Annotated in this window: 45 protein-coding genes and 7 tRNA genes (1 of these 52 running past the window's edge); 26 read left to right on the top strand and 26 right to left on the bottom strand. The window is 58.2% G+C overall.

Going from position 1 to position 57,671, the window contains the following annotated elements; all coding sequences use genetic code 11:
• The 3 genes from HMPREF1155_RS08120 to HMPREF1155_RS08110 all read right to left on the bottom strand — a co-directional run.
• A protein-coding gene (locus HMPREF1155_RS08120; RefSeq protein ID WP_009079178.1) for a 4-(cytidine 5'-diphospho)-2-C-methyl-D-erythritol kinase crosses the window boundary here: on the bottom strand, positions 1-777 show its 5' portion. 288 nt of this gene lie to the left of the window's left edge; 777 of the gene's 1,065 nt are visible here — the first part of the coding sequence; it begins with the start codon at positions 775-777; the stop codon falls past the left edge of the window.
• Positions 770-1,300 (bottom strand): tRNA adenosine(34) deaminase TadA, encoded by a 531-nt coding sequence (gene tadA, locus HMPREF1155_RS08115; protein ID WP_009079291.1) that lies wholly within the window; start codon positions 1,298-1,300, stop codon positions 770-772. Before tadA ends, HMPREF1155_RS08120 begins: the two co-directional genes overlap by 8 nt.
• Positions 1,301-1,479: 179 nt before the next feature.
• Positions 1,480-3,264, bottom strand: coding sequence for an FAD-binding protein (locus HMPREF1155_RS08110; RefSeq protein ID WP_039993683.1), 1,785 nt, complete (start codon positions 3,262-3,264; stop codon positions 1,480-1,482).
• A 287-nt stretch (positions 3,265-3,551) separates the two neighbouring features.
• Here HMPREF1155_RS08110 and HMPREF1155_RS08105 point away from each other — a divergent pair, with 287 nt between their 5' ends.
• Complete coding sequence (locus tag HMPREF1155_RS08105; protein WP_009079367.1) at positions 3,552-5,150, top strand: helix-turn-helix transcriptional regulator; 1,599 nt, start codon at positions 3,552-3,554, stop codon at positions 5,148-5,150.
• A gap of 105 nt (positions 5,151-5,255) precedes the next feature.
• Here the strand turns inward: HMPREF1155_RS08105 and HMPREF1155_RS08100 are convergent.
• From HMPREF1155_RS08100 to HMPREF1155_RS08080, 5 genes are all read right to left on the bottom strand, one after another.
• Positions 5,256-5,343, bottom strand: a tRNA-Ser gene (locus tag HMPREF1155_RS08100).
• Positions 5,344-5,420: 77 nt separating this feature from the next.
• Positions 5,421-6,140 (bottom strand): 2,3,4,5-tetrahydropyridine-2,6-dicarboxylate N-acetyltransferase, encoded by a 720-nt coding sequence (gene dapD / locus HMPREF1155_RS08095; RefSeq protein ID WP_006362486.1) that lies wholly within the window; start codon positions 6,138-6,140, stop codon positions 5,421-5,423.
• On the bottom strand, positions 6,137-6,865 hold the full coding sequence (gene dapB / locus HMPREF1155_RS08090) for a 4-hydroxy-tetrahydrodipicolinate reductase (RefSeq protein WP_238319172.1): 729 nt from the start codon (positions 6,863-6,865) through the stop codon (positions 6,137-6,139). The genes dapD and dapB overlap by 4 nt, the downstream gene beginning before the upstream one ends.
• Position 6,866: 1 nt before the next feature.
• Positions 6,867-7,757 carry a 4-hydroxy-tetrahydrodipicolinate synthase gene (gene dapA, locus HMPREF1155_RS08085; RefSeq protein ID WP_009079375.1) on the bottom strand — a complete coding sequence of 297 codons (891 nt, stop codon included), beginning with the start codon at positions 7,755-7,757 and terminating at the stop codon, positions 6,867-6,869.
• Positions 7,758-7,832: 75 nt separating this feature from the next.
• Positions 7,833-9,107: a diaminopimelate decarboxylase gene (locus HMPREF1155_RS08080; RefSeq protein WP_009079226.1), complete on the bottom strand. Its 1,275-nt coding sequence runs from the start codon at positions 9,105-9,107 to the stop codon at positions 7,833-7,835.
• Positions 9,108-9,475: 368 nt separating this feature from the next.
• On the opposite strand from HMPREF1155_RS08080, the gene HMPREF1155_RS08075 reads away from it, so the two are divergent.
• Positions 9,476-10,576 carry a M20 family metallopeptidase gene (locus tag HMPREF1155_RS08075; protein ID WP_009079296.1) on the top strand — a complete coding sequence of 367 codons (1,101 nt, stop codon included), beginning with the start codon at positions 9,476-9,478 and terminating at the stop codon, positions 10,574-10,576.
• On the opposite strand, the gene HMPREF1155_RS08070 is transcribed toward HMPREF1155_RS08075, so the two are convergent.
• The 5 genes from HMPREF1155_RS08070 to HMPREF1155_RS08045 all read right to left on the bottom strand — a co-directional run bounded on the left by HMPREF1155_RS08070 (position 10,573) and on the right by HMPREF1155_RS08045 (position 16,298).
• Positions 10,573-11,769, bottom strand: a complete 1,197-nt coding sequence (locus HMPREF1155_RS08070; protein ID WP_009079287.1) for a pyridoxal phosphate-dependent aminotransferase — start codon at positions 11,767-11,769, stop codon at positions 10,573-10,575. The two genes, HMPREF1155_RS08075 and HMPREF1155_RS08070, sit on opposite strands and share 4 nt — an antisense overlap.
• Positions 11,770-11,779: 10 nt before the next feature.
• Positions 11,780-13,132: a citrate/2-methylcitrate synthase gene (locus HMPREF1155_RS08065; RefSeq protein WP_009079350.1), complete on the bottom strand. Its 1,353-nt coding sequence runs from the start codon at positions 13,130-13,132 to the stop codon at positions 11,780-11,782.
• Between the two features lie 228 nt (positions 13,133-13,360).
• On the bottom strand, positions 13,361-14,722 hold the full coding sequence (locus tag HMPREF1155_RS08055) for an Nramp family divalent metal transporter (protein WP_006362477.1): 1,362 nt from the start codon (positions 14,720-14,722) through the stop codon (positions 13,361-13,363).
• Complete coding sequence (locus HMPREF1155_RS08050) at positions 14,716-16,071, bottom strand: magnesium transporter MgtE N-terminal domain-containing protein (RefSeq protein ID WP_009079326.1); 1,356 nt, start codon at positions 16,069-16,071, stop codon at positions 14,716-14,718. The genes HMPREF1155_RS08055 and HMPREF1155_RS08050 overlap by 7 nt, the downstream gene beginning before the upstream one ends.
• Positions 16,072-16,221: 150 nt before the next feature.
• Positions 16,222-16,298 (bottom strand) — tRNA-Arg (locus HMPREF1155_RS08045).
• 362 nt (positions 16,299-16,660) lie between these two features.
• On the opposite strand from HMPREF1155_RS08045, the gene HMPREF1155_RS08040 reads away from it, so the two are divergent.
• The gene (locus HMPREF1155_RS08040) at positions 16,661-17,311 is read left to right on the top strand and encodes a 5-formyltetrahydrofolate cyclo-ligase (protein WP_238319164.1); all 651 of its coding nucleotides are present in this window, start codon (positions 16,661-16,663) and stop codon (positions 17,309-17,311) included.
• Positions 17,312-17,453: 142 nt separating this feature from the next.
• Here the strand turns inward: HMPREF1155_RS08040 and gyrA are convergent, their stop codons facing one another.
• The 7 genes from gyrA to HMPREF1155_RS08005 all read right to left on the bottom strand — a co-directional run bounded on the left by gyrA (position 17,454) and on the right by HMPREF1155_RS08005 (position 27,458).
• Entirely contained in the window at positions 17,454-19,910 is a 2,457-nt protein-coding gene (gene gyrA / locus HMPREF1155_RS08035; RefSeq protein ID WP_009079277.1) for a DNA gyrase subunit A, read from the bottom strand.
• Between the two features lie 15 nt (positions 19,911-19,925).
• On the bottom strand, positions 19,926-21,890 hold the full coding sequence (gene gyrB, locus HMPREF1155_RS08030; protein ID WP_202898228.1) for a DNA topoisomerase (ATP-hydrolyzing) subunit B: 1,965 nt from the start codon (positions 21,888-21,890) through the stop codon (positions 19,926-19,928).
• Between the two features lie 146 nt (positions 21,891-22,036).
• Positions 22,037-22,564 carry a DciA family protein gene (locus HMPREF1155_RS08025; RefSeq protein WP_238319162.1) on the bottom strand — a complete coding sequence of 176 codons (528 nt, stop codon included), beginning with the start codon at positions 22,562-22,564 and terminating at the stop codon, positions 22,037-22,039.
• A 13-nt stretch (positions 22,565-22,577) separates the two neighbouring features.
• Positions 22,578-23,717 carry a DNA replication/repair protein RecF gene (locus HMPREF1155_RS08020; protein WP_009079281.1) on the bottom strand — a complete coding sequence of 380 codons (1,140 nt, stop codon included), beginning with the start codon at positions 23,715-23,717 and terminating at the stop codon, positions 22,578-22,580.
• 7 nt (positions 23,718-23,724) lie between these two features.
• Positions 23,725-24,819: a DNA polymerase III subunit beta gene (gene dnaN / locus HMPREF1155_RS08015; RefSeq protein WP_009079238.1), complete on the bottom strand. Its 1,095-nt coding sequence runs from the start codon at positions 24,817-24,819 to the stop codon at positions 23,725-23,727.
• Positions 24,820-25,024: 205 nt separating this feature from the next.
• A complete protein-coding gene (dnaA, locus tag HMPREF1155_RS08010) occupies positions 25,025-26,584 on the bottom strand; it encodes a chromosomal replication initiator protein DnaA (RefSeq protein WP_009079293.1) in 1,560 nt (519 codons plus the stop codon).
• Between the two features lie 91 nt (positions 26,585-26,675).
• Positions 26,676-27,458 (bottom strand): ATP-binding protein, encoded by a 783-nt coding sequence (locus HMPREF1155_RS08005; protein ID WP_115314282.1) that lies wholly within the window; start codon positions 27,456-27,458, stop codon positions 26,676-26,678.
• A 681-nt stretch (positions 27,459-28,139) separates the two neighbouring features.
• On the opposite strand from HMPREF1155_RS08005, the gene rpmH reads away from it, so the two are divergent.
• From rpmH to rlmN, 9 genes are all read left to right on the top strand, one after another.
• Positions 28,140-28,274, top strand: coding sequence for a 50S ribosomal protein L34 (gene rpmH, locus HMPREF1155_RS08945; protein WP_006362464.1), 135 nt, complete (start codon positions 28,140-28,142; stop codon positions 28,272-28,274).
• A 15-nt stretch (positions 28,275-28,289) separates the two neighbouring features.
• Positions 28,290-28,634 carry a ribonuclease P protein component gene (rnpA, locus tag HMPREF1155_RS08000; protein WP_081501551.1) on the top strand — a complete coding sequence of 115 codons (345 nt, stop codon included), beginning with the start codon at positions 28,290-28,292 and terminating at the stop codon, positions 28,632-28,634.
• An 18-nt stretch (positions 28,635-28,652) separates the two neighbouring features.
• On the top strand, positions 28,653-28,952 hold the full coding sequence (gene yidD, locus HMPREF1155_RS08940; RefSeq protein ID WP_369791718.1) for a membrane protein insertion efficiency factor YidD: 300 nt from the start codon (positions 28,653-28,655) through the stop codon (positions 28,950-28,952).
• Entirely contained in the window at positions 28,936-29,700 is a 765-nt protein-coding gene (locus HMPREF1155_RS07995) for a YidC/Oxa1 family membrane protein insertase (protein ID WP_006362461.1), read from the top strand. The genes yidD and HMPREF1155_RS07995 overlap by 17 nt, the downstream gene beginning before the upstream one ends.
• A gap of 137 nt (positions 29,701-29,837) precedes the next feature.
• Positions 29,838-30,332, top strand: a complete 495-nt coding sequence (locus tag HMPREF1155_RS07990; RefSeq protein WP_369791719.1) for a protein jag — start codon at positions 29,838-29,840, stop codon at positions 30,330-30,332.
• A gap of 85 nt (positions 30,333-30,417) precedes the next feature.
• A complete protein-coding gene (gene rsmG, locus HMPREF1155_RS07985; RefSeq protein ID WP_009079343.1) occupies positions 30,418-31,122 on the top strand; it encodes a 16S rRNA (guanine(527)-N(7))-methyltransferase RsmG in 705 nt (234 codons plus the stop codon).
• A gap of 211 nt (positions 31,123-31,333) precedes the next feature.
• Positions 31,334-32,398: a ParA family protein gene (locus HMPREF1155_RS07980; protein ID WP_009079229.1), complete on the top strand. Its 1,065-nt coding sequence runs from the start codon at positions 31,334-31,336 to the stop codon at positions 32,396-32,398.
• Entirely contained in the window at positions 32,391-33,623 is a 1,233-nt protein-coding gene (locus HMPREF1155_RS09140) for a ParB/RepB/Spo0J family partition protein (RefSeq protein WP_238319159.1), read from the top strand. Before HMPREF1155_RS07980 ends, HMPREF1155_RS09140 begins: the two co-directional genes overlap by 8 nt.
• 122 nt (positions 33,624-33,745) lie before the next feature.
• Positions 33,746-34,783 carry a 23S rRNA (adenine(2503)-C(2))-methyltransferase RlmN gene (rlmN, locus tag HMPREF1155_RS07970; protein WP_009079270.1) on the top strand — a complete coding sequence of 346 codons (1,038 nt, stop codon included), beginning with the start codon at positions 33,746-33,748 and terminating at the stop codon, positions 34,781-34,783.
• 123 nt (positions 34,784-34,906) lie between these two features.
• Here the strand turns inward: rlmN and HMPREF1155_RS07965 are convergent, their stop codons facing one another.
• A complete protein-coding gene (locus tag HMPREF1155_RS07965) occupies positions 34,907-35,407 on the bottom strand; it encodes a ferritin family protein (protein WP_006362454.1) in 501 nt (166 codons plus the stop codon).
• A gap of 199 nt (positions 35,408-35,606) precedes the next feature.
• On the opposite strand from HMPREF1155_RS07965, the gene HMPREF1155_RS07960 reads away from it, so the two are divergent.
• Positions 35,607-36,560 (top strand): D-alanine--D-alanine ligase, encoded by a 954-nt coding sequence (locus tag HMPREF1155_RS07960; RefSeq protein ID WP_009079185.1) that lies wholly within the window; start codon positions 35,607-35,609, stop codon positions 36,558-36,560.
• Between the two features lie 126 nt (positions 36,561-36,686).
• On the opposite strand, the gene HMPREF1155_RS07955 is transcribed toward HMPREF1155_RS07960, so the two are convergent.
• A complete protein-coding gene (locus HMPREF1155_RS07955; RefSeq protein ID WP_009079330.1) occupies positions 36,687-37,346 on the bottom strand; it encodes a hypothetical protein in 660 nt (219 codons plus the stop codon).
• A gap of 12 nt (positions 37,347-37,358) precedes the next feature.
• Between HMPREF1155_RS07955 and HMPREF1155_RS07950 the strand changes: the two genes are divergently transcribed.
• From HMPREF1155_RS07950 to HMPREF1155_RS07890, 13 genes are all read left to right on the top strand, one after another.
• A complete protein-coding gene (locus tag HMPREF1155_RS07950; RefSeq protein WP_009079251.1) occupies positions 37,359-40,496 on the top strand; it encodes a helicase C-terminal domain-containing protein in 3,138 nt (1,045 codons plus the stop codon).
• Between the two features lie 15 nt (positions 40,497-40,511).
• Positions 40,512-41,909, top strand: coding sequence for a hypothetical protein (locus HMPREF1155_RS07945; protein ID WP_009079285.1), 1,398 nt, complete (start codon positions 40,512-40,514; stop codon positions 41,907-41,909).
• Positions 41,910-41,976: 67 nt separating this feature from the next.
• Positions 41,977-45,171 (top strand): M28 family peptidase, encoded by a 3,195-nt coding sequence (locus tag HMPREF1155_RS07940; RefSeq protein WP_009079308.1) that lies wholly within the window; start codon positions 41,977-41,979, stop codon positions 45,169-45,171.
• Between the two features lie 75 nt (positions 45,172-45,246).
• A tRNA-Gly gene (locus HMPREF1155_RS07935) sits at positions 45,247-45,321 on the top strand.
• Positions 45,322-45,465: 144 nt separating this feature from the next.
• Positions 45,466-45,542 (top strand) — tRNA-Ile (locus tag HMPREF1155_RS07930).
• A gap of 68 nt (positions 45,543-45,610) precedes the next feature.
• Positions 45,611-45,686: transfer RNA gene (locus tag HMPREF1155_RS07925), tRNA-Ala, on the top strand.
• Positions 45,687-45,969: 283 nt separating this feature from the next.
• A complete protein-coding gene (locus tag HMPREF1155_RS07920) occupies positions 45,970-46,938 on the top strand; it encodes an HNH endonuclease (protein ID WP_009079302.1) in 969 nt (322 codons plus the stop codon).
• Positions 46,939-47,121: 183 nt separating this feature from the next.
• Positions 47,122-47,673 (top strand): J domain-containing protein, encoded by a 552-nt coding sequence (locus HMPREF1155_RS07915; RefSeq protein WP_009079188.1) that lies wholly within the window; start codon positions 47,122-47,124, stop codon positions 47,671-47,673.
• A complete protein-coding gene (gene typA / locus HMPREF1155_RS07910) occupies positions 47,674-49,485 on the top strand; it encodes a translational GTPase TypA (protein WP_009079154.1) in 1,812 nt (603 codons plus the stop codon).
• A gap of 269 nt (positions 49,486-49,754) precedes the next feature.
• Positions 49,755-51,023, top strand: a complete 1,269-nt coding sequence (locus HMPREF1155_RS07905; RefSeq protein ID WP_009079146.1) for a peptidylprolyl isomerase — start codon at positions 49,755-49,757, stop codon at positions 51,021-51,023.
• A gap of 246 nt (positions 51,024-51,269) precedes the next feature.
• A tRNA-Ser gene (locus tag HMPREF1155_RS07900) sits at positions 51,270-51,361 on the top strand.
• A gap of 70 nt (positions 51,362-51,431) precedes the next feature.
• Positions 51,432-51,524: transfer RNA gene (locus HMPREF1155_RS07895), tRNA-Ser, on the top strand.
• 155 nt (positions 51,525-51,679) lie between these two features.
• Entirely contained in the window at positions 51,680-52,630 is a 951-nt protein-coding gene (locus HMPREF1155_RS07890) for a MarR family transcriptional regulator (RefSeq protein ID WP_009079151.1), read from the top strand.
• Positions 52,631-52,764: 134 nt separating this feature from the next.
• Here HMPREF1155_RS07890 and HMPREF1155_RS07885 read toward each other — a convergent pair whose 3' ends face one another.
• From HMPREF1155_RS07885 to HMPREF1155_RS07870, 4 genes are all read right to left on the bottom strand, one after another.
• Positions 52,765-53,490: a hypothetical protein gene (locus tag HMPREF1155_RS07885; RefSeq protein ID WP_009079339.1), complete on the bottom strand. Its 726-nt coding sequence runs from the start codon at positions 53,488-53,490 to the stop codon at positions 52,765-52,767.
• A 21-nt stretch (positions 53,491-53,511) separates the two neighbouring features.
• A complete protein-coding gene (locus HMPREF1155_RS07880; protein ID WP_009079334.1) occupies positions 53,512-55,347 on the bottom strand; it encodes an FAD-dependent oxidoreductase in 1,836 nt (611 codons plus the stop codon).
• A gap of 1 nt (position 55,348) precedes the next feature.
• Entirely contained in the window at positions 55,349-55,840 is a 492-nt protein-coding gene (locus HMPREF1155_RS07875) for an FMN-binding protein (RefSeq protein WP_009079183.1), read from the bottom strand.
• A 320-nt stretch (positions 55,841-56,160) separates the two neighbouring features.
• A partial coding sequence (locus tag HMPREF1155_RS07870; protein WP_009079172.1) for an FAD-dependent oxidoreductase occupies positions 56,161-57,671 on the bottom strand: 1,511 nt, incomplete at its 5' end.

The raw sequence follows: 57,671 nt of genomic DNA, 5'->3' as shown, positions 1-57,671 counted from the left end.
GAGATTGTTGAACAACGCGACATCGGCTGCGTTCGTCACATACGCCGCCTGGACGCCCAGGCGTAAGCCCGAACCATCCCTCGTGCCGGACGAGGCGTCATCCATCGATGCCTTCGTCTGCATGCCCGGGCCGGGCGCCGATGCGGCTTCCTCCTCCGCTGCGCCGGCATCCGCGGCTTCGTCGAATGCCCGATACGCCTCCGCGGTGGAAACGCCTGCATCGGGGCGCACGACGACAAGGCCGCGGCGCATAGGGACAAGCTCATGATCGAAGGCATCGCCCCTGCCTGAAAGCGCGACGCAGCCCCCGCGCAGGAAGAACGGGACGTCGGCCCCCAGAGAAGCGGCCACCCGCTCGACGCGCGCATCGGCCGACGGAAGCCCCCAGAGCGCGCATGCGCCCATGAGCGCGGCCGCTGCGTTGGACGACCCGCCGCCAAGGCCGGCGGCGTGGGGAATGCGCTTCTCTATGGCTATGACCAGCTTCTCGTCTGCCGCGCGGCCGAACTCCCGCGCAAGGGCCCGCACGGCTTTGGTCGCGATATTGTCTTCCGTTGCGACATCGAGCGCCTCGACTCCGCCTAGGCACGTAGCGGATGTCTCGACCGCAAGGCCCGATGCTTCGGGCGCTTCCCCAAGGGACATCGTCACGATATCGTGAAGCGTCAGGGCGTGCATGATCGAATACGCGTCGTGGTATCCATCGGGTCGACGTCGGCCTATCTCGAGATGAAGGTTCACTTTGGCGGGCGAGAACACGCGCACGGTCTTAGGCATCTGCATCTCCTTGGTCGGACGCATCGCGGCGGCACGCGAAGAAGTCCCGCATGAGGCTCCCGCATTGCGTCGCCCACACGCCTCCGGTCGATTCGAATCGATGGTTGAGCCGTTCATCGGCATGGATGGCATACAGGGATCCGAGCGCTCCGGCCTTGGGATCCGGCGCTCCCCAGACGCATCGGTCGATGCGCGCCTGATGCATGAGCCCTGCGCACATGATGCACGGCTCGACCGTCACGTACACGGTGCAGCCTGAAAGTCGCCAGCGACCAAGGGCTTGTGCGGCGGCGCGCATGGCGGAAAACTCCGCATGCCCCGAAGGATCGCGATCGGCTTCTCGGCGGTTATGAGCACATGCGACAACGCGGCCGTCGCATACCACCACGGCACCGATGGGCACTTCCCCCTCTTCGAAGGCGCGACGCGCTTCGGTGTAGGCCTCGCGCATGAACGACTCGTCCTTCTCGATGCGGTCGTCTGCCGAGGGAGGAATCGCGTTATGAAGCTCATTCGAATCCATGCCGCCATTATACGTGCGCGGAAACGCCCGAAAACGCACGATGGGCCGAAGACGGAGCGTCTTCGGCCCATCGCCATACGCGGCGAAGAAACTTCGCCTGCACGACATCCCTCGCACGGCGGCCCGAGAGGAGGGGGTGCCGTCGCGCGATTCGTGCCAAGAATCGTTCGATCGCGGCGTTACGCGCGCTTCGCGGCATTCGTGCCGGCGACGCGCCCGTAGAACATGCACATCGACTCGCTCAGGCCCTTGAGGGAAATCGGATACTGGACGTTGAAGCGCCCGCCCTGGGGAGCGCCGCAGACGTACAGGCCGGGAATGATCTCCCGCTCGGTCGAATACACATGGCAGTTCTCGTCGGATTCCAGCCCGCCGAGGTTGGCGAGCGTCAGGGCGCAGCCGCATTCGGCCGCGTAGAAGGGGCCGTTCTCAAGCGCGAAGAGGCGCTTCGCGCTCTTGCCGAAGTCGGTGTCTTCGCCGGCCTTGCACAGCTCGTTGTAGCGATCGATGGAGGCCTTGGCGGCAGCGGCGTCCATGCCCTCGATCTTCGAGAGCAGCTCGTCGAGCGTGTCGGCCTTCAGGCAGCGCCCTTCGTCGACGGCCTTCTGGATATCGGCATCGGTGCGCACGTTGATGCGCAGGCCGGACGCGGTGTAGTCCGGCAGGGCGTCTTCGCGGTAGATGCAGGCGACGCCATGCGCGGCAGGAAAGAACTTGAGCTGCTCGGGCCACGACGCGTCGAAGAACTGGTAGGCCTTGCGCTGCGGCTGCAGTTCGACCTGGTTCTCGAGCTGCTGGCCGGCGATATCTTCGTTCATGAAGCGCTCGCCGTGGAGGTTGAGCCAGAGGTAGCCGTTGTTGCCGATGACGCCGCGGCCGTCGGCTCCGGCACCGCCTCCCATGTGATGGATCATCGGGGCATGCCACTGCTCGATCGCGGCACCGGCCCAGACGCCCATCTTGTGGCCGTCGCCCACGTTCGTGTAGCTGCCCTTGGAATCCATATCCAGGCTGAGGATCTGGATGCCGTTCTCGACGCACTGGGGCGCATAGAACTTCATCATCTCTTCGTTGGCCAGGTAGTCGCCCGTCGCGATGACGACGCCTTTCGCATTGATCTTGATGTATTTGCCGGAGTCGGCCGCCTGGGCGTAGATGCCTGCGATGGCGCCGGCATCGTCCTTGATGAGCTCGACGCCCTTGGTGTTGTAGCGCACGTCCGCGCCGCCGTCGACGGCCACCTGAAGGTTGTCGGACATGACCTTCTCAAGGCTGCTGAACCCGATGGAGGTCGGGTAGCAGGGCATGGATTCCTTGGTGTAGTCGTATTCTTCGAGCATCGGATAGAAGTACGGATACAGGTAGTTCTTCTGGCTTTCCTCAGGAACCTCCGACCAGGTCTCGTCGGTGATATACAGGCTCTGGCTCGCGCTGATGAACCAGTCGAAGGTCTCGCCGACCTCGTCGGCCCAGCGCTTGATGATGCCGTATTTGCTGTGATGGCTGCATTCGGTCATATGCATATCCACCACGTCGAAAGTCTTGAGGAATCCGTCGCCGCGACCCCACTTCGCCATGGTCTGGCCGCCGAGGATGGCCATGTCGGATGCGACGCTGTTCATGCGGGGAGAGGCCTCGAGGCACACGAGCTTCGCGCCCGCCTCGACGGCGGCGCGGGCCGCAACGACGCCGGCGCCGCCCAGGCCGACGACGACCACGTCGGCGTCGATCTCTTCCTCGATGTCGGCGTCGGAAATGACCGGCGCCTCGCCGAGCCAAGGAAGCACGCCGGTGCCGTCGTATCCGACGGTAGCCGTCGACACCGCGGCTGCGCCGGGCTTCGATTCGGCAGCGGCTCCGTCGGACTTCGGCGCGCACCCGGCGAGCGCAGCGCCTCCGGCGATGGCGGCGCTTGCGATGGCGGCGCCGGACAGGAAATTCCTACGGCTCATAGAAGCAGACATGATGCGTCCTTCCCTTCGTCCGCCCATACGCGGACGGTTCGATCGTTCCCTGGCGAACATCCCTCCTCGGCCGCGGCGCGAATCCAGGCCGCCGCAAGCCCGATAGGAAGGGATTATGCCGAAGAAGACCGGCGCGCGCACCATCCCCTATGGTTGAAAATGCCGGGTATGAGAGCAGCCCACCTGGCTAAACGCAGAATTCATCCCTTGAGCTCCATGAACCTCTGCGTAAAGAACGCCGCGTCGCGCCTATGCGATAATGCGCGTCGGGAGACGAGGGGTGATGAATGTCTACGCAGGAAAAGATCGAGCTATCGGCATCGCATATCGCCTACGGCACGGGTTTCGGCCTCATCAGCTGCTGGGCTACGGTCTCTCTGTTTTCTGGAGCGTTCAGCATCCTGTCGACCACGGCAGTCACCACGTATTCGATGCTGTCAGGAGCGATCGCCTGCCTCTGCGCGCTCGCGCTCTATGGACGCATGGCCCCGTTCTCGGGCCGCAGCCTTCGCGCGCTCGCATGCGCTGCGGCGATCGCGGTTGGCACGTTCCTCTACTCGTATCCCGCCTTCGCCGAAAGCCCGGCCATCGGCATGGTAGGAACGGTCCTTTCCGGAACGTTTACTATCCTCGTGCTCATGTCCTGGTTCGACGTGTTCGTCCGCATGATGCCGCGCGCGATTGTGACCTGCGCAGGCATAGCCTTGCTTATCGCTGCCGCCGCATCGATCGGAATCCTGGCGTTGCCGCCGCGCGCAGCAAGCGCCGCGATCACCGCCATACCCCTCGTTTCGTGGATCCTCCTGCCGCCCCCGAGCACGCTCGTCATGGAGGCTGGGCGGTCGGCGCAAGATTATCGAGATTTCCACGGATCGCACGGCCCCGTGGAAGCGGTACGGGAAGCCGTGCCGTCGCGAACGCTGCTCGGCATCGCCATCGTCTTCTTCGTCGTCGGAGCCCTAGGCGTTGCCACTGAAGAGTCGGACACGTTCGTGCATGCACTCAATCCCATCTATCTCCTCATTCCGTTTCTCGGATCGGCGTTCTTCATCGCAAGCGCCCGCATCGTGCGTAAGACCATAGACACCTCGATGCTCTATAAGATGCTCATGGTCGCCATTGCGGCGCTCGCCTTCGTGTTGGGCAGCGTTCTGCACATCAGCGTGTCGCTCTTGTACTTCACCTACATCACGGCCGATGTCGTGCTATGGACCGTGCTCTGCATCGCCGCCCGCTCGACTCCGGTGCAAGCGTATGCGGTCTTCGCCGTGGGCTGGCTCGCCGAGGTCCTCGGAAACGTGCTCGGGCACAACGTCGCGGCGGCGATGGTCGACCAAGCCTTGTTTTCGGGCATCATCATCGTGCTCATCATCATCGCCGTCGGATTCGCGTTCGGCGACGGCACGTTCGTCATCAACGTCGATGAGAGCGGTGAGACATCGAACGACGCGCCTGAATGCAGGCGATCCGACAATCCGTCGACGAAAACGAGCGACGGACGCGCCGAGCACGGCACGACGATAGGAAAAGGCGCGGAGGCACGGGGTTCTGAAGTCGTTTCGGGCGACCAAGACCGCACGAACCGCCCCGAGAATACGGCGGCGGAAACCTCCTTTGCGCAACCGCGCGCGATTCCTCAGGAAGCCGCAGCAGCATACGGGCCCGACCCTATCGCCCGATTCGTCGACGCGTACGGGCTTTCACGCCGCGAACGCGACGTTTTCGAGCTTTGGGTCACGGGACACGGCCTCAAACATATCGAGAACGCGCTCTACATCTCGGAAGCGACGGTGAAATCGCACCTGCGCAACATCTATCGCAAATGCGACACGCACAGCCGCGCCGAGATCATCGATCTCTACGAATCGATGCCCGCGCCTCGCTAAAGGAAGCGCTCTTCATGGGCGAACGGCCCTCAGACGCACATGCGTTCCTTGCGCTCCTTGCACGCTTCTAGAAAAAAGCCCCGCACGAAGGCGGGGCGAATCATCTGGCGGAGGAAGTAGGATTTGAACCCACGAGAGCTTTCGCCCTGCTTGTTTTCAAGACAAGTGCCTTCAACCGCTCGGCCATTCCTCCGAAAGCTCCCAGCAGGATACCACAAGGACTCGAATGGGCATTCCTTCATGAAGAAAGGCGCCTGTCATCGATGGACGCTATAGCGTCCTCAACGCATCCACCAGCGCGGTCTTGGATTCGGTCTTCCCGTCCTTCATCTTGATGACCTTCGCAGGAATGCCGGCGACGACTGATCCGGGAGCCACGTCCGACACGACGACCGCGCCGGCGGCGACGACAGACCCGGCACCCACGCGGCAACCTTCGAGCACGACGGCGTTCGCGCCGATCATGACGTCGTCTTCGATGACGACAGGCGTGGCGCTTGCGGGTTCCACGACGCCCGCAAGCACGGTGCCGGCGCCGATATGGCAGCGTTTGCCGACGATGGCGCGCCCCCCGAGGACGCAGCCCATATCGATCATCGTGCCTTCGCCGACAACCGATCCGATATTGATGATGGCACCCATCATGATGACGGCGTTATCGCCGATCTCCACACGGTCGCGAATGATGGCGCCGGGTTCGATGCGCGCATTGACGCTACGGGTGTCGAGCAAAGGAACGCCCGAATTGCGGCGATCGAATTCGACGTCGAAATGTTCGATGGACGAGGCTTGGTCGGAAAGCATGCGGCTCGCATCCGACCAGTCGGCGAAGACGACCATGCCGTCGGGCGTTCCGTATGCACGCACGTCGGCACGGCCGGCATAGGCGCACGGTTCGAACGTGCGTCCATCCTTCATCTTGAGATAGACCTTGACCGGGGTCTTCTTTTCGGATGCGGCGATATAGGCAATGATGTCTTCGGCGTTCATCGAATTCCTTCCTTGTCCGCGAACAGCAAATCGTCGAACGTGTACATGCCGGCGGGACGCCCGGCGATCCTTCGCGCCGCCTCGACGGCGCCTTCGGCGAAGATACGGCGACTCGACGCGCGATGCGTGAGCGACACCTCCTCTTCCTGCCCGAAGAAATGCACGGTGTGCGTTCCTGCAACGGTTCCTCCGCGGACGGCATGGATGCCTATCTCGGTCGGCTTGCGTGCGCCCGTCATGCCTTCGCGCCCGTACACCACATCGGCGCGGGCCTCGGGATCGACGGCTGCGAGCAGCATCTTCGCCGTGCCGCTTGGGGCGTCGGCTTTCTTGTTGTGGTGCGTTTCCACGATCTCGATATCGAAACCTTCGAGCAGGCGCGCCGCATGCGAGGCGAGATGACGCAGGGCGGCGACGCCGATGGAATAATTGGCGCTGTGAATGACGGCCGCTTTATGGGAAAGCGCCTGAAGTCGCGCCATATCGCCATCATCGTATCCCGTCGTGCCCGACACCAGCGCCGCTCGGGTTTGCGCGATGAAGGCTTCCACGCCCGCGAGCATGGCCCTATGCGAGAAGTCGACGACGACATCCGCCTCGACCGACCCATCGGAAAGCAGGCCCGCGGAATCCTTTCCTATGACGCCCGCCAGCTCGAGATCGGGTGCATCGCGCACGATGTCGCAAACGATGGAGCCCATGCGCCCATTCCCCACCACAAGCACCTTAGCCAATGAGACCAGCCTCCTTCATAGCCATGGTCAGTCGGGAATCCGCCGTCTGCGATATGCGGCCGAGCGGCTGTCGGTATATCGCCCGCCCATACCCCATCTTTTCAAGGGCGGCCTTCACAGGTATCGGATTGACCTCGCAGAACAGAGCATCGATCAGGTCAAGCGATGCAAGCTGGGTTGCGAGCGCCGCATCCGTGCGCCCCTCCATCCAATCCATCACCATGCCATGGACGGTCGCAGGCGCGACGTTCGCCCACACCGATATGACGCCTTTGGCACCGAGCGCGAGCAGAGGAACCACCATATCGTCGTTGCCCGAATACATGACGAAGTCATCGGACAGATGCCGCGCGATCCTGCTCGCATACGCGATGGATCCCGAAGCCTCTTTGATGGCGACGGCGTTCGGATGGCGCGCCAGGCGCTCGACGACGGGCTCGGGGATGGAGCAGCCCGTACGGCCCGGCACATTGTAGAGGATGCACGGGATGTCGACCGCATCGAGCACGGTCTTGAAGTGCCGATACATCCCTTCCTCGTTCGTCTTGTTGTAATAAGGAGTGATGAGAAGCAGCCCATCGGCGCCCAACTCCTGCAGACGCAGGCTCTTCTCCTTCATCGTCTCGGTCGAATTCGAGCCGCTCCCCGCGATGACGGGCATGCGTCCGGCAACGCGCCTGACGACGAACTCGCAGACGGCGTCGTCCTCTTCATGGGTCATGGTCGACGATTCGCCCGTCGTTCCCAGCACGAGCAGAGCATCGGTTCCTGCCCCGAGATGCAGATCGACGAGACGGCCGAGCGCATCGAAATCGATCGAACCGTCCTCCGCGAACGGCGTGACCAGCGCCACGATAGAGCCTTCAAGCCCTCGAATGTCCATAGCGGTCTCCCTTTCTCTCGCGCGAAAACCGATGCCTCGCGCATGCTTCGGCTTAAAAACGCCCGTGCGGACGCCTTATTTCCCTGCGAGCCGCTTGAACTCGTCGAAGCAGTCCAGGGTCGCGAAATAATCCTGGGTCGTCTCGGCGCGGCGAATGAGCTTGACGGAGCCGTCGGGCCTCAAGAGAAGCTCCGCGGATCGCAGGCGGCCGTTGTAGTTGTACCCCATCGCATGCCCATGGGCGCCGGCGTCGTGGATGACGAGGAGATCCCCTCTGTCGATGCGGGGAAGAGCTCGATCGACGGCGAATTTGTCGTTGTTCTCGCAGAGCCCGCCTACGACATCGTAGGTATGGTCGCGCTCGGCGGCCTCCTTCCCCAGAACGGTTATATGGTGGTAGGCGCCGTAGATGGCGGGACGCATGAGATTCGCCGCGCAGGCATCGACGCCGATGTAGTCCTTGTACGTGTGCTTCTCCCGAATCGCCCGCGTGATCAGGCAACCATACGGCCCCGTCACAAAACGGCCGAGTTCCGTGAAGAGGGCGACGTCGCCCATGCCTGCCGGCACCAGGATATCTTCGAATTTCCGACGCACTCCCTCGCCGATCGCCTCGATATCGTTCGGCTCCTGGTCAGGGGTATATGGAATGCCGATGCCGCCGGAGAGGTTGATGAAGCCGATATGCACGTCGGCCTCGCGCGCGACACGCACGGCGACGTCGAACAGAATGCCCGCCAGCTTCGGATAGTACTCGTTCGTGACGGTATTGCTCGCAAGGAAGGCATGGATGCCGAACTCCTTGGCCCCCTTCGCCTTCAATATACGGAAAGCCTCTATGAGCTGGTCATCCGTCATGCCGTATTTCGCATCGCCCGGATTGTCCATGATGCCGTTCGCAACTTCGAACGTGCCGCCGGGATTGTATCGGCACGAAATGGTCTTAGGGATGCGGCCGATGACGCTTTCGAGCACGTCGATATGCGTGATGTCGTCCAGATTGATCGTCGCGCCGAGCTGCGATGCCAGTTTGAAATCCTCTTCCGGCGTCTCGTTCGACGAGAACATGATGTCGGGACCGTGCGCACCGCAGGCATCCGCGAGCACAAGCTCGGCGTAGGACGAGCAATCGCATCCGCAGCCGTATTCCTGAAGGATTTCGATGATGAACGGATTCGGCGTCGCCTTCACGGCGAAATACTCGCGAAAACCGGGGTTCCATGAGAACGCCCTGACGAGCGACTCGATATTTCGTCTGATTCCCGCTTCGTCGTAGAGATGGAACGGGGTCGGATAGCGCGCGGCGATGGCCTCGGCCTCGTCGCGGCTTATGAACGGAACCTTTTCCATGCACGTCCTCCTTGTGAACCTCCTAGGCAGGATGCCCTGCCGGAAATCGAAAGAGGCCATGCGCGACGGCGTTCCCTCTTGGGCAGATAGCACCCCTGCGATCTCGCGCAGACAGTCCGCCCGGTATCCCCCGACGTCCCACCGTCGTGCCATGCCTGGCCCGCCGGTTCGGCGAACGCGCCCTTGCTCGGTGTCGTGGCCCGCCGGCTCGACCGAGCGCCCTCTTGTTCGCGCCTCTATCGTAGGAAGCAACGTATCATGCCCGATGCGTCTGGCATAGAGAATTTACGTCGACGCATAAAAGACCCGTTTTTCGGAGGGTCGCGGATATAATCCGACGAAACAAGCCGCTCACGCGAGGAGCCCCTATGATCGATACGCTCACACGCATCCGACGCGATCTTCATCGCATCCCCGAACTCGACTTCGATCTGCCCCAGACCATCGATTATGTGCGCACCGAGCTCGAATCGCTCGGATCGGACGCGGAGATCTTCTCACCTTGCAAAAGCACCGTCTGCGCATTCTTCGACTTCGGCTCCGATGCGACCACGGCGATCCGGTCGGATATGGACGCCTTGCCCGTCCGCGAGGAAACAGGCGTGCCGTTCCGTTCGACGCACGCGGGATGCATGCACGCATGCGGCCATGACGGCCATATGGCGATGGTTCTCGGGCTCGCCCATCGCATCGCCCGCGATCCCGAAGGCATCGTGCGCAATGTGCTGCTCGTGTTCCAGCCGGCTGAGGAAACCACCGGCGGCGCGAATGTCGTCTGCAAGTCGGGCGTGTTCGAACGATATCGCGTGGATAGGATCTTCGGATTCCATCTGTGGCCCGACTTGCCGAAGGGCGCCATCGCCAGTCGAAGCGGCGCGCTGCTGGCGGCCTGCAATGAAATAACCGTCACCATGAACGGGGTCTCGAGCCACATCGCCAAGGCGGCCGAAGGACACGACGCGCTGGTTGCGGGGGCGATGTTCGTGCATGAGATGAACGTCCGCATGGATAAGGAGCGATCGGAGCCCTGCCTCTTGAAGTTCGGCCACATGACGAGCGGCACGGTCCGAAACGCCATCGCGGCCACGAGCGTCGTCGAGGGAAGCCTGCGCACGTTTTCCCTTGAGAAGCGTCAGACGCTGCAAGCCGCCATCAAGGACATCGCTCGAAAAGTCGCCGATGCGGAGGGTTGCACCTGCACCGTCGATGTTTCGGAAGGATATCCGCCGGTCATCAACGACGCCGCGCTCTTCGCGCGGGCGAAGGAATCCATACCTGAGCTCGAAACGATTCCCGACCCGCTTCTCATCGCCGAGGATTTCTCTCATTACCAGCAGCACCTTCCCGGCGTCTTCTTGCTGCTGGGCACGGGAACAGGCATCCCGCTGCATGCGAGCACCTTCGATTTCGACGAACGCGTCCTTGAAGCGGGATTGAGCGTCTACGAACGCCTCGTTCGCATTCCTTAAGAACGCGCCTTCAGCGCGCGTATGAACGAAACCAGTCTGATCAGTCCTTCGTTCAAGGTCTCATCGTCGCATGCGTACGAGAGGCGTACGTGGCCTTCCCCGCCGAAAAGAGACCCGGGCACGAGAGCGACGCCGGCCTCTTCGATGGCCCTCTCGCAAAACTCTTCGGACGTAAGGCCGAAGGGGCGAATGGAGGGAAACGCGTAGAATGCGCCTTGCGGTTCGACAAGATCGAGGCCCATCACATGAAGCGCATCGACGACCAAGCCTCGGCGGCGGCGATAGGCCTCCATGAATGCCGCGGTATCGTAGGAAAGCGCTTCGAGCGCAGCGTGCTGGATGAAGGACGGCACGCTCGACACGGCGAACTGGTGCACCATCGACAGCTTCGCGACAATGGGCGCGGCAGCGGCAAGCCATCCGAGCCTCCAGCCTGTCATGGCATACGGCTTCGAAAAGCTGTCGACAACGACGACTCGATCCCTGAGCTCAGGATGACGCACGGCGAAGCCTTCGTACCCTGCTTCGTATACAAGTTTTCTGTACACGTCGTCGCAGATGATGTATACACCATGTTCACGGGCGACGAAGGCCGCCGCATCCAGGCTTTCCTCGTCCAAGATGCTTCCGGTCGGGTTGTTGGGGCTTGCCAAGACGATCGCCTTGGTCCGCCTGGTCACGGCAGCCTCAAGCTTTTCCCTAGCCAGCTGAAAGGAATCCGCCTCGGTATCGACCAGGACAGGGCACGCGCGGCAGAAGCGCGCGATGGATTCATACAAGATGAAGGCGGGCGTGGGAATGACGACCTCGTCCCCCGGGTTCAAAAGCCCCATCATCGTCACGAACAAAGCCTCGGTTGCGCCAGATGTGACGACGATATCGTCCGCATCGTAGGACAGACCTCGCCTGACGCAATCGCGCGCGATGCCTTCGCGCAAGAACGCATGGCCGTTGTTCGGAGGATAGTGCGTCATGCGCGCATCCAGATCTTCCTGCACGCGTGACACGATGGCATCGGGGGTATCCTCCCCCGGCTCCCCAAGCGTAAGCGAGATGCATCCAGGCGTCTCGGCGGCAAGACGCGAGAATCTGCGGATCCCCGAAGGACGTACCTGATCGAGCGCGCCGTTCAACGGCAAGGGCTTTGCCATATCGCACCCGGATGCAGGTTTCGAAAAGACCGTCTGCGCCATGCCGGGTTTCCTAATCGCGGTCTTCGATCGAAATATACGGACGTGCATGCCCGGTTTTTTTATACGCAGGCCGCATGATGCGCTTGCCGGATACGATCTCTTCGAACCTGTGGGCGCTCCATCCTGCCATGCGGGCGCACGCGAAGATAGGAGTCAGCATGTCGCGAGGGATTCCCAAAGCCGAGTACACGCATCCGCTGTACAGATCGACGTTCGCGCATACCTGCTTCGTCGTGCCCTTCTCGCGCATGAGATCGGGCGTAAGCTGCTCGATGAGCTCAAGCAGGCGGAATTCGCGTTCATACTCGGTGCCCGAGACGAGATCTTTCGCGTATTCATGCAAGACCTCGGCGCGCGGATCGGAGAGCGTATAGACCGCATGCCCCATGCCGTAGATAAGACCGGTACGGTTATAGGCCTCCTTGCGTAGGATACGACGCAGGTAATCGGCAACCTGTCCCTCGTCGGTAATGTCCTTCACGTGTTCTTCGATGTCGTCGGTCATGGCGAGCACGCGATTGTTCGCGCCGCCGTGCCGCGCGCCCTTCAGGCTTCCGATAGCCCCCGAGTATGCAGAGTACGGATCGGTGTCCGAGCTGGTAAGCGTGCGACACGTGAACGTCGAGTTGTTGCCTCCTCCATGTTCGGCATGGAGCATCAGCATGATGTCGAGAACGCGCGCCTCTTCCTCGGTAAAGGAACGATCGGGGCGAAGCATGGAAAGGATGGTTTCCGCCGTGCGTTCCCCCGGAACGAAATGGTGGATATACAGAGACTCGCCGAGGAATTTATCCCTCATCGCGCAATAGGCAAGAACCGCGATGCGGGGCAGGCGGGACAGCAGCATGATCGCCGTGTCGATCTCATGAGCGTACGAGCGATCCTCAGCGTCCTCATCGAAGGCGTACAGCTGCAGAACGCTGCGGGAGAGGCAGTTCATCACGTCGCGTGTCGGCGGATGCAGGATATAGCTTGTCGTGAATCCATCGGGCAGGTCGCGCGCATCGTCGATCTTCCTTTGGAACACATCCAGCTCTTCTTGGTTCGGAAGCTCTCCGCCCATAAGAAGGTATGCGACTTCCTCGAAGCCGAAGCGCCTTTCGGATACCACATGATCGACGAGATCATGGATGTCGTACCCGCGAAACGAAAGACGGCCCCTATCGGGAGTCCTGTCTCCATCGCATACGACATAGCCATGAACGTTCGAAATGTTCGTCACGCCGGCGATGACGCCTGTGCCGTCCGCGTTGCGCAACCCGCGCTTCACGTCGTATTTTGAGAAATACGACGGATCGACGCGGTGCGTTTCTTCGAAATTCGAATAGAGAGGCAGTTTCTCGATCATGGCATCCCCTTTCATGCATGAATCCCTTCAAGGCACGCATGAAATTGTACCGTACCTTGCGTTTCAGGCATGCAGAACTCTATGAGCAGCGAAAACTCCGGTATAGCGATTGAGTTGCCGAAGCTGTTTCACGTGAAACATGTCCATCGAAGCATACCTATCCGCGCGATCATCGATGCGACGATCGATCTGCACGATGAGGCCAGCATCGGCCTTTCGAGGCACTGCAACATGGCGCGAGCCCTATAACCCGAGAACCTGCATAATCAAAAGCGCCACCGTCAGAATCGTGACGATCGCGACCGTCGCCCACACCGCGATCTTTCCCGCAACGCCGCTTACATGGGTGCCCATAAGGCGCTTGTCGGCGGCAAGGAGGGCCATGAACACCAAAAGGACGGGGAGTATGACGCCGTTGATGAACTGCGCGGTCAGCATGATGCCCATCAGGTTCATATGAGGAATGAGCACGATTCCGGCGGATAGGAATATGACGAATGAAAGAATGCCTTTGAACACCGGTGCTTCACGCCACGTGAAGTCGACGCCCGCTTCCCAGCCGAACGCTTCGCACAGCACATACGATGTTGTCAGGGGCAGTACGCAGGCCGCAAGGAAGCTTGCCGCCGTCAGACCGGCGGCGAAGAGCACCTTCGCGTAGTGGCCTGCGAACGGAGCCAGGGCGCTTGCTGCGGCTTCTGCCGAATCGACGCTTATGCCCTGGGGGAAGAGCACCGCTCCTGTCGTCACGATAATGAACCACGCGACGATGCAGGCCACGATCGTGCCCGTTGCGACGTCGACCTTCTGCCCGAACATATCGTCCCGAGAAGCCGTGACCCCCTTATCGACCACGTTGCTCTGAGTGAAGAACATCATCCAAGGCGCGATAGTCGTGCCGATCATCGCAATGACGAGGGAGATGAAACGCATGTCTGCAGGAATCGCGGGCGTAACGGTCGCCTGGGCAACGTCTCCCCAATTCGGCCCCGCAAGGAACGCAGCGATGATATATGTGATGAAGACGAGAGAGACCGCAAGGAACACCTTTTCCACGCTCTTATAGCTTCCGCGCGTGATGAGAATCCAAACGATGCCGGCGGAAAAGGGGACGCTCACCCATCGAGGCATGCCGAAGAGTTCGGCCCCCGAGGCGATGCCGGCGAACTCGCTGAAAGTCGTCGCAACGTTGCCCACAAGCAGCGCAGCCATCGCAAGGGCAGCCAAACGAATGCCGAAACGCTCTCTGATAAGAGCGGCGAATCCTTTGCCTGTCACGGCGCCCATACGCGCCGCCGTCATCTGCACGACCAAGAGCAGCACGCACATGACGGGGATGACCCAAAGCGTCGCGTAGCCGAATTCAGCGCCCGCGGTCGAATAGGTGGATATACCGCCCGCATCGTTGCCCGCCATGGCGGAAACCACGCCGGGCCCCATAGCGCTGAGCAGAAGCAGGACGAACGGCTTCGTCGAAGAGGCGGAACGTGCGACGGAGCTGCGTTCGTCGCCCTCTGACACGCCGGTCATGAGCCGTTGGGCATCCTCGTCTCCTGAAGTCGCAGCCTGAACGACTTCGTCGTAGGATGCGTCCTTCTTTACCATGACGAGACTCCCGCCAAGTGCAGCACGAGCAGCGTGTACAAGAACAGGAGGATGACGCCTGCCGCAACAGCAAGCACCACCTTGCCGAAGGTGTCTATCGCCTTCTCGTCTTCAGAGCTGTCTTCGATGACTTCGATGGCATCGTCAACGGTGACGAGGCCGAGCATATGTCCGCTTTCATCGACGACAGGAAGCGCGACCATATCGTACTTCGAAATATCAGCCGCCACTTCGTCTTCATCTTCGTTCGGATCTACCGTGATGACGTCGGTGAACATGATGTCGCTGAGGACGGTCGAGGGCTGGGCGAGGACGAGCGTGCGCAGAGACAGAATGCCTGTCAGCTTCTCGCTGTCCTCTTCCAGGACGTACACGTAATGAACCGTCGGGAAGTCTTCATCCAATCCGCGCAGGACCTCGATGGTATCCCCTACCGTATCGTCTTCGAACATCGAGACGAACCGCGTCGTCATCATGCCGCCGGCGGTATCGTCCTTGTACCCCAGAAGCGAGCGGATCTCCGCCGCGTCGTCGACGCCCATAAGACGAAGCAGGCGCTCGGCCTTTTCATAGGGAAGATCGCGGATGATATCCGCCGCGTCGTCAGGATCCATATGTCCAAGCAGGCCGGATACTTCGGCTACATCGAGATCCTCGAGGGCCTCCGCCTGGAACTCGTCCTCAAGTTCGGCGATGACCTCGGCCGACCGCTCGGCATCCAGATGGCGGAAGACTTCGGCGCGTTGGCGGGGATCGAGCTGCTCGAGAATATCCGCGACGTCGGCAGGATGAAGCTCCTCGAGGCGTTTATGCGTGACGGACAGTTGGACTTTAGAGAGGTCACGATCGAGCAGATCCATGTAATTCCAGGCAATGATCTGCTCTTTTATATCTATATTAAAGAGCCCGCCGATACCGACGACGGCCTTTTCCAGCAAAGGATGCAGGCCGCGCAAGATCCCGCGGACGCCGACCTCGGCACCGAGCAAACGCAGCTGAGAGCCGCTGGGCGAGATCTTCAGGTCGTTCACGCGGACGATTTTCAAGCCCTGCGTATCGACGATCTGCTTATCGAGCAGATCGCGAGCAAGAAGGATCTCTCGCGGCTGAAGATAGCTGAACCGGATGTTGAACGCCTCGGTATTCAAGACCACCTTGTCGTCGGCATAATCCTCGACATACTTGCGCCAGCTGATCATGAATGGCGTTCGACCAGGCCCTTTGAATGCAAGCGATGTGATACGAGGAAACACCTCGCCTGTTGAAATGGCGAGATCGGATACGATTCCTAGTTTTTCACCCGTCGAATCGTATACGGGCATGCCGAGCATGGCGGATAAATAGAACATGGCTCCCCTTCATGCGCACGACCTTCCAGGCCCACGCATGAAGCGAAGGTGAAGGTCATGAGTGAAAATTAGATTTTCGAACCTTCAATGTCATCCTTTGAACGCATCCATAAAAAAAGGCGCCGCTGCGCCTTCGGTTCTGCAAGAAAATGGTGCGCCGTGGGGGATTCGAACCCTCGACGTTCTGATTCGTAGTCAGACCCTCTATCCAGCTGAGGTAACGGCGCACATCGATGCAGCGGAGTTATCTTAGCAATACCCCTACACCGTGTCAACGAGAAATCACAGGAGCGGATTCTCTGACGCCATATCTCATTCATATATCATCGGTATCCTCCTGTTTACAGTATTTGAACAGGTATTTCATAGAAAAAGACGCTGTGCCGGGGGATAGGCGAGATGGATTGTCGCGAAGCCATAGACGGTTGTTCGTGCCTGGCTCCCGAATAGGGAGCGAAACCCCCGAACGCACGGAGATATCCGAAGCTTCGTCGTGTTAACGCAAGAGAAATACTATGCTCCGACAAACCCTCGATGCGGAAAACGACATACCATGGACCTTCAGAAGCAAACGATGGAAAGGCGCGGCATGAACACAGCGCATAGCGCGGACTCGAAGCAGGAAGCGCGCAGCAAGGCCATTGCGGCTCGCGCAGCAATTCCCGATGAGATGCGCATCATCAAGTCACAGGCTATCGCCAAGAAGCTCTCATCGCTTCTGGAAGAATCGCATCGAGCATACGTCCGCAGCATCGATCGCCCCGATCTCACGTCTTCCGCTTCGTTTTGCGTCGCCGTGTATTCGGCGTTTCCGAAAGAAGTCGACCTGACCCCGTTCATCAAGGATGCCTATGCTTCGCATGTGCGCGTCGCATTTCCCTGCATGACGAAAACAGGCCAGGGATCGGAAATGATCATGAGAAGCATTTCGCATGCCGCATGGCTCACGGAGGAAGCGCCCTTCGTCATGTCTCCTATCAAGTCCTTCGCGCTCGATGATTCGCGCGTCCAGCCATTCAAGGTCGTGGCTCCCGAAGAGATCGATATGATCGTCGTCCCTATGGTCGCCTACGATGAAACCCATAACCGACTCGGATACGGAGGAGGCAACTATGACCGCTTCCTCCCCCGCTTGAAAGACTCCTGCGTGATCGTCGGCGTTGCATTTGTGGAACAGCATCTCCCCGGGATTCCCCGCGAATCTACCGATATCCCCCTTAAATCCATCTACACAGCATAGAAGGCCTGGCTTTCGTTTTATCAATTCTTTAGCCGATCATATGTGAAACGACCCCTCAGAATCGATTCTGAGGGGTCGCTTTTCGTTCGATCCGATGCGGCGCGCCTTGGTTCGTCCATTGTCGAAATGCGCGTTCGGAATCCTAGTCGTCTTCGGTGGAAATCGCGACCGCAGTCACCTTGTCCTTGTTCGCGACGTTCATGACGCGCACGCCTTGCGTGGCACGTCCGAGTTCGCTGACATCGGCCGCCTTCGTACGGATGATGATGCCGCTCTCGGAAATAATCATGAGCTCGTCGCTTTCGGCGACGACCTTCATCGCGGAAAGGTTACCCTTCTTGGCCGTCATCACGATAGTGAAGACGCCCTGCCCGCCACGATGGTGGGACGGGTATTCGGAGACGGGCGTGCGTTTGCCGTACCCGTTCTCTGTGATGACAAACAGATCGGTGTCGGGACGGGCGATTTCAAGACCGAGGACCTTCGTATTCGCCGGAACCGTCATGCCGCGCACGCCCATGGTGTCGCGTCCCATGGAGCGGACCTCTCCCTCGTTCCATTTAATCGCCTTTCCGGCGCTCGAAACCATGATGACGTCTTCACCTGATTTCACGCGGCGAACAGCGATCAGCTGATCATCTTCCTTAAGGTTGATGGCGATCAACCCGTCTCGGCGCGTGCGGTCGTACAGGTTCATGGATGTCTTCTTCACCATGCCCTGTTCCGTGCCGAACATCAGGTATTCGTCTTCAGGGAAGTCCTTCGTCGCGATGACCGCGGCGATGGACTCGCCTTTGACGAGCGGCAGCAGATTCACGATGGCCGTGCCGCGTGCATGACGGCTCGCCTCGGGAATTTCGTAGACCTTCAGGCGATAGACCTTGCCGGCCGTCGAGAAGAACAACATGTAGCTATGGGTCGATGCGACGAAAAGATGCTCCACGAAGTCGTTTTCTTTAAGATTCACTCCCTGCATGCCCTTGCCGCCGCGCTTCTGCTGGCGATAGGCGGATACAGGAATGCGCTTGACGTAGCCGGCCTTGGTCACCGTCACGGCAACCTCTTCATCGGCGATCAGATCCTCGACGTCGATGTCCTCGGCTTCGCCGCAGAGCGTCGTACGGCGCGGCGTATTGAAGCGCCCTTTGATCTCGAGCAACTCTTCCTTGATCACCTCGCGCACGAGGCTTTCGTCAGAAAGGATGCGTTTGTAATACGCGATCTTCTCTTTGAGTTCCGCCAGCTCGTCTTCGAGCTTATGGCGTTCCAGCCCGGTCAGGCGGCGAAGACGCATCTCGAGGATCGCCGCGGTCTGCGCCTCGGAAAGGTTGAAGCGTTCCTGCAAACGCTCGGATGCTTCGCGGTCGGTCTGGGAACCGCGGATGATCTTGATAACTTCATCGATGTTATCAAGGGCAATGAGCAGGCCTTCTAAGATATGAGCACGCTCTTCGGCCTTACGAAGATCGAAACGCGTCCTGCGTACGATGACATCTTCCTGATGCAGGATGTAATGCCGAAGCATCTCACGGAGAGAAAGCGTGCGGGGCACCCCGTCGACCAAGGCGAGATTGATGACGCCGAACCCGACCTGAAGCTGGGTATGCTTATAGAGCTTGTTAAGCACGACCTGGGGAATAGCATTCGACTTCAAATCGATGATGATGTCGACCGGGCTGTTGCGGTCGGCGCCGTCATGGACGTTCGAAATCTCGGGAAGCTTCTTGTCGCGTACGAGCTCTCCGATCTTCTTCATCAGGTTCGTGCGGTTGACCTGATACGGGATCTCGGTGATGACGATGCTCTTCTTGCCTGTCTTGCTCTCGATGATCTTATGGCGCGAACGAACCGTCAAGCTGCCGCGACCGGTCTCATACGCATCCTTGATGCCCTTGCGTCCCATGATCAGGCCGCCCGTCGGGAAATCAGGACCAGGAATGACCTGCATGAGCTCGTCGACCGTCACGTCGGGATTGTCGAGCATCAGGCAGGTGGCATCGATCGCCTCGCCGAGGTTATGGGGCGGAATATTCGTAGCCATACCGACTGCAATGCCGTTCGACCCATTGACCAGGAGATTCGGAAAACGGGCAGGAAGCACGACAGGTTCTTGCAGACTCTCGTCGTAGTTCGGTTGCCAATCGACCGTTTCCTTGTCGAGGTCGCGTAGAAGCTCCATCGCCGGTTTGGCCAGGCGAGCTTCGGTGTAGCGCATGGCCGCGGCGCTGTCGCCGTCGATCGATCCGAAGTTTCCATGCCCGTCGACCAGAGGAACGCGCATGGAAAAGTCCTGGGCGAGTCGCACCATGGTGTCATATACCGCAGAATCGCCATGGGGATGGTACTTACCGATGACGTCGCCGACCGTACGGGCCGACTTCGCATGCGGGCGCGTAGGCAGAATGCCGGAGTCATGCATTGCATAGAGAATGCGGCGATGCACGGGTTTCAGCCCGTCGCGGACGTCGGGGAGCGCGCGGGACACGATGACGCTCATCGAATATTCGAGGAACGACGTGCGCATCTCGCTGCCGAGCTCGGCCAGACGGACGCCGGTTCCGCCCGAATCCGCTTCGTTCAGGATGTCGTTATCAGACACGTTCGCACTCCTTCGTTAGATATCCAGGAACCGCACGTCGCGGGCATGTTTTTGGATGAATTCCTTACGAGGCTCGACAAGCTCTCCCATAAGCTCGCTTACCGCAAGCTCGGCAGCGACTGCATCTTCGATATCGACTTGCAGAAGCGTACGGGTCTCAGGTTCCATCGTGGTCTCCCAAAGCTGCTGGGGATCCATTTCGCCAAGACCTTTGTATCGCTGCATCTCGTATTTGTCGGGATTCTCAAGCTTGGCGACCAATTCGTCTTTCGCCTCATCGTTGTAGATGTATTTGAGGATCTTTCCCGAGGCGGAATTCTTCTTCTTCAGACCATACAACGGCGGCTGGGCGATATAGACATAACCGCGGTTGATGAGGTCGGGCATATACCGATAGAAGAACGTGAGCAACAGGCAGCGAATATGGGCGCCATCGACGTCAGCGTCGGTCATGATGATGATGCGATGATACCGGGCCTTCTCGCCGTCGTAGTCTTCGCCGATATTGGTGCCGATGGCAGTGATGAGGCTTGAAATTGTGTCGCTCGACAGCGCACGGTGGAGACCGGCTCGCTCGACGTTCAGAATCTTGCCGCGCAAAGGCAGAATTGCCTGGTATTTGCGGTCGCGGGCTTGCTTCGCCGACCCACCTGCGGAATCACCCTCGACGATGAAGATCTCGCATGCGGATGGGTCGCGGCTCGAACAGTCGGCAAGCTTGCCGGGCATGCTGAAACTGTCGAGCACTCCTTTCCGGCGAGTCATCTCGCGCGCCTTACGCGCTGCTTCACGCGCTTTCAGAGCCTGGGAAGCCTTGTTCACGATGCGTTTCGCAGGTGTCGGATTCTCCTCGAGGTACTCGGCGAGCCCTTTGGTCACGGCTCCTTGCACCAGCCCGCGGATCTCGGTGTTGCCGAGTTTGGTCTTCGTCTGGCCTTCGAACTGGGGTTCGTGGAGTTTGACGCTGATAACGGCGGAAAGTCCCTCGCGCGCGTCATCTCCGGTCAGATTGCTATCCTTCTCCTTGAGCAGGCCCTTGGCACGGGCGTAATCATTGATGGTCCTGGTCAGAGCATTCTTAAAACCTTCAAGATGAGTGCCGCCTTCAGTGGTGTTGATGTTGTTGGCGAACGCTTCGACGCCGTTTGCGCTGTAGCTCGTCGTCCACTGCATCGCGATCTCGACCGTGCCGTCTTTGTTCTCGGCCTCGAAATAAATAGGTTTATTCAGCGTCTCTTTACCGTTGTTCAGGTATTTTACGAAATCGACGATACCGCCGGCGTATTGGAACGAATCGGTATGGGGATTCCCTTCCTCGTCGAGATCCCTCTCATCATGCATTTCGATATGGAGCCCGCGGTTCAAAAACGCCATCTCGCGGAAACGGTTCTGCAGGATCGAATAATCATATACCGTGGTATCGGTGAAGATTTCAGGATCAGGCCAGAACGTGACGGTCGTGCCCGTCTTCTTGGAATCTCCGATGCGCTTGAGCTTCTCGGTCGTGACACCCCGCTCGAAAACGATGCGATACCGCGATCCATCGCGGCATACGTCGACTTCCATACGCGTTGAAAGCGCATTTACGCAGGAAACGCCGACACCGTGCAAACCGCCGGAAACCTTGTACCCTTCCCCGCCGAATTTACCTCCTGCATGAAGTTTGGTGAGAACGACTTCGACAGTCGGAATCTTTTCCTTCGGATGCTTATCCACCGGAATGCCGCGCCCGTCGTCGACAACGGTCACGGAATTATCTTCATGGATGGTCACGTCGATTTTGTTGCAGAACCCTGCAAGAGCCTCGTCGACCGAATTATCGACGACCTCGTAGACGAGATGATGAAGCCCGCGCGGGCCGGTCGATCCGATATACATGCCAGGACGTTTGCGAACCGGTTTCAAACCTTCGAGAACCTGGATATCTCTGCCGTCATAATGGCTCGGTTGCTTATCAGCCACGTACCTGCTCCTTTTCATGCATTGAATCGGTGCGATAAGAGACGAGCAAAGGCCGCTTCCGCGGCCTTTGCTGCCAACTCTTAAATTTTACCATAAATATACCTTTAATAACTTTATGGAAAACCCCTCTAAAAACTAATCGAAGGCGTTTTAAGCCCTTATGTTTACCTTTTTTGGTTACTTTCATCAAAATTCGACTCTAAATCGGAAATCATGGCTCTCACGAATGCTTTTCGAATACGGGGGTCCTCGATGGCCATGGCATCGGCTTCGATCGCTTCCTTCTCCTCGGAAGAAAGCCGCCGCAAAGGCCCTGAAGCCTTCTTATCCCCATGTTCGAAGGAAGGAATATACTCGACGAACGGATGGACGTTCTTATGCCTTCCTTTCGAGATTCTGATTTGGAACTCGTCGACCTCTTCCCCGAACCTGCCCGCAAGCTGCATCTTGATAAGTTCCCGACGCGCATTGAGCTCGGCGGCGAAGATGCTGTCGTCAACATACACGACGAGTTTCTTCACGCCTTGCTCGGTGAGGATGAACACGGAATTCGTATGTTCGAGAAATGCGGGTTCAACCAGGTGTTTCCATATATCGCGAACCTGAGCGGCACGCGCGGCCTTGCGCAAGGCTCCCGAATCATCCGATATGTTCTTGAGAGTCGTCCTCATCGCCTCGCCGAGCGATTTCATGCGTCGCGGCATATCAATCCCTCCCATCGGCATGAATAGAGTGCATATCGACGACGCGCGCGCCGTTCGCGATTGATTTTTCGAACGCTCCCATATCCGTCGTCGTGATGAACGTCTGTATATCGTGATGAAGCAAACCGATAAGCGCTTCACGTCGTGATTCGTCCAGCTCGGAGGCAACATCATCGAGAAGGAGGATAGGTTTGAGACCGAGAACGTCCTCTATGAGGCCGATTTCCGCGATTTTCCACGACAAAGCGATCGATCGGCGCTGCCCCTGCGAACCGTAAAGCGTCGCATTCCTCCCATCAAGATAGAAGAACAGCTTATCCGCATGGGGACCGACGAGCGCACGGCCTCGGCGGCTTTCCTCATCGTGTCGATTGAATAACGACCTGCGCATACGATTCGAGCATTCCTCGACTTCGAAGAAATGCGCTGCATCTCGCATGCGATCGGAATAAAGATCCACATCCTCCCACGACGGCACGTATCTCATATCGAGGGTCTCTCCCGATGATGAAATCTCGCTATAAGCCCGCGCGAGACGCACCGCGAGATTATCGAACAGCGCTGCCCTATATGCGTAGAGATGGGCGCCCGACGTTATGAGCATATCGTTCACAGAATCAAGAAGAGATCCTTCAATACCGTTTTTCATCAGGGAATTCTTATGTTTTACAATTTTCAGGTAATCGCGCCTCAACACGCGATGGGTACGGGAGAGCTGAGAACCCAAGGCATCCAACGCATCCCTGCGGAATCCATGGGATCCCGTGACAAGCTGCATATCCTCAGGAGAAAACATCACCGAAGGAAGGATTCCTAGAACATCCTGGCTATGCTTCCGTTTCCCGTTCACCGCGATGCTGCGGCCGCCTTCCGTCAACCTCATCGATGTCTCAAGATTGCGGGTATCGGAGACAATATGGGCTTTCACGTCCGCACGCTCGCATCCCCATCGAATCATCTCCCTCGATTTCGCGCCGCGAAACGTCGTTGCGGATGTCACGAGCTGAATGGCTTCGAGCACATTGCTCTTTCCCGTGGCATTCGGCCCGATGAACATCGTGAGGGGATCGACGTCGTCCATCTCGAACGACCGATAGTTGCGGAAGTTTCTCAGCGAAAACGATTGAATGTGCAGATCCATCGGCGTGCTATATACGTACGGGCATAAGCAGGTACAGGAACCGCTCGGGATCCTGTGCGCGGAAGATGCCGGGCATCATGGATGTCCTCGTTTCCAAGAATACCTTGTCAGTAGGTATCGAGGATAATCCATCGACGACGTACTGGTGATTGAGCGCAATTTCGATGTTCTCTCCCTCGACGCCGCATGACAGGGATTCCTCGGCGCTTCCCATATCTTGAGATACGGTGCTGAGGAGGGCCGTGGCGGTAGATGATTCGATATCGAATTTGATCGGGGCGGAAAGGCTGCTCATAAGGCCGACGCGACGAACGGCGGCAAGAATGCCGGCCGTATCGAATTCAGTACGCGTCGTATAGGAGTCCGTAAGAAGCTGCTGGTAATTCGGGAAACGGGCCTCTATGCGGCGATTAATGAAAACAATCGATCCGTAGGTGAAAACCACATGGTTCGCACTAAGGCAGATCTCGATTGATTCTTCCTTCTCGGGAAGGGATGCGACTTCTTGCATGAAGGAACCCGAAACCAGGGCCTCGAATCCCTCGGTCGGATTCTCGCAGGGGATGTCGTCCATGGCCAAACGATACGAGTCGGTTGCCACGAGTCGCATGCCGTCGGGAATCGTCGTGATAAGGACCCCTGTCAGCGCGGGACGTCCTTGATCTTTCGATACGACTTTCGCGACGCGTTTCACAGCTTGGGAAAACGCTTTGAACGAGATGGATGCTTTCGTATTCACGTCGATATCGGGAAAGGCCGGAAAATCCGCAGGATCGAAAACCTTGAGCGTGAACGAGGTCTTATCGCAGGAAATGAGCGCCTGGGTTTCGTCTACATCCATCGTAATGGCAGCATCGGGAAAGCTTTTAACGATGTCGTAGAGCAGACGTTCGGGTACGACGCATTCGCCGTCCTCGTCGATAAGCGCGGAAACGGTGCAACGGATCGCGCGCTCGGAGTCGGTTCCCTTAAGTTCGAGGGATGTTCCGAGCGTTTTGATATATACGCCTGAGAGGACAGGGATCGTCGACCTTGAAGCGATGCCTTTGCCGGCGATGCCGAGAGCGTTCAGGAACTCGTTCTTGTTGATACTGAATTTCACGGCAGATTCCTCCTTGAATATTATTTAAGAATAGTAGTAGTAATAAGGACGGTTGATACTGAGGAAATATACGTACTACCAGCTCATTACCTATAAAGCGACGTGGATTACAATGTGGTCGGCCGCATGTCCATCCACCGATCCCCCACGCGTCCCTCCGTTTTGAACAATCTTGTCACACGTTATGCACCGTCTTTCCCCACGCTCAATTCTCTCGGATCATCTTCGTGATGATTTCTATCTCATCCCGTATTTCCTTGTCTTTGCGCATCTTGTCTTCCACAGCCTTGACGGAATGCATGATGGTCGAATGATCTCGTTGGCCGAATTTCTTGCCGATCGATGCAAAAGGGACATCGAGCATGTTCCGACTGAGGTAAATCGCTATTTGGCGGGCATAGACGATATTGCGCGACCGTTTGACGCCGACGAGATCCGCATGGCTCACTTTGTAGTACTGCTCTACGACGTGCTGGATCGTTGCAACATCGGCCTTCTTCGTCGCACCTGATGAGAAATGGTCTGCCAAGAGTTCCTGCGCGTCCTCGACCGAAAAGTCTTTCCTGCCTTTGTAGATGATCTCGCTTAAGACGCGCGTGACGGCGCTCTTGAGCTCACGCACGTTCGAGCTGGAATTTTCCGCGATATACATCTGCACATCCTTAGGGATGCTTGCGGTGTCCTCGCCGCTTGCCCGTCGGTGCTCGGCGATGAAGCTCTTGATGATGCCGAGTTTGGTTTCCACTTCAGGCGGTTGGATATCGAAGGTGCCGCCTTGATTGAAACGGCTCTGCATGCGTTCGTCGACATCGATGGTCTTCGGAGCGCGGTCAGCCGACAGAACCACTTGCTTTCCACGATCGATAAGTTTGTTGAGCAGCTGGAAGACGATATCCACCGTGGCCGATTTACCCTGGAAGAACTGCACGTCGTCGATGATGAGCACATCGGCGTTCCAATAGCGGTTTTGAAAATCCTGATAGCTCTTCTTGTCCTTGTCGTGCGACGCGACGGCGGCGGTGTAGTCGTTCAGGAATTCGGAGGAATCCACGTAGACCGCGTCCATCGTCGGATAGGTCGCATTGATGTAGTTCTGTATCGCCCGCAGCAAATGGGTTTTTCCAAGCCCGGAGTTTCCATATATGAACAGGGGATTCAACATGGGTTTCACGCCTGGTTGCTCCGCAACGGCGAGAGCCATGGAATAGGCGAGACGGTTCGAATCTCCAATAACGTAGTTTTCGAACGTCAAAGAGGAGACGATTCCCGAATAGGAGCCGCTTCCTTTCATGGGAGAGGGATCGGCGGCGGCCTCGGCGGCTGTCTCCTTGTGATTCGAAGGGATCGATCGAGATCGATCGAGCGGTGGTTCGCTGATTTGGGTATCGGTACCCGCTGTGGAGGGATGAGGCTGCGATGCGGGTGAAGGCGGTGTCTGCTCCGTATGAGAAGGAATGGCATCCCCTGAAGATTGGAGGCGCACCTGAGCTGCCGAAGCAATGAAACTCTCATCGACTTCTATTTCTATGAGGTAATCCATCCCCGTCAATTCCTTCAAGGCTCGTTTCATGGCGTTGGAATATCGTTTTTCCACCTGTTCCTTGATGAAATTCGTCTCTGCCGTCGCGATGAGGAATCCTTCTGACGTCGCCTGGGGATGCACGCGGCTGAAGAATGCATCCATCTGCATTCCGCTTACGTCTTCGTACGACTTCATGAGCGTGAGGACGTTTATCCAGGTTTCGAATAGTTCTGTCGAGGTCATCATCTATTCCTCAGGTTATCGCGCCGGCCGCACACGGATGTGCGCTTCATTATACCCGCCTTGCATGTTCGGGAATTCTAGTCAGGTTCGATCAGGAAATACTCTCAAGAGAGCGTTTTCCCTCGTCGGTAAGGGTGAACATCTTTCCGTCCTTATCCACGATGCCTGCTTCCTTCATTTTGGAAAGAACCCGGTACGTCGAGCTTTGAGGCATATCGAGCGTCTTGTAGATATCGGTCAGCCTCATTGCCCCGTTTTCATGAATGAGCAAGGCTATGCTCGCTTCGCGGTCGTCTAACCGAATCGCAGGGATAGGCGGCGTCGCTTCGGGATTTCGGTGCGTTGGGTAGGACGAAGCGGAATGCGTAGGTTCATGATCAGGGGCGACGCTCACGGTCACGACGGCGCCCGAATGCATGTTGTCTTCGATGCTGATACGTCCATGGGAGAACGAAAGGTATTCTTTAACCAAAGGCAATCCGCTTCCAACGCCTCGAATATATCGTTTCATGGGCGATGTTGCAGAAGAAAAACCGGGAAGCTGGGCTTTCTCCTTTTCTTCGATGCCTGGGCCTTGATCTGCAAACCTGATCGTGTTCCCTCTATCGAAAATAGAAACGACGATTTCCTTGAATTGGGCGTGGATGAAATTCTCGCTTACTTCGCGGATGACGGTATAAGGAATGGTTCCCCCTGCCTGTTGAGCCTGGGTATATATAGTGCTCGCAAGATTTTCGATGTATTCGTTCGTGCGGCATGGACTGATCTCGGTCACGCGCGGCGCGCTGCGGAAATCATCGTACGTCGCGATGCGGGCGGTGGTTACGGCTTGTGCGTAATCGCTCGTCACACCATCTTCAAAGGTATTTTCCATCTCATATGCCATAGCCAAAGGAATTTCTCTCGTTGCAGCGGTTCATTTCCATCCCTTTCCGTGCGGATGAGACATGGAATCCGCTTTTTCCGACTGTGGAATCATTCTATAGGCTCCTATGGTGGATTTCATCGATAAATCCACCATTTGTGGAAAAACTATTCTCGCATGATACGGTATTTTCCAAGTTATCCACATTTTATTCCGTAATTGTGTATAACCTGGAACATACCATAGGGAGAAATATGGAATGCCTGGTGGATAAATATGTATCGGGAAGGGATTCAGAAAGGTCTATCGTATCAGTGGAAGAAATTGGAAGAGTTTTTCCATATCACGAAGCTGTATAGGAAATAAATGGAGAACATTTTTCAATAGTTTAAGTAATACCAGTTCAAATAATAAAAATATATCAGTACAGACATATGTTCTAGAAACTGGAGGATTGAAGATCGAAAATGGAGGGGAAAGAAATCCACTCTTTCGAGAATGTTGCATCTGGTCTTTCTTCTTTATCCACATTATCCACAGCTGCATAGGAGCAGCCTTGTCGAAGATATCGGAATAAAGGGAGGGAGGAGATCCTTTTATGCAGGTAGGGTTTACATTCCTTATGCCTAGTATATAATTATGCGGCTACGCTCACTGTTCGATATATTCCTGATAAGAAAGGGAGACGAAATGAAGCGCACTTATCAGCCGAATAAGCGTCACCGTGCGAAGACGCATGGTTTTCGTGCTCGTATGGCGACCAAGGGTGGCCGCGCGGTTCTTTCTGCACGTCGTGCGAAGGGTCGTAAGAAGCTGACCGTTTAAAGAGAGGGATGCTCAGTGAAGTCCACGGTTAAGTCGGCCGCTGAGATGTCCCTTTTCTTTTCTCAGGGAAAAAGGATCAATACCCGATACATCACTCTGCTGGTATTGAACCGTACACAACACGACCATTCGGGTCGTGTTGCTGTTATCGCAGGTAAGAAGATTGGTGGAGCGGTGGTGCGCAATGCTGCGAAGCGCCGGCTCCGAGCGGTCGTACATGATATCGGCGGGCCTTGGAATGGTGTCGACGTCGCTTTCATGGCGAAACCTTTACTTCTGAACGCTCCGTATGACAAAGTGGTGGATGCATGCTTCCATGCATTGGAAGGGCATGAGTTCTTCGATTCCGCTTCGCGATAATGCTCCGGGTGGAATGAGGTGATTCTCTTGGGCGTGTATCAGACATTGCTCCGGTATATCAAGGGCATTCCTGCTCAAGGTGCTCTTTTTCTCATCACCTTCTATAGGGCTGCCATCTCTCCCCTGTTCCCCTCATGCTGTCGATTCACGCCTACATGTTCGGAATACGGGCTCACTGCCATTCGCAGGTTCGGATTCTTGAAAGGGTCTCTTCTTACTCTTAAGCGAATAAGCCGATGTCATCCTCTCCATGCAGGAGGGTATGATCCGGTTCCGGAAAAGGATATGAGGGAGGAAAGGTATGTGGGACGCGTTTAAGGATTTGATTTTCGCGTGCGTCCAATTCTTCTACAACATCGTGGGAGACTGGGGCCTAGCGATCATCATCATCACGGTGATTTTCCGAATCATCGTAGCCCCCATCATGCATAAACAGTCTAAATCCAGCTATCAGATGCAGAAGATGCAGCCTCTGATGAATGAGATTCAGACTAAATTCGCGGATGATCCGACACGCATGCAGGAAGAAATGCAGAAAATGTATGCGGAGACCAAATTCAATCCTCTTGCCGGATGCCTTCCCATGCTCCTTCAGATGCCTATCTTCATGGCTATGTTTCAAACATTGCGCAATATCGGATCATATGAAGACACGTCATACACGTTCTACGGTCTGGTTCCCGATCTGACGGCCGCACCTTCCACGATGTTTTCCCAAGGCATCGGCGCATTCATTCCTTATTTGATTCTGATGCTGGTTTTCGCGCTGGCGACGTTCATGCCGATGATTCTCCAGAACATCAAAAACGACAGTAAGCAGCGTAATCAGATGCTTATCATGGGTGTCATCATGACGGTCATGATGCTTTGGATCTCTTGGGGCTCTCCGGCCGGCGTTCTTCTGTTCTGGGGTGTTTCTTCTATTTTCGGTATCGCTCAGCAGCAGCTCACCAATCGATATCTTCGCAAGGCCGATGCCGAGCGCGAAGCCGAAGAACCGCTTAAGCCTGTTGAAGTCGATGTCGAGCGCAAGGTCAAAAAACAACGTCCTAAAAAGAAGCGTTAAACAATCTCTAGGCAACCTCGCAGTATTTTCGTAAGAGAGGAATCATCATGGCAGATGAACACCTGGTTGAAGAACATGGATCCGAGGACGTCGAATTGACGGATGCCGTCGTGGAAAAAGATGATCAACCGGCTTCCATGCAGGTTGATATCGCGAACCTGACCGAGGAAGAACTCGATCATATAGCTGATACGGCAATCGATGCTCTTCAGGGCATTCTGAAGTATTTCGATGTCGGCGAAGTCATGATCGATGAATACGAAGGCGATGAACGCGAGCTTATTCTCGATATCACAGGAGATAATCTTGCGGTTCTCATCGGTCGTCATGGGAAGACGCTCGATGCGTTGCAGTTCATCGTGTCTGCCATTACGACACGTGTCCTCGGGTTCAGGTATCCCGTGGTCGTCGACGTCGAGGGATATAAGAATCGTCAACGTCAAAAGATCGAATCCCTGGCGCGTTCTGCTGCATCTCGCGCAGATCAACAGCATAAGGCTATAAAGCTTCGCCCAATGACGCCGTACGAACGTCGTATCGTCCATATTGCCCTGCGCGATGACGATCGCGTTGAAACCGCATCCGAGGGAGAAGGAAGTTCGCGTCACGTCGTAGTGCTTCCTCGTTCGTAAAACTGTTTCGTACATCGGTTGAAAAGGACGCTTCCGAGCGATGTTGCCTGGAAACGTCCTTTTATCTTTGGTCAAGGAAAGGCATATGGGACTTCTTGCAGATACGATGCGTTCTACATATGGGATAGTCATTACCCCTGAAAAAGAAAAGATGGTCGAAGACTATCTTGCATCAGTCATCAAGATGAATGAAAGGCTTAATCTTACGCGTATCGTTCATGAACAGGAAGCTCGTATCCTCCATCTCGAAGATAGCCTCACGGCCCTTCCTTTGGTAGAGGACGCTCTTCCAGGAAGATATGCCGATTTAGGAACCGGTGGTGGTTTCCCCGGCATCCCATTGGCTATTGCATCCGAACGGCCGACGCTCCTGGTCGACTCTGTATCAAAGAAGATCGCCGCCGTGAAAGCGATGGTCTCGGATCTTGCATGGGATTCGGATATCGCCTATTACGCAGGACGTATCGAAGATCTTGCACGGGAAGAGCGAAACGGATTTGCTGTTATAACGGCGCGCGCGGTAACGAAACTCGTTTCGCTTATCGAGCTCGCATCTCCTCTTCTATGCATGGGAGGAAGGCTTATCTGTTACAAAGCTTCCCTTGGAAAAGACGAGGTTTCTTCCGCTCAAGCTATCCAGAAGCTTGTGGGAATGAGGCTTGTCGAATCAAAGGAGTTCGCACTTAGCAATGGTGATCCTCGAACTCTCGTCGTTTTTGAGAGAAGAGGAAGCGCTTCCGTGAAGCTTCCTCGTCGTATAGGTCATGCCCAGCATAATCCTCTGGCGTGATTTGCCAAATTCTTTCTATACAGAAACTTTTGGCACCCCCATATGCCCTCTTTGAATTCTGTAAGATCTTGCAAGGAAATTTGCAGGGGATAGTTGATTTTGACGAAGAGGATGTTTCACGTGAAACATCCTCTATAATCGAGAGCGATTCTTTATCCAAACAGAGCAATATCTCCTGATGGAAATGAAATGCAGCACAAGGAGGGGGCTTATGGGATTGTTTGATTCATTTAGAAAGCAAAGCCAGAAACAGGAAGCCGAAGAAAAGCCTTCAGTCAGTCAAGAACAGGCTGTGTCGGAAACAGCTTCTTGCGAAGCTTCAACTGAAGAAGATATTGAGTCCCAGACCGTCTCTTCCTCGATGTCTCTTGAAGATATAGAGAATGTCGAGGTTATAGAGAGAGATGTTTCACGTGAAACATCCGAGGATGCTGAATCCAGCCAGTCGGGTGAATATATTGAAGCATCTTTGAAGACGTATGCCGAAAAGAAACCGGTAAATCACGTCATTGGAACGACAAAGGTTCTTGCCATCATCAACCAAAAAGGTGGCGTCGGCAAATCTACAACAGCAATCAATCTGTCCGCCGCTCTTGGGGAAAAAGGCAAACAGGTTTTACTCGTTGATCTTGATCCCCAAGGCAACACTTCAAGCGGGCTTGGCATTGAGAAAGGAAAACTCGACGCATGCATTTACGATGTCATTATCAATGGTGATCCTATCACAGACATCATTATCCCCGATGTGGTTGAAGGCGTTGATGTGGCGCCTGCGACCATCAATCTCGCCGGCGCGGAAGTCGAACTCGTATCCCAGATGGCACGGGAAAACAGGCTGAAGGAAGCCGTGTGGCCCATGCGCGGAAAATACGACTACATTCTTATAGATTGCCCGCCTTCATTGGGACTTCTCACAGTCAATGCATTAGTCGCCGCCGACAAGCTTCTCATTCCTATCCAATGCGAATTCTATGCGCTTGAAGGGGTCACGAAGCTTCTTGAATCCATGAAGAGGGTAAAGACATATCTGAATCCCAGTCTTGATATCTTCGGCGTGCTTCTTACGATGATCGATAGACGCACGACGCTGTCGAAACAGGTTGCCGATGAAGTTCGAGGCTATTTTGGTCGAATCGTCTTCACGACCGAGATTCCTCGCACGGTTAAAATTTCCGAAGCTCCCAGCTTCGGGCAGCCCATTACTCAATACGATCCGACCGGCAAAGGTGCCCAAGCGTATTCTTCACTTGCAGAAGAGGTGATCAGGCGTGGCTAAAAACACGAGGCGAGGTCTTGGACGGGGTTTGAATTCCCTTTTAGGGGTCTATGATCCGACTTCTGCGCCAACAAGGAAAGCCGAAGAGACAGAGCATAAGGCGGCTTCGCATCAACAGAACGATGCCGCGGAATGTGAATCTATGCCTGAATCCGCATCTTCTTCGAACATCGAACCTCGCTTCGAAGACGCATGGAAGAACGACGGTCAGGCTCAGCATACGAGCGATGAATCGATTGGGGTTGCAGAATCATTCGATTCCGAATCCGATGAAGCGCTGACGGCGAAAACCGATGGCGTCACCCTTAAAGGTGTTGTAGAGCGCGCCGCCCGCCACGAAGAACCGGGCTTCACCGAAGAACAGAGGGGGGATGCTGATGAATCGGTCGTCACTCCCCGTCATCTCATCAAGTCGACTTTCGCAGACGAGCAAAAGATCCTCCAAGGCGGACTCATGGAAGTCCCTGTAGCCAAGGTCGTTCCCAATCCGAATCAGCCGCGCATCCATTTCAAAGCGGAAGAGCTGGAAGAGCTTTCGAGCTCCATCGAGAAAGATGGGCTTCTTCAGCCTATTCTCGTGCGTGAACAAGGCGACGCTTACCAGATCATTGCCGGCGAACGTCGCTGGCAAGCGTCTAAGAAGGCCGGCCTTGCCGCAGTTCCTATCCGCATCGTGGAAGCCGATGATGACAGAGCTCTTGAGCTTGCACTCATCGAGAACCTTCAAAGATCCGATTTGAATCCCATTGAAGAAGCCTATGGCTATAAGAGGATGATGGAACGGGGTAGGAAAACCCAGTCGGAAGTCGCCGCCGCCGTCTCGAAGGGACGCTCTACGGTCGCGAATGCGCTCCGTCTTCTTGATCTTCCGGAATCCGCTCAAGAGCTTTTATACGAAGAGAAAATCACCGCAGGCCACGCGCGCGCTATTCTGTCCGTTCCGACAGAGGAGAACAGGCAGAAGCTCATAACGAAGATCATCGATGAGAAGCTCTCCGTTCGCCAAACTGAAAATATCGCACGTCTCTATGCAGGCAAGCAGAAGGGACTCGGAATACGTCAGAAGCCCGTCACGCCTCCGTTCTTCCGCACGGCCGCTCGCAGCCTAAGCTCAGCCTTCGGAACCAAGGTTAAGGTAAAGAGCTCTCGTGGAAAGAATAAGATCGAGATCGAATTCAAGGACGAAGAAGACCTGAAGGCTCTTCTTGAGAGGGTGGGAAAGTAATATATCCGGCCAATTGCTTCGATGCATCGAATGATTCCATGGATTTCAAAGGCGATCATATAAGGCCTCGACAGAGCGAGAAGCTCACGGCGTCTCTTTCAAGAAAGAGCGCGTGAGAGAAGATGCGTCCTTATAAGGAACTTTCGCTCGCAGAAGCCGCAACTGCGATCAAGGAATTGGATCTGCCGGCCTTTCGGGCACGGCAGATCGCCCAATGGGTGTATGGAAAAGGTGCGGCATCCTACGACGAGATGACCAACCTTTCCCGCTCCCTTAGAGAGCGGCTTGCCGTGGAATTGCCGCTTTATACGCCTCGTATCGTCGATAGGCAGATTTCCCGGGATGGGACGCGTAAATATATCGTTGCATTTCATGACGGTGCCTCGACCGAGATGGTAGCCATGCCGTACGGCAACAGGCTGACCGTGTGCTTCTCTACACAGGTGGGGTGCGCCATGCAGTGCTCGTTCTGTGCAACGGGTAAGGAAGGATTTACAAGAAACCTCGTTCCTGGGGAGATGGTCGATCAAATCATCCTTGCGGAAAAGGATATGGGAACGAGGGTAAGCAACGTCGTCAGCATGGGACAAGGCGAACCGCTTCTGAATCTCGAGAATCTTTCCGCAGCTCTGGAAATCCTGAACGATCCTGCATATCGAGGCATAGGGGCGCGGCATATCGTCGTTTCGACTTGCGGCATCGTGCAGGGGATTCGCGCGTTCGCCGATATAGGGGAGCAGTACGTGCTTGCGGTGTCCCTCCATTCGGCCATACAGGAGACGCGCGATATGATCATGCCGCGCGTCGCGAATCAGCCGATCGATGCGCTTATCGAAGCCATTCAGGAATATGATCGAAAGACGCATCGCCGTGTCACGTTCGAGTATGTGCTTATACAGGGGATGAACGATGATCGCCGTCATATCGATGCCTTGATCGACATATGTCGCCGAACTCATTCGAACGTCAATCTGATCGAATTGAATGAAATAGAGGAGTCGCCTTTCAGGCCTTCGGGAAGAAAGGTGTCGCTCGAATTCGTAAAGCGACTGAAATCCGCCGGCATCGAAGCCACTATCAGGGATTCGAGAGGGTCGGATATAGCAGGCGCCTGCGGGCAGCTTAAAAACGAACGAGCGCGCCTCTGTTCGGATATATAACAAGAACCCGCGGTTGACCGCGGGTTCTTGCATAAGTGAATCTGTTGGGAATGTGCGGTGTGCGGCGAGCGCATCGGGTTTGGTCAGATACGCTTCGACTGCGGTTGCCTTCTGGCGTTGCAGCTACTTGAGCGCTGCAACGGCGTCGAGGTACCCCTTCTTATGCATACCTTCGAACTTGCCGGTCTTCTCGAAGAAGAACGCAATGTCCTCGAAACCTTCTTCGCGCGCGATGCGGGCGAATTCAGGGTACATATCCTCTTCTTCGTACTGCTCGCCGCCGGCGGCGTTCTCGAGGTTTTCCTTCACGCTGCCGAACATGCCGAGGTAGGCGGCTTCAGCGTGAGCATGCGCGGTTTCTTCGGCCAGAGGGCGATCGAATGCGGATGCGGAAGCTTCGTCGCCCGCCACCTGCGCGATATGCTGCCAAAGCAGGTACTTGCGGTTGGCCTGGGATTCGCCGGCGAATGCCGCAGCGAGGTTCTCGGCGGTCTTGGTGCCGGAAACGTCAGGAACCTGATATTCGGAAAATGCGACGCTGCCTTTGGCGTGGCACATCGGGCATTCCTCCGGAATTTCGCCGACCTCGAGATACCCGCAGAATTTGCAACGATAGACTTTCATGTGGACCCCCTTTATTAAGATGAATTACTGATAACGCTGAGTGGAATAATACTCCTTCGGTATGTTCTGTCAAAGAGCGGGATTCAACCTCTGACGTTGGGTTATAGTTCAGAATATGAAAACAGGCGGCGCATCCGTACAAAAGAATCTCACGTAAGCCGAAGGTAATGCATCCACTATGGGAACGAATGGAGCAAGCATGACATATTCCGGTCAACCCGAAGACTATTCCGTAGCGGTGCTCTACGGCGGTACGAGCGGAGAGCGCGAGATTTCGCTCAAATCCGGCGCGGCCTGCGCCGAAGCCCTTGCGGAGCTCGGATTTTCCGTCCAGCTCATAGACACCCAAGACCACGAGCAGCTCAAGCGCTTGATCGAAGAGAGCTTCGACGTCGCCTTCCTTGCGCTGCATGGAAAGGGCGGGGAAGACGGAACCGTTCAGGGGTTCCTCGAGACCATCGGCCTTCCATATACCGGCTCAGGCATTCTTGCGAGCGCCCTGGCAGTGAACAAGGCTCGTGCGAAAGAATCGTACGAGCGTGCGGGGCTTCTCGTCGCGCCGTCGGTGACCGTCGGCCGCGACGACCCTCTCGATGAAGGCTTCCTCGATGAGTGCATCGATATCTGCGGCATGCCCTGCGTCGTGAAGCCGACGACCGAAGGAAGCTCTCTCGGCATGACGATCGTGCGTGATGCCACCGACCTGCGCAAAGGAATCGAAACGGCCCTGTCTGTGGATGTCGAAGCGATGATCGAAGGGTTCATAGAAGGCACGGAGCTGACGGTCGGCGTCATGGGAAACGACGATCCCGTGGCGCTGCCGGTCATACAGATCGTGCCGACCGAAGACGAGTTCTACAACTTCCATGCGAAGTACGCCCAGGGCGGAAGCCGCCATCTTTGCCCGGCGCCGCTTTCCCCCGAGCTGACCGAATCAGTGCAGGAACTCGCCGTCGCCGCCCATAGCGTGCTCGGATGCCGGGGAATCTCGCGCACCGACATCATGGTGGACGCGGAGAACCGATGCTGGGTTCTGGAAACGAACACGCTTCCCGGCATGACGGGCACGTCTCTCGTTCCCGATGCGGCGCGCGTCGCGGGCATGGGTTTTTCTCGCGTCTGCGAACGGCTTATCGAGCTCGCGCTCGAATAGGAGAGCAAGGGACTGTCGAAGGACGCACGAAAGCGTTCGCCGTCGTTCGAGGCAGGGGCGAGATTCATGCAATGCCACATCGCGCACATCGCGCGCGAACCCTGCGGCGCCAAGGGGCGGGGATTCCTAGAAGAGCCCGAGCGTATGGGCGATGAAAGCGGCGACTGCAATAAGGGCTGCGATGAAAAGCCAGCTCACGGCATAGCATCCCTTGTTTCCGTCCCTCGCCTGATCCAAGATCCTGTCGTGCGGCGTCCGATGGTCTTTCACGACGACGGTCGTCGAGCCGTTCTTCGGGATCTTCACCTTGCCGGTAAGCTTGAACGACGCAGGGTCCGCAGCAAGGGTGCGGACAGCTTCTCGGCTGAGTTCGGGGTCGGGTCTGAACCCTTCTCCCGCTCGTTCTGAGAACTGCTTCAAGAAGGCTCCGAACGTTGCTTCGTATCGCGGATCGAATGCGATGACGGCGGCTTGCGCCCAATATTCGTTCGTTCCCTTCGATTCATCGATTGCGACGAAGCTGAGCACGTACGAGAGGGTCCAGCCCTTCGCGTGGTATACGGCGATCTTATACGAATCGGAAGCGGAAAGGCACCCGATACGGTTGCCGAACCGATTCACGAGCCAAGCCTGCTGCCGCGCGTGGGAATCGGTGTCCCACTCGATGGAGCCGATATCTCCTACGGCGTTGTCGGGTCCTGCGAGCTGCGACATGAGCTTCCGGTCGGGCGCCTCGACGCGCAGGTATGCGCCGAAATACAGGTCGCGGGCCGATGAGGCTGCCATGGCATTCCTTTCATGTTAGGCTACCAACGTCTGAAGAGGGGAGCAATCAAGCCTATGAGCGATGCTTTGACGAAGCTCAATGAATATATCACCGACGGCACGCCCGCCGACATTCGAGAGCGGTATGCCTCACTGAAGGAATATGCCGCCGTTTCCGATTTCGGCCGGCTCGACGAAGACGTCGTCGTGCTCGATACCGAAACCACCGGGTTTTCCCAGAATCATGATGAGCTGACGCAGATCGCCGCCGCTCGCATGAAGCGGGGCCGTATCGTCGAATGGTTCGTCACCTTCGTCAATCCCGGCAAGCCCATCCCTGAAGAGGTCGCTCGCCTGACGGATATTCATGACGAAGACGTTGCGGACGCCCCGTCGCCCGACGATGCGCGGATCCAGCTCGCTGCGTTCGTGGGCGATTCCTGCATCGTCGCGCACAACGCTGCATTCGACAAAGGATTCTGCACCAAAAGCCAAGGCGGTGCACCTTTGTCCGACAATCTTTGGATCGACTCGCTCGACCTGGCGCGCATCGCGCTTCCGCGTTTGAAATCGCATCGTCTCATCGATATCGTGAAGGCGTTCGACGCGCCGGTGTCGACGCATAGGGCCGACGCCGACGTCGAAGCGCTCTGCGCCGCATACCGCATCATGCTCGCCGCTATCGCGAAGATGCCGAAAGACCTGGTCTCCTATATTGCCGAACTTGCAGATGCCGATTCCTGGCCGACAGGCGCCGTCTTCAAGGATATGACGAACTTCCAGCAGGCCGTCTGCGAAGCGCAGGCGGATTCCCCTGCTGTTCTCGAAAAGAAATTCCCCTTCACGTTGCGTGCTCTGCGTTCGGTGCGGTTCAGGGCCGCTTCATGCGCATCGGCGCCCCGCGCCTCCGATACCGCCTCCGACGCCGGCTCGCCGAAAGACCGAGCGGAGACGGGCGACGACCTTGCGCGCCGCTCGGGCGAGATCGTCGATCTCTCATCCGCCGACCGTCCTTTGGAGCTGCCGAGCCAGCAGGATCTCGACGCCATGTTCGATGCGCGCGGCGTGGTAGGGGAGATGTACGCGGGCTATGAGCCCCGCATGGAACAGAAGATCATGGCATCCGAGGTCCTCAGGGCGTTTTCGACCTCGACGAACCTCGTGGTCGAAGCGGGGACGGGCGTCGGTAAATCCATGGCGTATCTGCTTCCTTCCGCCATGGCGGCACTGCGCAACGGCATTCCCGTCGGCGTTGCGACGAAGACCAATGCGCTTCTCGATCAGATCGTGTACAAAGAGCTTCCGCTGCTGCACGATGCCCTTGCCGCCAAGGGCTTCGGCGATCTCCAATACGTCGCCCTGAAAGGCTTCAGGCATTATCCATGCCTGCTCCGCATCGATTCGGTCATGAGGGACGGCGTTCATGATGTGAACGTATCCGGTCGAGACATCTCTCAGGCCCCGTCGCTCGCCGGCATGCTTTCATTCATCGAGCAGACCGAATACGATGACATAGACGGCCTGAAGATCGACTACCGCGTGCTTCCGCGATATGCGGTCACGACGGAATCCAGGGATTGCCTCAGGCGCAAATGCCCCTTCTATGGAACCTACTGCTTCGTTCATGGATCGCGCAAGAAGGCCGAGCGCTCCCATATCGTCGTGACGAATCACTCCCTGTTCTTCCGCGACGCGTCCTCCGACGGCAGCCTTCTGCCGAAGGCCCCTTTCTGGGTCGTCGATGAGGCTCATGGTGCCGAGGCCGAGGCGCGTCGCGCCCTTTCCGTTTCCCTTGACGCATCCGAGATGCTGAGGCTTTCCAGGCGCCTGGCCTCCGACGAAGGCGCGCGGAATCCTTTCGTGCGCCTTGAACGCCGCGCACCGGAATGCGAGGCCGTCCTGCCCGAAACCAGCACGCTCTTCTTCGGTCTGACCGAGAAGGCGAAGAAGAGGGGAAAGGATTTCGCCGTCGCGGCCGCGTCTTTCGCGCATGGGATGAAAGATCTGTCCGCATGCGCCACGCAGCAGGACCGCCGCTATGACGTCTTCGACCTCTGGATCAACGACGATATCCGTGCATGCGACGCGTTCGTCGAGCTTGTCAAGAAGGCTTCCCAGTTCAGGGAAGCCGCCGAGAGACTCGCGTCATCCGGTTCGGAGCTTGTCGCGTTCCTCGAGGAGACGGATGGCCTCGGCGATGTCCAACGAGATATCGCGACCATCGCGATCGATGTCAAATCGATGCTGCAAGCCTGCGAAGCCATTATGGAAACCCCTGATCGGAACTACGTGTATTCGGCCCATGTGTCTCGTAAGCCGGAGCACGTCGCCGAGCGCTTGGAAGCGATGCTCATCGATGTCGGCCAAGAGCTCGATCAAACCCTTTACGAACGTACGCGCAGCATCGTCTATGCGAGCGCGACGCTTTCGGTCGGGCATGGGTTCTCCTCGTTCAATCGGGCGATGGGCCTTGGCGGCGACGGATCGGCGCGGGTGAACGAGTGCCTGCTCGGATCGAGTTACGATTTCGAGAACCATATGAGGGTCTTCGTCTTGAACGATATCCCCGACCCGCGCGATCCCGCATACCTTCCGATCCTCGAGGGGCTTCTTGCACGCGCGCATATCGCGCAAGGAGGAAGCATGCTGACGCTCTTCACCAATCGGCGGGAGATGGAAACCTGCTTCGACGACATCAATCCTCGAATGAAGGAGGAGGGCCTGCGCGTCGTATGCCAGAAATGGGGCGTGTCGACCAAGGGTCTGCGCGACGAATTCATTGCGAACGAGACCCTCTCGCTCTTCGCGCTCAAAAGCTTCTGGGAGGGCTTCGATGCCCCCGGCTCGACCCTTAAGGGGGTCATCATCCCGCGCCTGCCTTTCTCAAGCCCCAACGATCCTCTTTCGAAGGAGCGCGCCGCCCGCGAGAAGGGCGCTTGGTCGAAGTACTGCCTGCCGGCCGCGGTCATCGATCTCAAGCAGGCGGCGGGACGTCTCATCAGGTCTTCGACCGATACGGGCATCCTGATCCTCGCGGACAGGCGCCTGGTGACCATGGGGTACGGCAGGACGTTTCTCCGATCGCTTCCTTCTCAGAACATCACCGTCTGTTCAACCGATGAGCTCATCGAGGCCATGACAGGCGGACTCTTCGGAAGCCTTTCGGGATAGGGGGTTCCGAGGCCTATGTTCGGACGGCGTACGCGGCAGGAAGGCGGGCTCGCAGGCATCGCGGGAAGCCTCCATATAAAGAAGAGGACGGCAGGGACGTCCAATGAGATCTCCGTCTCCATTCTGGAAGAGCGCAGCTCCAAGGCCGGCCTTTCCAAGTCCGGCCCGCGCGACGTGTTCATCGGCGATCTTGGAAGCGGCGTTTCCGCATTCGGCTCGCCCGACGGCAAGGGCGCGACCCGTTCGCAAGCGTCTTCCGGCACGCTTCCTTCGCTTCCCCGAAAGGCCCGTCTTGCCGAGAATGGCTCCAAGAAGGCAATGGACGCCCCTGCACGGCGTTCCGTCTTCGCACGCCTGCTTCTCGGCGCGGCGGATGCGGCGCAGGGCGGTTCGTCATCGGAGGCGTTCCAGGTGTCGAGGGGCTCGTCCGGACCGGCCGGTCCCCTTGCCAGCGCGTTCGACCTTCAACGCGAGGTCGAACGGCGAAAAGCCGCGCGCCGCCGGCGCCGCCTCGTGCTGTCTGCGCTCTTGGGCGGCGTGCTCGTCGTGACGATCGGCGCAGCGGGCGTGTACGCCCATGGACGATACGTCGAATACCAGGAGACCATGGGGCTTCTCCATCAAGGGATGTCGGAGCTGCAGGCCGCCGATGTCGCGGTTGTGCCCATAGACCAGGCCATCGTCGGCGATGTGACCGCCGGCGGCGCTGCGGGATTCCAGGATCTGATCGACCAGATCGATGCCGCGGAGGTTCATCTGAACGCCGCCAAGGGGCTTGCCGAGGAGTCATACGACCAGCTTTCCGACTCGGAATCGAAGGAGGCGGCCAGCCAGGTGATCAAAGCCGCCGATGCCCGCCTGGAGATGCTCGGCTACGGCAAATCCATCCTTCAGGAGGACATGAAGGCTTCGGACGCCATCGCGCTCCTCGGCGAATGCTGGGCTACGGTCGGCGAAGCCGATGACGCCATGCGCGAGTCGGCGCGTCTGGTCGAAGACACCACGGAGGCGAACACCAAGGAATCGGAGGAGAAGAGCAAGGAGGCCCAGGCGCTTTTTGAGAAGGCGAAGGACCAGTTGGAGGTCGTGAAGACCCGCTATCCGGCCGCAGGCCTCGACGCCGTCGGGAACTACATAGACAAGCGCATCGAGGAAATCGGCTACGCGATCGCATCCGACGAGGCCATCTACATTCAAGACAAGGCGACGGCCGACGCTCAGAACGAGCGGTACAACGAAGCGGACGACGAGGCGGTCTCCATTGCCGACGGCATTCCGAAACGAATAGAGAACGTCATCCTCGATCAGTACGATCTCAACGTGAAGGATGCGAACGAAGGGTACTTCGCTGCCCGCTCCGACGCGGCCGCTGCCGACTCCTTTTTACGGGAATACCTCGGGATATCGCAATAAGCGCCTTAGTGTATACTTCTAGCAGCCATATCCATATTGAGCGAACCATGAATCGATAGGCGAAACGATGACCAACCTCATAGACCACGTCGCGTACCTCTCCGATGAGATCGGCCCGCGCCCTTCGGGCACGGAGGAAGAGCAGCAGGCAGCTATCTATATCATGGATCGCCTGCAGAAAGACGCCCATCTTCCGGTCGAGGTGGAGGATTTCGCAAGCAGCACCGATTCCTCGCTTCCGTCTCTCATCTGCTACGGGGCAATGCTCGTCGCCGGCGTCCTGGCCGTTCTGGTCCAGGTCGCCATTATCCCGGCGGCCATCCTCGCGCTCGTCGCCTTCTCGCTGTTCGCGCTCGAATTCTTCGATCATCCCGTGCTGTCGCGCTTCTTTAAGAACGGGGTCAGCCAGAACGTCGTCGCCACGTATCGTCCGCCCCGCCGCGCGCATGCCGCCGGCAGCCGGCGGCGCAAGGTCATCCTCGTCGCCCATTACGACAGCGGCAAGGTCCATCCCGAATACCGCTCCGGTTTCGTGAAGATCCTGAAATACCTGCAGATCGCATCTCATGTCGCCATGGCGCTGGCGGCGCTGCTCATCATCCTGCGCGCTCTGTTCTTCCGCGACGCGGACGGAGCCGGCATCGGCGTTTTCAATGCGCTGCTCATCATCGCGCTCGTCGCCATCCTTCTTCCGGTCGTCCGCCTTGGCTACGGCCATATCGCTGCGTACAACGACGGCGCGAACGACAATGCGTCGGGCGTCGCGGTCCTGCTCGAGGTCGCGCGGCGTATCGGCAACGGCATGGTCTCCTCCACGCCGCGCCCCATGGACGGCATCGTGCACGATGAGGAGGCTCTCAGAGCGGAAGGCCTGGTCGGGCCTAACACCGCGCTCGTCTATGAAGATGCGTCTCCCGAAGAAGAGCTCGCCGCCGCCAAGGCGGCCATCGCCGCTCTGACGGGCAAGCCGGTTGCCGGCGCTGCGGAATCCTACGATATCGCGCGCAATCTCGTTCACGTGACCGACGTCGCATCCATTCCCACGCCGTCCGAGCGGGAGTCGGACGAATCCCTCCAGGATGTCCGGGCCGAAGATGCCGCCGATACCGCCGTTCCGACAGAAGCTTCGAGCGGTGCTGCAGCCGCCGAGTCCGATGCCGATGCCGAATTCGAGTCGACCGACAAGGCCGTCGGCGGCGCGCCCGAGCCGTCCGAGTCACGCGCGCAGCCCGTTTCGTCCTCACCCTCCGCCTCCCCGCATCAGGGATCTGCCGAGGTTCCCGAATGGTATGCGAAGGCGACGGCCCGTGCCCGCAAGGAGGCCGAGGAATCCACGGGCAAGGTGGAGCGTTCTCGTTATGCCGAGATTCCGGTCGTCCCTGCCGCCGAGTCGCCCGCCGTTGCCTCCGATGCAATCCATGCGGAAGAGCCCTGCACGACGCCTGTTTCGGATTCCACCGACGATGCCTCCGAGACGCCCGGCCAGGCGCCGAGCGATGCAGTCTCTTCCAGGGCGGAAAAGACGGATATCGCGCCGGCCGGAACGGACGAGATGGATTCCCGCGCCGATTCGGAAGGGGCCGGCGAACAAGAAATCCATGCGGAAGAGACGGCGATCGACGAGCGCTCAGCCGATGTCCGCGAGGAGGACACGGCCGTGTCCGAAGCTGCCGATCGGGACGAAACCGTCTCGCCTGACGAGACTGACAAGCCTGACGAACCTGTCGAAGAAGGACAGGTTTCCTCTTCCGATGGTTCCGAAGCGGCTGAAGAAGAACCCTTGCCCGTCGATCCTCTGGCGCGGACCCAAAAGCTTCCTGCTTCGGTCAGCGCCGAGCGCAGCGCGGAGCTTGCCGACCGAGCCAAGAAGGAGCGTGTGTCCGTCACCTACGACGATCCGCTCCGGCCTGCGGCCGATCTCGGTGCCACGAGCGTCATGAATCCCGTGGCGGCTGCGGCGTCGGCCCAGGACAACGCCATGCATGTATTCGAAATACCGCGCATTTCGCCCGCCCCGACGGCGGCGGAGCCTCTGAGTTCGTTCGATGACCTGCGCCAGCGCGCGCCTCTGGCGAGCGCGACCGAGTCCGCCTCCAAGGCGACTGCGAAAGACCTGCTCTCGACCTTGCCTCCGATAGAGGGTCCGGAATCGTCCGCGGATGCCACTGCGAAAATCGAGATCAACCGCGCGGGCACGTTTGCCGCCGCATCCGCCACGGGGGCCTTCGAGCCTTTGGGGGACGAACTTGTGGGCGGCTTGGCGCCTGAAGACCTCTATATCGACGATGCGGACGATTCGGCTCTGGATGAAGATTACAGCGAAACGGGAGCCATCGTCGGCGAAGGCTATGTCGATATGCCGAAGTCGCGCATCGGCCGCTTCTTCGATCGGTTCCGCAAGCCCAAGGAGCCCGAGGAGAGCACGAGCGACTGGCTCGGCGTGGATGAGGATTTCAACGCGCGCGATGCCGGTAAGGCGCGCGGCGGTTGGGACAGCTTCAAAGACGATGACGATTGGAAGGGCGGTGCCTTCAGCGATCTGCGGGCCAGGATAGCGGGCCGCATGGCGCACGACGACCAGGTCCTCTACTCCGACGAGGAGCTTGCCGGTGCCGAGGCGCCGGATGCCCCGTCCGACGCGGACGCTGTCGCGCTCGACGGCGCGCCGGACGGGGCGACCCAGGCCATGCTCCCGCTGACGGATGCCGACACCCACGAGCCTCTTTCCGAAACGGCCGTCGCCCAGGCGGCCTCTCCGGCCGAACAGGACGCGGCGGCCCACGCAGACGAGATCGATCAGGTCTATTCCTTCGCTGCGGGCGACATCAACACCGAAATCTGGTTCGTGGCGCTTGGATCCCAGGTGGATTCCAATGAAGGAATCCGCGCCTTCCTCTCGCGCCATGCCGCCGAGATGCGCGGCGCCGTCATCGTGAACCTCGAGGCGCTCGGCGCCGGCGAGATAAGCTACGTGGAGAAGGAGGGGGCCGTTCTCCAGAGTTCCTCTTCCAGCCGCATGAAGCGTTACCTCCGTCGTGCAGGCCAGTCGCTCGGCGTGTCCATCAAGGGCGCATCGATCGAATGGAAGGACAGCGCGTCGAGCTATGCGCTCAGGCATCATATGCAAGGCATCGGCATCGTCGGCATGGAAGGCGACAAGCCTGCGGGCTGCGGAGAGGCCGGCGATACGGTCGAAGCCGTCGATCCCGCCCTGCTGAGCCAGAACACCGACGTGGTCATCGAGCTCCTGAAGAACATCTAGGTGGTTTCTTGCGATTTCTCCCGAGGCGTCGGCGCGGCTAGGCTATACTATGCATGCTTCGCCGCAGGGCGAAATGCGGGTGTGGCCAAGTGGTAAGGCAAAAGCTTCCCAAGCTTTCATTCGCGGGTTCGAGTCCCGTCACCCGCTCCATACGATTACGAGAGCCGCCTCCGGGCGGCTCTTTCCTTCTGCAATTGGCCTGATTAGAGGCGCGCGTGCGATTTCGAAAATAATCGACGAAAGTGCTTGCAACTTCGGAATCCTTCGTTGTACTATAGCCAAGCACTTTTTTGCGGGCCTGTAGCTCAGGTGGTTAGAGCGCACGCCTGATAAGCGTGAGGTCACAAGTTCAAGTCTTGTCAGGCCCACCATCTCCGCTAATAAACGCCCCATCGTGAGCCACGAGCCGGTGGGGCGTTTATTGTAAGTGCGAACATACGGGGCATTAGCTCAGCTGGGAGAGCGCGGGCTTTGCAAGCCTGAGGTCAGGGGTTCGATCCCCCTATGCTCCACCATATTCTTTCGGCCTGCATTCGCGGGCCGTTTTTGTTTTACTGGCTCGATCGATAGACCCATCGCATCGGTTCGAGCTCATAGCAATACCTCTATTTCATTCTTGTAATGGGCTGCAGAAGGCAGAGACTTCGAGTGCTTGGCCGACCTGCTCGACCCGTTGAGGGTGAAAGTCCTAGGTTGGCGGCATAGCCGTCGCAGCGCGGCGCACTCGACTCGTCATTGCGCTCGTGGATTAACGTAATATGTATAATTACGTGGGATTAGGATAGAAAGAGGGTTGGGATGAAGGTGTTTTTGAAGGGGCTTGGAGTTGTGCTGCTCATCGGATTGGCGTTCTATGCTCCTCCGGTGGTCGTGATAGTCCTCGCAGTATTCGCTGCATTCAAAATTTATGAGATTGTGTATTACCGCGGAGAGAAATTCCAATCGATTAAGGCGCGTATCGCCGGTCACATCCAAGAGTGCAACGATATGAACGCGTATATCGAAGGGCTGAAGGCCGTTCAACTTGGTACGAACCAGGTTCGGTACGGGACTTCCGACTATCGCGATAACAGCAGGTGGAACTACAAGCGCTCCAAGCTGAAAAGCATCAGGAGCGAACCGAACGTCCACAGCTGTTCCCGCTCTGTATGCGATAACTCTCGCAGGGATCCTATAAAGTACGTCTGCAAGTATTTCGGATTTAAGGCCGATGAAGCAACGCTCGACACGTTCGAGGGAATGCTCAACGACTTCGAGGCCGTCGAAGAGGGCAAGCGTTTGCTGGTCGACCAGAAAAACGAAATCATGGCAAGCATCGACGGCGAGGTTCCCTGGTTGATAAAGAAATTAAGCGCCAAGCGGCTTTCCAAGGAGCTGGGTTTCGAAGAAGTGGACCTGTCCGAGGCCTACTATCCCAGCTTCGTTTTCCAGTACGTATCTTCTGGAGGCAATGCATCGATGGAGAACGAAGTCGTCATGAACGTTCCCAATTTGAATGCAATGGTCAATTACCTAAACGATCGCATCAAATGGAAGAAGAGCGTAGCTGGCCAGCGTGCCTTGATGACGAGTGCGCTTCGTCGCTATATTCTCGATCGCGGCGGCCATCGGTGCAAGCGATGCGGAATCGGCACTGCCGAAGAGCCTCATCTGCTTTTGGAAGTCGACCATATCGTTCCTGTGTCGAAGGGCGGCATGACCAAGGAGGATAACCTGCAGACGCTCTGTTGGAAATGCAATCGAAGCAAGGGCGCCAAGATAGCTTGACGGTTCATTCGAATTCCTTTTCGGCCTGCATTCGCGGGCCGTTTTCGTTTTCGGCACCACTGCTTCGACCCTTTGAGGCCTGATGTTCATATTGCGCAGGTCAAATTCATAGATTTATCAGGATGTATAATACATTGCTCGTATATGCGGGCATGCAGGGCGAAGCTTGGAAAAGAGGTGATTATGAATCGAATCGAGGCCCTGAACGTTCTAGGACTTGATTCCGACGCCACCGAGCAGGACATCAAAGTCGCATACAGGGAATGTGTCCAGATTCTCCACCCCGATCGATTCGCCTCGAACGAAAAGCTCCAAAGCCGCGCGACCGAGCAGTTCAAGCGCCTGCAAGATGCCTACGACTACCTTACGAGCGACAAGGGACGCCGCGCTTCGTCGGCCTCCTCCCGCTCGTCTACGTCATCGGGTTCGCGCACATCCTACAGCACCGTCGAAGCGCGACTTGCCGGATTGGCGGCGGCGCGGACCCAGCTTATAGCCCAACGCGATACGCTTTTGGACGAACGTCGCAACGCGGCCGTCATGATTGCAGCGGGAGCCATCGTCGCCTTTGCCTTCAGACGTGTCGTATGGCTTGCCGGGATAGGCGGCGTGCTTGCGGTGAGCGGCATCGCCTCGCTCGTGAGGGCCATGCAGAATATCGGCACCATCGACGAGCATCTCAAGGAAATGGAGATGCAGCGTCGTCATCTAGAGGAAGAACTGGAAGAAGAGTAAATGAAGCAAGAGAACCTTCGCAACGTAGCCATCATCGCACACGTCGACCACGGCAAGACCACGCTGGTCGATCGTCTTCTGTATGCGGCCAACGTGTTCCGCAGCAACCAGCAGGTCGAAGAGCGCGTGCTCGACAGCAACGACCAGGAGCGCGAGCGCGGCATCACGATCCTTTCCAAGAACATCTCCATTCAGTACGGCGATACCAAGATCAACGTCATCGACACTCCCGGCCATGCCGACTTCGGCGGCGAGGTGGAGCGCGTCCTCAACATGGCCGACGGCGCCCTGCTTATCGTCGACGCTTTCGAAGGCCCTATGCCTCAGACGCGCTTCGTGCTCGAGCATGCTCTTGACCAAGGGCTGCGCATTCTCCTCGTCGTGAACAAGATCGATCGTCCCGGCGCGCGCCCCGAAGAAGTCGTGGACGAGGTCTTCGACCTCATGGTCGAGCTCGGCGCGTCCGATGAGCAGCTCGACTTTCCCGTGGTGTATGCCTCTGCCGTCAACGGGTTCGCCCGCTACGAGTTCGATGACGGCAATATGGACATGATTCCGCTGCTCGACACCATCATCAAGGAGATCCCGGCACCTGAGTGCGATCCCGACGGGCCTATCGCCCTGCAGATCTGCACGGTCGACCACTCGAGCTTCGTCGGGCGTATCGGCGTCGGCCGTTTGCATAGCGGCACCATCCACAAAGGCGAGCAGGTCCTCGTCATCAAGAACGACGGCACGCGCTATAACGCGGTCATGAAGCAGGTCTTCGCCTTCGAATCGCTCGGCAAGACCGAGAAGGAGGAAGTCACCGCAGGAGATATCGTCGCCGTCGTCGGAGTCGACGATGCCGATATCGGAGATATGGTCACGAGCGTCGACCACCCGGTCCGTCTCGACCCCATCAAGGTCGAAGAACCCACGATGGCCGTCGTCTTCGAGGCGTCCACAAGTCCGCTCGTCGGCCGTGAAGGCGATATCGTCGGCGGACGTCAGCTGCACGAGCGTCTGATGAAGGAGGCGGAAAGCAACATCTCGATGAGGATCTCCGATTGCGAGGACGGTCTCGGCGTCGAGGTCGCGGGACGCGGCGTCCTGCATCTTTCCGTGCTCATGGAAACGATGCGCCGTGAAGGCTTCGAATTCCAGGTCGGTCGCCCGCGCGTCATCATCAAGACCGACGAGCACGGTCATAAGCTCGAGCCTATCGAGGAAGCCACCGTCGAGGTTCCGAGCGAATACGCCGGCAAAGCCATCGAGGTCTTCGGCAACGCCGGCGGCGAGATGACCGACATGGTCTCCCGCGACGACCAGACGCACCTCGTCTTCAAGATTCCCTCTCGCGGTACGATGGGGCTCAAGACCCGTTTGCTCAACGCTACGCACGGCGAAGCCAACATGTTCCATCATTTCTCGGAGTACGGCGCCTTCCGCGGTGAATTCGCCGGTCGCAAGAACGGCAGCATGATCGCGATGTCGACGGGCAAGTCGGTCGCCTATGCGCTCGACACGCTGCAGCAGCGCGGCAAGATGTTCGTCGGTCCGGGAGAGGAATGCTACGAGGGCATGATCGTCGGAGAAAGCGCCAAGGAAGGCGACATGGTCGTCAACGTCGAGAAGGCCAAGGCGCTCGGCAACCAGCGCTCGTCGACGGCGGACAAGGCCATCCAGCTCACGCCTCCGACGAGGTACACGCTCGAAGAGGCGCTCGAATACATCCAGGACGACGAACTCGTGGAAATCACGCCGAAGAGCATCCGCCTGCGCAAGCGCCTGCTGTCCGCGACCGATCGTCGCAAGGCCAGCAAGCGGTAGCCGTTCGCCGTCATCCGCTTTGACGCGGCCATCGGCCATGCGGTCCCGTCGACGGGCATCCTAGGGCGCATGCTGCGTCCGAGCTCGCCGGCATGTCGTCAAGCATGCGGGCCGATAACCGCATCCGCTGTCGGCCGGGGTTTTCCGACGCCGTCCGCAGCCGTGCCTATGAACGTATTGTGACGCGGGGGCCGTCAGAGAACCGCATATGGGAAAATGTCGAAAAACATGCGTCTTACGACGCGAGAATCGAGAGGTGAAGGATGCCCATGGAAACGCTCCGTATCGCAAGAAACGTCGCGGCGTTCGCCTGCGCAGCGGCGCTGAGCTTGAGCCTTGCCGCGTGCGGCTCGCACAATGAATCGGGTTCCGCCGGCGCTGCGCCCGACATATCGGACACATCGGGCGGCGTTGCTGCGACGGTCAATGGGACGGATATCGGCGAAAACGCCGTTTCATCCTATGTCGCGAACTTCCGCAACCTCAACTCGCTCAATGAAGACACCGATTGGGCGCAGTGGATGGTCGACAACGGCTATACCGCGGAAGACCTTCGCAAAGAGGTCATCAATTACTACGTGAGCCAGGAGCTCGTGCGTCAAGCGGCTGAGCAGAACAACGTCAAGGTGGACGAAGATGCCGTTGACGAGCAGCTCAACACCATGAAGATGAACTACGATTCCGATGGCGACGGCTCGCTGAACGCGGACGAGACCGCTTCGTGGAACAAGGCCCTCCAAGCTGTCGGCATCGCGTCCGAGGACGAATACCGTACGCTCCTTGAAATGTACTCGCTCGAGGCCAGCCTGCAGAAGGCCGTTGTGCCGGATACCGCTCCGTCCGATGAAGACATGCTTCAGTACGCTCAGATGTATGCGACGGCATACGACGGTGCGAAGAAGTCGAGCCACATCCTTTTCGCCTCCGATGACCAGGCGACCGCCCAGGAGGTTCTGGACAAGATCAATTCCGGCGAGCTCGACTTCGCCGAGGCGGCGAAGCAGTATTCCACAGACACCGCTTCCGCGGCCGATGGCGGCAATGTCGGCTGGGATGTCCTGAATTCCTTCGTGAAGGAGTACACTGACGCGCTCTCCGGCCTTGGCGAGGGCGAAGTGAGCGGGCTCGTCACCTCCGAATACGGCATCCATATCATCAAATGCACCCAGGTCTTCAAGACCCCCGAAGAAGTGACGTCCGTCGATCAGATTCCCTCCGAATGGCTCGACTCCATCAAGGCATCGCTCCAGCAGGCGAACAAGACTTCGGCATACAAAGCTTGGTTCAAGGATTTCTATGACAGCGCCGATATCACGGTCAACGATATGCCCGAAGGCCTTCCGTACGATGTCGATTTGACCGGCTATACGCCGGCCGCCGGGTCTCCGGCCGCTTCGACGTCTGCCGGCGCTCCGGGTTCGGCTCCGTCTGACGGCTCGGCTGCCGCCGACGCGTCCGGAAACGGCGGGTCCGCATCCACGGGCGGCGCGTCGGCCTCTTCTGCTGCCGAACAGCCTTCCGAAACCGCTGCGAAGTAAGTCCGGAACGCGAATCGAATCGCCGGCAAGCCTAAGTCCTCCGATGTTCCACGTGAAACATCGGAGGACTTTTTCATGCTTCGCCATCACGGCTTTCGTTGATAGACGCATTATCTCGATCGGCTTTTGCGGCCTCCCTGTGTCCCTTTCTTCATCTTTAGGGGACGCCGAAAAGAGTTCTGCCCATGGGGAAGGTTCTTTGGTATACTTCATTGCTGCTATGCTGCGCATAGCGATCGACCGAATGGAGAGATGTCCGAGCTGGCCGAAGGAGCACGATTGGAAATCGTGTATGCCCCAAAAGGGTATCTGGGGTTCGAATCCCCATCTCTCCGCCAGATTTTGCCGACGCCTCTGTGAATCACGGAGGCGTTTTTCCAAGCCCCGCGTACGTGGGCTTCACCCTACGGAGGGGTGGCAGAGTGGTTGAATGCGGCGGTCTCGAAAACCGTTTAGCCGGCTTAACCGGCTACGAGGGTTCGAATCCCTCCTCCTCCGCCAGTTTTCTTCTCGAGAGAGGCGCGAAAACGAAAGCTGGTCTCTCGTTTTGCAGCTCACATGGGGGTTTGATCTTCTAAAGCGATAGTGCGCATGCTGCGTTCGCACGACCTCTATAATCGTTTCCTGGATAAACTATCTTTCCAAAGGGGACATGCGTGAGCGTTACCACCGTATCCGATGCCGCCGATTCCGCGAGCTGTCGGCTGGATTCCACGTACTTCATCTCGTTTTCCATGAGCCATGAAACGCTTCGGCGCGCGCTCAAGGTGTCGAGTCCGCTCAATATCATGCAGTATCGCATCCTTATCAGGGCGTTTCTTTCGTCACCCGCAGCGACGCCGCAATCGGTGCTCATCGATTCCTTAGGATTGAAGCCTTCGGCGGCCGCGCAGGCGACCGCCGTGCTCGAAGAGGCGTCGTTCATCGTGCGGCAGGCGGGGCGCTCGGACGCGCGTGCGCGGGACATCTTCATCACCGAAGATGGTGTTGCGCACATCGCCCAGGTCAATGCTGCGCTGGTCGATGAGCTCTATCGGTCGTGGCCGACCGACACGCCTTTGTTCAGGGATATCCTCGAGACGGTCGTGTATGCGGGCGCGCGTATCGATCCGATCCTCAGCTCGGGGAACTCCGAGCGCTTCCCCGCATCTCACGTCGTGACCACGGTCGAGCTCATCGCCCATAGGCTGGAGCACGATATCGTGGCGGGGGCGGGGGCGTCCCTGGGCGAATGCCGCATCATGCAGCGCCTGTGCGAGGTCGGCCGTCCTTTGCGCATCGGAGATCTGGCCGATCAGATATTCATGAACAATGCCACCGCTACGCGCAACGCATCGAAGCTTTGCGGTCGTGGATGGGCGCGCAAGCTTGTCGACCCGCATGACAGCAAGGCCGTCTACCTCGACCTGACCGAAGCAGGCGCGCAGGAAGCGCAGAGGATATGCCGCATCATCGACGAAGCCGCCTATACGCGCTTCTGGAGCATCATGAACGAAGAGCAACGCGAGGCCTTCCGTCAGCTGGGCAGCGTCGTCATTGCAGATTTGCGCAGGAAGAAGGAGGCGGAGCGTCTGTCTGCGTTGAGCCTGCTCCGCCCTATGGATTAAGAGTCCGCTGCATGGCTCGACCCCCGGAGGATGCCGTGAAGGCGTTCTCCGGGGGTCGAATGCCGATGTGCCGCATGAGGCGCCTGCCTCGGCCGATATGGGGATGGGCCGAGGCGCGGATATGTTCGTCGGATCTAGCCGAGGCGCTTAGCTCCGAAGGCCGTCATCGCGACGTTCGCCACGATGCCGCCTACGAGCCAGGCAAACGCTGCTCCGGTAGAGACTTCCGCCTGATTGAGCGTGGCGAAGGTACCGACGGTCAGTGCGCAGACGATGGCGCCGCAGACAAGGGCGATGAGCCCGGTGCGCAGCAGCGAGGGAACGAGCGCTTCTTCCCTGCAAGCGCAGGATGCGAGGATGCTTCCCGCGGCGGCGATAAGCGTTCCGAGCTCGATGACGAGCAGCAGCAGGACGATGCCTGTGGATCCGCCGCTCTTTCCTGACATCTGCGCGATCTGGATGCCGGAAAACAGCCCTGCGATGGTAGCCATGAGTCCCGCGAACGCGACGATTGCCGTGATCATACCCCATACCAGGGCATTGGCGGTCATGGTCGACGAATCGGCCTTCGTTTCGCGGGCCTTGGCCGCCAGGATGACGACCGCGGCTGCGGTTATGGCGAACGCCAGGCCGGCGGCGAACATGAATCCGACGAGCGTGCCGCCCGTGAGCGCCCAGCATAGCTGGTCCATAAGGGAGCCTGCGGCTATGTAGGGCGAGGTTGCGCTCCAATAGCTGTAAGACAGGATGCCGGTCGCATCCATGACGGCGATGCCTATGCGGGCAAGGATCATGACGACGATCGCCAGGACATAGAGCAGCGCGAACGGCTTGGCATACGGTGCAAGCTTCTCTTTCATGTCAAAACCTCCTTCTCTGCTCTATGCGTCCAGATCGGCATCGTTCGCGAACGACGCCGCGAAGAAGCCTCCCGCGAATGCCAGGCTGACGTCGCCGAGAAGCGAACCCAGAATGACGTCGCCGACGTAGGAGTTTTCGCCCACGGCGCCGCCGGCGGTGTGCCAGCCGGCATACAGACCGGGGATGACGCGTCCGGACGTGCTGATGACCTGCATTCTGTCGTTGACCATCAGGCCCGCCTTGGTGCCATAGAGATTGCCGCCGATGCGGCAGCCGTAGAACGGAGGCGTCATGATGGGGTGCAGCCACTCTTTCGGCATGGGGTACATGAAGTCGTCCTCGCCGGCCTCGCAGCATGCGTTCCATTTCTCGACGGCCTCCGTCAGGATGCCTTCTTCGAATCCGAGGTCGCGCTCGAGCTCTTCAAGGGTGTCGCGCTTCTTGAGGACGTCGGCTTCGATGGCGTCCTGGACGCCGTGGTGCCAGTCGCGGTAGTGCTCGGGAACCTTCTCTATCTGCTCGAGGTCGGGGGTGATGAGCTTGCGGCAATGCTCCTGCCCGAAGCCCGCCAGGTAATCTTCGTACTTTCCGTCGAAGATGATGTAGCCGCGGTGCCCCGGGTTGGACATCTGGACGGTGGCAAGGTCGCCCAGCGCATAGATGGCCGCAGCGCCGTCTTCGCCCACGCGGCTGTCCATGTAACGCAGGCGGTTGCCGGCACGGTCGATCGTGAACCACGGCTGGCGGGACAGCTGCGTCATGCCGTCGTAGAGGAAGCGCGCCCACTCCTTGCCTTCGCTTGCCCAGTCGACGCCGCCGTCGAAGGAAGCGGAGCTGTTGAATCCGGAGACGTCGGCGTTAACGCCCAGGCCCATGCGGAAGCACTCGCCGGTCTCGCCGAGCACCAGATAGCTTGAGGCGCAGCCCATGGCCGCCGTCGGGATGTACTTGTCGAGCAGCGATTTGTTGTTGCAGAATCCGCCTGCCGTCAGGATGACGCCCTTCTTCGCGTGGATGTAGACCTCGCCCTCATAGTTCTCGTTGGCCACGATGCCGACGACGGCGCCGGAGTCATCCTGCACGAGCGCGGTCGCGGGGGTGTTGAACTTGAAGTCGGCGCCTGCGTTCCGCGCGAACTTGTACATGGCATCGGTCGCGTCCTTCATCTTCAGGACGTGGTGGTCGAGCGTCGATTTCTTAGGCGCGACGTAGACGGGAATCTCGCCGAGCCGCCATTCGACGCCGCAGTTGGCCATCCAGTCGATGCACTTTCCGCCGCCTTCGGCGATGCGGTAGATGAGCTTGGGGTCGGCGGCGAAATGGTATTCGTCCATGGCCCAGTCGGTCATCTTCTGCGCATCGAACGGGTAGGTGGGGAATGCGAACCGTTTGTCTTCCTGAAGGCGCGATCCGCCGAGGATTGCGCACATGCCGGCGGATTGCGCGTTTCCGCCCCAGAGGCCTGCCGCTTCGACGCAGATGGTCTGCGCGCCGAGCTCGATGGAGCGGGCCGCAGCGTTCAGGCCGCCGCCGCCGGCACCCACGACCACGATGTCGCATTCGTAATCCCAGCTGGCAGGAACGCTGCGCGGCGGGATGGGCGTCGCGTCATCGGCAGGGAAGGCCGATGCGGTGTGCTCGCGATAGGTGCCGTCGTCGGACGAGGCGTTGCCGCCCCTGCTGTTGGGCACGTCGACGGTTTCGCTGCCGTCGCGGGCCCAGTCGCCGACACGTCCGTCTTCGGTCGCGAACGCAGCGTTCGGATGGGCGATGGATGCCGCGACGCCTGCGGTAGCCAGGCCAGCGAGGCCGAGGAAGTTGCGGCGCGAGAGCCCTTCGTTCGTCTTCTCGGGCATATTATTTCGCCTCCTCGGTCTTCGTGGTGGATTCAGCTCCGGCTGCCTGCGCGAGCGCGTCGTCGACGGCCGTCCTGACGCCGACGGTGGTGACCGTCGCACCCGAGATCGTATCGATGTCCGATCCCTGCGCCGCCTCGATCATATCGGCATACTTGCCGTCGCGGATGGCTTCGAACCCGCCGACGCTTTGCGTCTCGGCGGTTTGGACCATGCGGTCGACGGTGATGACGTTGCCTTTGACGGTAAGCGTGACCGAAATCGGCCCTCCCATGCCCATGCCGGTTCCGGTGTAGGTGCCGTCGATCAGGTTGCCTTCCGCCGATGTCCGCGTCTGCACGATGGCGGCATCCCATGGATCGTCGGTCGTCATGGCGAGCTGCTCTGCGCTTGCCGCGTCCTTCGACCCCGATCCTTCGTACGTTGCCGCGCATCCGGTCATTCCGAATGCGAGCACGGCGGCGCCTGCGACTGCGAACGCCCTTCTACTCATTGCTGCCTCCCTCATCCGTTTCTCTCGCCCTATCCGTCACAAATATTTTTGAAATAAATTTAAATCATTTCTAAAGTAAACTTTATGAGGTGAATTGTAGCAAGTTTATGAATAAAGGTCTAGGAATTTATGAAGAAAAGCCCTGTACAGAATCGGAGAAATGTAGAAGAGGGCGCATGGGCGCATGAAGAAGGCTCCGATGCAAAGCGCATCGGAGCCTTCTTCTGAGTATGCATCGCACGGTTCTCGGCGGGCGATGGACGCGCATGGCAGGAGATGGACGGGCGCAGCTCGTGGCCCGTGCGACGATCTGAATGCGCTTACAGGGCGGCGAGCTCTTTGCCGATCATGCGGCCGAACGTGACGGTGCGCCCCGCCGCCGCGCCGGTCGCCTGGTTGATGTAGCTGCGATCGAAGTAGCAGCCGGAGTCGTTGCCGGTGACGTAGAGGCCTTCGATGACGGTGCCGTCTTCACGTAGGGCCTGGCATTTCGCATTGATGCGAATGCCGTCCATCGTGGCGAGAAGCGATCCGCTCTGGCGAACGCCGAAGTACGGTGCCGTATCGAGCTTCGAGAGGCGGTAGCCCTCTTTTCCGAAGTCCTCGTCGACGCCTGCATCGGTAAGCTCGTTGTAGCGTTCGACCGTCGCGACGAAGGTCTCTTCCGGAAGCCCGAGGCCCTTCGCAAGCTCTTCGAGCGTGTCGGCTTGAACGAGCAGGCCCTTCTCGGCGAGCTGGTCGATCTGGCTTTGGGCGAAGGCCGTGTCGTGGTTGGACGGCGCGCCGTTCTCGAAGGGGAACAGGCGGCTGCAGCCATGCATCACGAACTGCTCGGCATACGTCTTCCAATTGCTGTCGAAAACGGTGCAGTAGGTGTTGCCGGGTTGGTTGAGCGCCGAGTGGAGGATCCAGTCGTAGACGCCGGTGCCTTCGTTGGTGAAGCGTTCGCCGTTCAGGTTGACCTTGAGCCACGGCTGGCTGCCCATCCAGAACATGGAGCTTTCGGCGCCGGTGCCGGACAGAGCATCGGTCGCGATCGCGGCGCGATCGAAAAGCATGGAGGAATGCGTCTGGTCGAACGCGGCGCCCGCCCATATGCAGGCCTTGATGCCGTCGCCCGTGTTGGTCGGGGGAGCCCAGGTGGACGAGATCATTTTGAGCGTTTCGGGCTGAAGCGCACTCATCATCTCATCGTTTTTCGCATAGCCGCCGGTTGCGACGACGACGCCTTTCGAAGCGTTGTACTTCACGTATCCGCCGTCGGCATTCTGCGCGACCACGCCGGTCACCTTGCCGTTTTCAACGGCGAGTTCGACCATAGGCATCGAGAAGACGATCTGCCCGCCGAGCCCTTGGATATATTCGCCGAGAACGGTGGCGCCGTTGATCTTCTTGTCCTTATCTTCGGGCCATGCGGGGCTGTGGCCCGTCGCCCAATGGGCGACGAGGCCTTCTTGGTCGCCGACGGCCGCTTCGTGCCACATCGTCACGCCTTTGGCGGCGATGAGGTCGGTGAACCAGTCGACGGTTTCGGCGGAATTGTCGAACCAGGCGTTGAACAGGCGCAGATCGGTCCGTGCATTGGAATAGCGGTAATAGTCGAGCATCATCTGGGCGCGATCGAAGGTCGTGCCGTCCTCCTGCTGGAGTTTCGTATTCACGGCGCCCAGGTCGTCTTTGACGCTGCCGTAATCCTCGCCCTTTTCGATAACGATGACGGATGCTCCGCCTTCGGCCGCCGCCGCAGCGGCGAACATGCCGCCCGTGCCGGCGCCGACGACGACGACGTCGGCGGTCTGCTCGTCGGCGAACTCGCGATGCCGGGCGCGGC

It is taken from the genome of Slackia sp. CM382, from assembly GCF_000293015.1.
In the GTDB taxonomy this organism is placed as follows: domain Bacteria; phylum Actinomycetota; class Coriobacteriia; order Coriobacteriales; family Eggerthellaceae; genus Slackia; species Slackia exigua.
The sequence above is the reverse complement of the archived record's forward strand: the minus strand, read 5'-3'. Positions and strand labels throughout refer to the sequence as shown.

Bases quoted from the DNA above. Each gene is read 5' to 3' on its own strand.
- HMPREF1155_RS07955 (WP_009079330.1), bottom strand. From the start codon at position 37,346: ATGGCAGCCTCATCGGCCCGCGACCTGTATTTCGGCGCATACCTGCGC.
- HMPREF1155_RS08005 (WP_115314282.1), bottom strand. From the start codon at position 27,458: ATGGAAAATACCTTTGAAGATGGTGTGACGAGCGATTACGCACAAGCC.
- HMPREF1155_RS07885 (WP_009079339.1), bottom strand. From the start codon at position 53,490: ATGAAAGAGAAGCTTGCACCGTATGCCAAGCCGTTCGCGCTGCTCTAT.
- HMPREF1155_RS08105 (WP_009079367.1), top strand. From the start codon at position 3,552: ATGTCTACGCAGGAAAAGATCGAGCTATCGGCATCGCATATCGCCTAC.
- HMPREF1155_RS08020 (WP_009079281.1), bottom strand. From the start codon at position 23,717: ATGGATCTGCACATTCAATCGTTTTCGCTGAGAAACTTCCGCAACTAT.
- HMPREF1155_RS07980 (WP_009079229.1), top strand. From the start codon at position 31,334: ATGGGATTGTTTGATTCATTTAGAAAGCAAAGCCAGAAACAGGAAGCC.
- HMPREF1155_RS07995 (WP_006362461.1), top strand. From the start codon at position 28,936: ATGTGGGACGCGTTTAAGGATTTGATTTTCGCGTGCGTCCAATTCTTC.
- HMPREF1155_RS08110 (WP_039993683.1), bottom strand. From the start codon at position 3,264: ATGTCTGCTTCTATGAGCCGTAGGAATTTCCTGTCCGGCGCCGCCATC.
- HMPREF1155_RS08065 (WP_009079350.1), bottom strand. From the start codon at position 13,132: ATGAAAGGGGATGCCATGATCGAGAAACTGCCTCTCTATTCGAATTTC.
- HMPREF1155_RS07965 (WP_006362454.1), bottom strand. From the start codon at position 35,407: ATGAAAGTCTATCGTTGCAAATTCTGCGGGTATCTCGAGGTCGGCGAA.
- dapA (WP_009079375.1), bottom strand. From the start codon at position 7,757: ATGGACATTCGAGGGCTTGAAGGCTCTATCGTGGCGCTGGTCACGCCG.
- dapD (WP_006362486.1), bottom strand. From the start codon at position 6,140: ATGAACGCCGAAGACATCATTGCCTATATCGCCGCATCCGAAAAGAAG.
- HMPREF1155_RS07950 (WP_009079251.1), top strand. From the start codon at position 37,359: ATGTTAGGCTACCAACGTCTGAAGAGGGGAGCAATCAAGCCTATGAGC.
- HMPREF1155_RS07875 (WP_009079183.1), bottom strand. From the start codon at position 55,840: ATGAGTAGAAGGGCGTTCGCAGTCGCAGGCGCCGCCGTGCTCGCATTC.
- HMPREF1155_RS07905 (WP_009079146.1), top strand. From the start codon at position 49,755: ATGGAAACGCTCCGTATCGCAAGAAACGTCGCGGCGTTCGCCTGCGCA.
- HMPREF1155_RS07960 (WP_009079185.1), top strand. From the start codon at position 35,607: ATGACATATTCCGGTCAACCCGAAGACTATTCCGTAGCGGTGCTCTAC.
- HMPREF1155_RS08040 (WP_238319164.1), top strand. From the start codon at position 16,661: ATGAACACAGCGCATAGCGCGGACTCGAAGCAGGAAGCGCGCAGCAAG.
- HMPREF1155_RS07940 (WP_009079308.1), top strand. From the start codon at position 41,977: ATGACCAACCTCATAGACCACGTCGCGTACCTCTCCGATGAGATCGGC.
- HMPREF1155_RS07990 (WP_369791719.1), top strand. From the start codon at position 29,838: ATGCAGGTTGATATCGCGAACCTGACCGAGGAAGAACTCGATCATATA.
- tadA (WP_009079291.1), bottom strand. From the start codon at position 1,300: ATGGATTCGAATGAGCTTCATAACGCGATTCCTCCCTCGGCAGACGAC.
- HMPREF1155_RS08055 (WP_006362477.1), bottom strand. From the start codon at position 14,722: ATGGTAAAGAAGGACGCATCCTACGACGAAGTCGTTCAGGCTGCGACT.
- HMPREF1155_RS08025 (WP_238319162.1), bottom strand. From the start codon at position 22,564: ATGAAATCGCTCGGCGAGGCGATGAGGACGACTCTCAAGAACATATCG.
- rlmN (WP_009079270.1), top strand. From the start codon at position 33,746: ATGCGTCCTTATAAGGAACTTTCGCTCGCAGAAGCCGCAACTGCGATC.
- HMPREF1155_RS08080 (WP_009079226.1), bottom strand. From the start codon at position 9,107: ATGGAAAAGGTTCCGTTCATAAGCCGCGACGAGGCCGAGGCCATCGCC.
- gyrB (WP_202898228.1), bottom strand. From the start codon at position 21,890: ATGAAAAGGAGCAGGTACGTGGCTGATAAGCAACCGAGCCATTATGAC.
- HMPREF1155_RS07945 (WP_009079285.1), top strand. From the start codon at position 40,512: ATGTTCGGACGGCGTACGCGGCAGGAAGGCGGGCTCGCAGGCATCGCG.
- typA (WP_009079154.1), top strand. From the start codon at position 47,674: ATGAAGCAAGAGAACCTTCGCAACGTAGCCATCATCGCACACGTCGAC.
- rpmH (WP_006362464.1), top strand. From the start codon at position 28,140: ATGAAGCGCACTTATCAGCCGAATAAGCGTCACCGTGCGAAGACGCAT.
- rsmG (WP_009079343.1), top strand. From the start codon at position 30,418: ATGGGACTTCTTGCAGATACGATGCGTTCTACATATGGGATAGTCATT.
- HMPREF1155_RS08070 (WP_009079287.1), bottom strand. From the start codon at position 11,769: ATGGCGCAGACGGTCTTTTCGAAACCTGCATCCGGGTGCGATATGGCA.
- dnaA (WP_009079293.1), bottom strand. From the start codon at position 26,584: ATGACCTCGACAGAACTATTCGAAACCTGGATAAACGTCCTCACGCTC.
- HMPREF1155_RS08075 (WP_009079296.1), top strand. From the start codon at position 9,476: ATGATCGATACGCTCACACGCATCCGACGCGATCTTCATCGCATCCCC.
- HMPREF1155_RS07915 (WP_009079188.1), top strand. From the start codon at position 47,122: ATGAATCGAATCGAGGCCCTGAACGTTCTAGGACTTGATTCCGACGCC.
- HMPREF1155_RS07920 (WP_009079302.1), top strand. From the start codon at position 45,970: ATGAAGGTGTTTTTGAAGGGGCTTGGAGTTGTGCTGCTCATCGGATTG.
- HMPREF1155_RS07880 (WP_009079334.1), bottom strand. From the start codon at position 55,347: ATGCCCGAGAAGACGAACGAAGGGCTCTCGCGCCGCAACTTCCTCGGC.
- HMPREF1155_RS08050 (WP_009079326.1), bottom strand. From the start codon at position 16,071: ATGTTCTATTTATCCGCCATGCTCGGCATGCCCGTATACGATTCGACG.